At 67.3% G+C, this 56532-nt stretch carries 55 protein-coding genes and 3 tRNA genes (2 of these 58 running past the window's edge); 26 read left to right on the top strand and 32 right to left on the bottom strand.

The window, feature by feature from the left end; all coding sequences use genetic code 11:
- The 6 genes from hemQ to hemE all read right to left on the bottom strand — a co-directional run.
- Nucleotides 1–257, bottom strand: partial view of a hydrogen peroxide-dependent heme synthase gene (hemQ, locus tag N1027_RS04960; protein WP_259505810.1) — the 5' end (the start) only. 490 nt of this gene lie to the left of the window's left edge; 257 of the gene's 747 nt are visible here — the first part of the coding sequence; the start codon lies at nucleotides 255–257; its stop codon lies off the left edge, out of view.
- Between the two features lie 64 nt (nucleotides 258–321).
- Complete coding sequence (locus N1027_RS04955; RefSeq protein WP_259505808.1) at nucleotides 322–603, bottom strand: DUF3618 domain-containing protein; 282 nt, start codon at nucleotides 601–603, stop codon at nucleotides 322–324.
- On the bottom strand, nucleotides 600–1007 hold the full coding sequence (locus N1027_RS04950; protein WP_259505806.1) for a phage holin family protein: 408 nt from the start codon (nucleotides 1005–1007) through the stop codon (nucleotides 600–602). Before N1027_RS04950 ends, N1027_RS04955 begins: the two co-directional genes overlap by 4 nt.
- 19 nt (nucleotides 1008–1026) lie before the next feature.
- Complete coding sequence (locus N1027_RS04945) at nucleotides 1027–1449, bottom strand: YtxH domain-containing protein (protein WP_259505804.1); 423 nt, start codon at nucleotides 1447–1449, stop codon at nucleotides 1027–1029.
- A 119-nt stretch (nucleotides 1450–1568) separates the two neighbouring features.
- On the bottom strand, nucleotides 1569–3266 hold the full coding sequence (locus tag N1027_RS04940) for a protoporphyrinogen/coproporphyrinogen oxidase (protein ID WP_259505802.1): 1698 nt from the start codon (nucleotides 3264–3266) through the stop codon (nucleotides 1569–1571).
- Nucleotides 3259–4335: a uroporphyrinogen decarboxylase gene (gene hemE / locus N1027_RS04935; RefSeq protein WP_259505801.1), complete on the bottom strand. Its 1077-nt coding sequence runs from the start codon at nucleotides 4333–4335 to the stop codon at nucleotides 3259–3261. Before hemE ends, N1027_RS04940 begins: the two co-directional genes overlap by 8 nt.
- 82 nt (nucleotides 4336–4417) lie before the next feature.
- On the opposite strand from hemE, the gene N1027_RS04930 reads away from it, so the two are divergent.
- Both N1027_RS04930 and N1027_RS04925 read left to right on the top strand, forming a co-directional pair.
- Entirely contained in the window at nucleotides 4418–5779 is a 1362-nt protein-coding gene (locus N1027_RS04930) for a glutamyl-tRNA reductase (protein WP_259505800.1), read from the top strand.
- Between the two features lie 235 nt (nucleotides 5780–6014).
- Entirely contained in the window at nucleotides 6015–6467 is a 453-nt protein-coding gene (locus N1027_RS04925; protein ID WP_259505799.1) for an NUDIX hydrolase, read from the top strand.
- A gap of 211 nt (nucleotides 6468–6678) precedes the next feature.
- Here N1027_RS04925 and N1027_RS04920 read toward each other — a convergent pair whose 3' ends face one another.
- Both N1027_RS04920 and N1027_RS04915 read right to left on the bottom strand, forming a co-directional pair.
- Nucleotides 6679–8292 (bottom strand): Na+/H+ antiporter, encoded by a 1614-nt coding sequence (locus N1027_RS04920; protein WP_259505798.1) that lies wholly within the window; start codon nucleotides 8290–8292, stop codon nucleotides 6679–6681.
- A gap of 133 nt (nucleotides 8293–8425) precedes the next feature.
- Entirely contained in the window at nucleotides 8426–9505 is a 1080-nt protein-coding gene (locus N1027_RS04915; protein WP_259505796.1) for an aminotransferase class V-fold PLP-dependent enzyme, read from the bottom strand.
- A gap of 81 nt (nucleotides 9506–9586) precedes the next feature.
- Between N1027_RS04915 and N1027_RS04910 the strand changes: the two genes are divergently transcribed.
- The gene (locus N1027_RS04910) at nucleotides 9587–10594 is read left to right on the top strand and encodes a LysR family transcriptional regulator (RefSeq protein WP_259505794.1); all 1008 of its coding nucleotides are present in this window, start codon (nucleotides 9587–9589) and stop codon (nucleotides 10592–10594) included.
- Nucleotides 10595–10609: 15 nt separating this feature from the next.
- Here the strand turns inward: N1027_RS04910 and N1027_RS04905 are convergent, their stop codons facing one another.
- From N1027_RS04905 to N1027_RS04895, 3 genes are all read right to left on the bottom strand, one after another.
- Entirely contained in the window at nucleotides 10610–11617 is a 1008-nt protein-coding gene (locus tag N1027_RS04905) for a serine hydrolase (RefSeq protein WP_259505792.1), read from the bottom strand.
- Nucleotides 11618–11696: 79 nt separating this feature from the next.
- The gene (locus N1027_RS04900; RefSeq protein WP_259505789.1) at nucleotides 11697–13709 is read right to left on the bottom strand and encodes a M13 family metallopeptidase; all 2013 of its coding nucleotides are present in this window, start codon (nucleotides 13707–13709) and stop codon (nucleotides 11697–11699) included.
- Nucleotides 13710–13807: 98 nt separating this feature from the next.
- Nucleotides 13808–14902, bottom strand: a complete 1095-nt coding sequence (locus tag N1027_RS04895; protein WP_259505787.1) for an ABC transporter ATP-binding protein — start codon at nucleotides 14900–14902, stop codon at nucleotides 13808–13810.
- A 214-nt stretch (nucleotides 14903–15116) separates the two neighbouring features.
- Here N1027_RS04895 and N1027_RS04890 point away from each other — a divergent pair, with 214 nt between their 5' ends.
- Nucleotides 15117–16436 (top strand): MATE family efflux transporter, encoded by a 1320-nt coding sequence (locus tag N1027_RS04890; RefSeq protein ID WP_259505785.1) that lies wholly within the window; start codon nucleotides 15117–15119, stop codon nucleotides 16434–16436.
- 28 nt (nucleotides 16437–16464) lie between these two features.
- Here the strand turns inward: N1027_RS04890 and N1027_RS04885 are convergent, their stop codons facing one another.
- A complete protein-coding gene (locus N1027_RS04885; protein ID WP_259505783.1) occupies nucleotides 16465–17235 on the bottom strand; it encodes an MBL fold metallo-hydrolase in 771 nt (256 codons plus the stop codon).
- A gap of 53 nt (nucleotides 17236–17288) precedes the next feature.
- Nucleotides 17289–18944, bottom strand: coding sequence for an MFS transporter (locus tag N1027_RS04880; protein WP_259505781.1), 1656 nt, complete (start codon nucleotides 18942–18944; stop codon nucleotides 17289–17291).
- Nucleotides 18945–19153: 209 nt separating this feature from the next.
- Between N1027_RS04880 and N1027_RS04875 the strand changes: the two genes are divergently transcribed.
- From N1027_RS04875 to N1027_RS04865, 3 genes are all read left to right on the top strand, one after another.
- A complete protein-coding gene (locus tag N1027_RS04875; protein ID WP_259505772.1) occupies nucleotides 19154–20389 on the top strand; it encodes an MFS transporter in 1236 nt (411 codons plus the stop codon).
- A gap of 228 nt (nucleotides 20390–20617) precedes the next feature.
- Nucleotides 20618–21313 (top strand): endonuclease NucS, encoded by a 696-nt coding sequence (gene nucS / locus N1027_RS04870; protein ID WP_259505770.1) that lies wholly within the window; start codon nucleotides 20618–20620, stop codon nucleotides 21311–21313.
- A 53-nt stretch (nucleotides 21314–21366) separates the two neighbouring features.
- Complete coding sequence (locus N1027_RS04865; protein ID WP_259505768.1) at nucleotides 21367–21768, top strand: SseB family protein; 402 nt, start codon at nucleotides 21367–21369, stop codon at nucleotides 21766–21768.
- A 5-nt stretch (nucleotides 21769–21773) separates the two neighbouring features.
- Here the strand turns inward: N1027_RS04865 and N1027_RS04860 are convergent, their stop codons facing one another.
- Nucleotides 21774–22946 carry an SLC13 family permease gene (locus tag N1027_RS04860; protein WP_259505766.1) on the bottom strand — a complete coding sequence of 391 codons (1173 nt, stop codon included), beginning with the start codon at nucleotides 22944–22946 and terminating at the stop codon, nucleotides 21774–21776.
- A gap of 60 nt (nucleotides 22947–23006) precedes the next feature.
- Here N1027_RS04860 and N1027_RS04855 point away from each other — a divergent pair, with 60 nt between their 5' ends.
- Nucleotides 23007–23678 carry an HAD hydrolase-like protein gene (locus N1027_RS04855; RefSeq protein ID WP_259505764.1) on the top strand — a complete coding sequence of 224 codons (672 nt, stop codon included), beginning with the start codon at nucleotides 23007–23009 and terminating at the stop codon, nucleotides 23676–23678.
- Between the two features lie 49 nt (nucleotides 23679–23727).
- Here the strand turns inward: N1027_RS04855 and N1027_RS04850 are convergent, their stop codons facing one another.
- A complete protein-coding gene (locus tag N1027_RS04850; protein ID WP_259505762.1) occupies nucleotides 23728–24843 on the bottom strand; it encodes a hypothetical protein in 1116 nt (371 codons plus the stop codon).
- A gap of 141 nt (nucleotides 24844–24984) precedes the next feature.
- On the opposite strand from N1027_RS04850, the gene N1027_RS04845 reads away from it, so the two are divergent.
- Nucleotides 24985–26277 (top strand): hypothetical protein, encoded by a 1293-nt coding sequence (locus N1027_RS04845; protein ID WP_259505760.1) that lies wholly within the window; start codon nucleotides 24985–24987, stop codon nucleotides 26275–26277.
- A 76-nt stretch (nucleotides 26278–26353) separates the two neighbouring features.
- Here the strand turns inward: N1027_RS04845 and N1027_RS04840 are convergent.
- Nucleotides 26354–26437 (bottom strand) — tRNA-Leu (locus N1027_RS04840).
- A gap of 236 nt (nucleotides 26438–26673) precedes the next feature.
- On the opposite strand from N1027_RS04840, the gene N1027_RS04835 reads away from it, so the two are divergent.
- From N1027_RS04835 to pknB, 7 genes are all read left to right on the top strand, one after another.
- Nucleotides 26674–27471 (top strand): FHA domain-containing protein, encoded by a 798-nt coding sequence (locus N1027_RS04835; RefSeq protein WP_259505758.1) that lies wholly within the window; start codon nucleotides 26674–26676, stop codon nucleotides 27469–27471.
- An 8-nt stretch (nucleotides 27472–27479) separates the two neighbouring features.
- The gene (locus N1027_RS04830) at nucleotides 27480–28100 is read left to right on the top strand and encodes an FHA domain-containing protein FhaB/FipA (RefSeq protein WP_259505756.1); all 621 of its coding nucleotides are present in this window, start codon (nucleotides 27480–27482) and stop codon (nucleotides 28098–28100) included.
- A gap of 30 nt (nucleotides 28101–28130) precedes the next feature.
- Nucleotides 28131–29453, top strand: a complete 1323-nt coding sequence (locus tag N1027_RS04825; RefSeq protein WP_259505747.1) for a PP2C family protein-serine/threonine phosphatase — start codon at nucleotides 28131–28133, stop codon at nucleotides 29451–29453.
- Nucleotides 29450–30874 carry an FtsW/RodA/SpoVE family cell cycle protein gene (locus N1027_RS04820; RefSeq protein ID WP_259505746.1) on the top strand — a complete coding sequence of 475 codons (1425 nt, stop codon included), beginning with the start codon at nucleotides 29450–29452 and terminating at the stop codon, nucleotides 30872–30874. Before N1027_RS04825 ends, N1027_RS04820 begins: the two co-directional genes overlap by 4 nt.
- A gap of 4 nt (nucleotides 30875–30878) precedes the next feature.
- Nucleotides 30879–32330, top strand: coding sequence for a peptidoglycan D,D-transpeptidase FtsI family protein (locus N1027_RS04815; protein WP_259505743.1), 1452 nt, complete (start codon nucleotides 30879–30881; stop codon nucleotides 32328–32330).
- Nucleotides 32327–34114, top strand: a complete 1788-nt coding sequence (locus N1027_RS04810) for a serine/threonine-protein kinase (RefSeq protein WP_259505741.1) — start codon at nucleotides 32327–32329, stop codon at nucleotides 34112–34114. Before N1027_RS04815 ends, N1027_RS04810 begins: the two co-directional genes overlap by 4 nt.
- A 76-nt stretch (nucleotides 34115–34190) precedes the next feature.
- Nucleotides 34191–35891, top strand: coding sequence for a Stk1 family PASTA domain-containing Ser/Thr kinase (gene pknB / locus N1027_RS04805; RefSeq protein WP_259505739.1), 1701 nt, complete (start codon nucleotides 34191–34193; stop codon nucleotides 35889–35891).
- 27 nt (nucleotides 35892–35918) lie between these two features.
- Here pknB and N1027_RS04800 read toward each other — a convergent pair whose 3' ends face one another.
- The 3 genes from N1027_RS04800 to N1027_RS04790 are packed head-to-tail and all read right to left on the bottom strand — an operon-like array spanning nucleotide 35919 to nucleotide 37531.
- On the bottom strand, nucleotides 35919–36557 hold the full coding sequence (locus N1027_RS04800) for an anthranilate synthase component II (protein ID WP_259505737.1): 639 nt from the start codon (nucleotides 36555–36557) through the stop codon (nucleotides 35919–35921).
- Complete coding sequence (locus N1027_RS04795; protein WP_259505735.1) at nucleotides 36554–36715, bottom strand: hypothetical protein; 162 nt, start codon at nucleotides 36713–36715, stop codon at nucleotides 36554–36556. The genes N1027_RS04800 and N1027_RS04795 overlap by 4 nt, the downstream gene beginning before the upstream one ends.
- Nucleotides 36716–36718: 3 nt before the next feature.
- Nucleotides 36719–37531 carry a class E sortase gene (locus N1027_RS04790; protein WP_259505733.1) on the bottom strand — a complete coding sequence of 271 codons (813 nt, stop codon included), beginning with the start codon at nucleotides 37529–37531 and terminating at the stop codon, nucleotides 36719–36721.
- Between the two features lie 103 nt (nucleotides 37532–37634).
- Here N1027_RS04790 and N1027_RS04785 point away from each other — a divergent pair, with 103 nt between their 5' ends.
- Nucleotides 37635–37904: a cell division protein CrgA gene (locus N1027_RS04785; RefSeq protein ID WP_259505731.1), complete on the top strand. Its 270-nt coding sequence runs from the start codon at nucleotides 37635–37637 to the stop codon at nucleotides 37902–37904.
- A 145-nt stretch (nucleotides 37905–38049) separates the two neighbouring features.
- Here N1027_RS04785 and N1027_RS04780 read toward each other — a convergent pair whose 3' ends face one another.
- Together N1027_RS04780 and N1027_RS04775 are read right to left on the bottom strand one after the other, a co-directional pair.
- Complete coding sequence (locus tag N1027_RS04780; RefSeq protein WP_259505729.1) at nucleotides 38050–38898, bottom strand: rhomboid family intramembrane serine protease; 849 nt, start codon at nucleotides 38896–38898, stop codon at nucleotides 38050–38052.
- Nucleotides 38899–38922: 24 nt separating this feature from the next.
- Nucleotides 38923–39462 (bottom strand): peptidylprolyl isomerase, encoded by a 540-nt coding sequence (locus N1027_RS04775; protein ID WP_259505727.1) that lies wholly within the window; start codon nucleotides 39460–39462, stop codon nucleotides 38923–38925.
- Nucleotides 39463–39605: 143 nt separating this feature from the next.
- On the opposite strand from N1027_RS04775, the gene N1027_RS04770 reads away from it, so the two are divergent.
- Nucleotides 39606–40160 carry a hypothetical protein gene (locus N1027_RS04770; protein WP_259505725.1) on the top strand — a complete coding sequence of 185 codons (555 nt, stop codon included), beginning with the start codon at nucleotides 39606–39608 and terminating at the stop codon, nucleotides 40158–40160.
- Nucleotides 40161–40221: 61 nt separating this feature from the next.
- Here N1027_RS04770 and N1027_RS04765 read toward each other — a convergent pair.
- The 10 genes from N1027_RS04765 to dnaA form a co-directional block, all read right to left on the bottom strand.
- Nucleotides 40222–40294, bottom strand: a tRNA-Ala gene (locus tag N1027_RS04765).
- Between the two features lie 61 nt (nucleotides 40295–40355).
- Nucleotides 40356–40429: transfer RNA gene (locus N1027_RS04760), tRNA-Ile, on the bottom strand.
- 56 nt (nucleotides 40430–40485) lie between these two features.
- Nucleotides 40486–40893 carry a DUF3566 domain-containing protein gene (locus tag N1027_RS04755; RefSeq protein WP_259505723.1) on the bottom strand — a complete coding sequence of 136 codons (408 nt, stop codon included), beginning with the start codon at nucleotides 40891–40893 and terminating at the stop codon, nucleotides 40486–40488.
- On the bottom strand, nucleotides 40886–43417 hold the full coding sequence (gene gyrA, locus N1027_RS04750; RefSeq protein ID WP_259505715.1) for a DNA gyrase subunit A: 2532 nt from the start codon (nucleotides 43415–43417) through the stop codon (nucleotides 40886–40888). The genes N1027_RS04755 and gyrA overlap by 8 nt, the downstream gene beginning before the upstream one ends.
- 25 nt (nucleotides 43418–43442) lie before the next feature.
- Nucleotides 43443–45407, bottom strand: a complete 1965-nt coding sequence (gene gyrB / locus N1027_RS04745; RefSeq protein ID WP_259505713.1) for a DNA topoisomerase (ATP-hydrolyzing) subunit B — start codon at nucleotides 45405–45407, stop codon at nucleotides 43443–43445.
- A gap of 135 nt (nucleotides 45408–45542) precedes the next feature.
- Entirely contained in the window at nucleotides 45543–46037 is a 495-nt protein-coding gene (locus tag N1027_RS04740) for a DciA family protein (RefSeq protein ID WP_259505711.1), read from the bottom strand.
- On the bottom strand, nucleotides 46034–47257 hold the full coding sequence (gene recF, locus N1027_RS04735; RefSeq protein WP_259505709.1) for a DNA replication/repair protein RecF: 1224 nt from the start codon (nucleotides 47255–47257) through the stop codon (nucleotides 46034–46036). The genes N1027_RS04740 and recF overlap by 4 nt, the downstream gene beginning before the upstream one ends.
- A gap of 11 nt (nucleotides 47258–47268) precedes the next feature.
- Nucleotides 47269–48156 carry a phosphogluconate dehydrogenase (NAD(+)-dependent, decarboxylating) gene (gnd, locus tag N1027_RS04730; protein ID WP_259505708.1) on the bottom strand — a complete coding sequence of 296 codons (888 nt, stop codon included), beginning with the start codon at nucleotides 48154–48156 and terminating at the stop codon, nucleotides 47269–47271.
- A gap of 17 nt (nucleotides 48157–48173) precedes the next feature.
- Nucleotides 48174–49319 (bottom strand): DNA polymerase III subunit beta, encoded by a 1146-nt coding sequence (gene dnaN / locus N1027_RS04725; RefSeq protein WP_259505705.1) that lies wholly within the window; start codon nucleotides 49317–49319, stop codon nucleotides 48174–48176.
- Nucleotides 49320–49671: 352 nt separating this feature from the next.
- On the bottom strand, nucleotides 49672–51084 hold the full coding sequence (dnaA, locus tag N1027_RS04720) for a chromosomal replication initiator protein DnaA (protein WP_372499712.1): 1413 nt from the start codon (nucleotides 51082–51084) through the stop codon (nucleotides 49672–49674).
- Nucleotides 51085–51446: 362 nt separating this feature from the next.
- On the opposite strand from dnaA, the gene rpmH reads away from it, so the two are divergent.
- The 8 genes from rpmH (at nucleotide 51447) to N1027_RS04680 (ending at nucleotide 56462) form a co-directional block, all read left to right on the top strand.
- The gene (rpmH, locus tag N1027_RS04715; protein ID WP_022895130.1) at nucleotides 51447–51584 is read left to right on the top strand and encodes a 50S ribosomal protein L34; all 138 of its coding nucleotides are present in this window, start codon (nucleotides 51447–51449) and stop codon (nucleotides 51582–51584) included.
- A 31-nt stretch (nucleotides 51585–51615) separates the two neighbouring features.
- The gene (gene rnpA / locus N1027_RS04710; RefSeq protein ID WP_259505696.1) at nucleotides 51616–51954 is read left to right on the top strand and encodes a ribonuclease P protein component; all 339 of its coding nucleotides are present in this window, start codon (nucleotides 51616–51618) and stop codon (nucleotides 51952–51954) included.
- Nucleotides 51951–52259, top strand: a complete 309-nt coding sequence (gene yidD, locus N1027_RS04705; RefSeq protein ID WP_259505694.1) for a membrane protein insertion efficiency factor YidD — start codon at nucleotides 51951–51953, stop codon at nucleotides 52257–52259. Before rnpA ends, yidD begins: the two co-directional genes overlap by 4 nt.
- 8 nt (nucleotides 52260–52267) lie before the next feature.
- Entirely contained in the window at nucleotides 52268–53236 is a 969-nt protein-coding gene (yidC, locus tag N1027_RS04700) for a membrane protein insertase YidC (protein ID WP_284438702.1), read from the top strand.
- Entirely contained in the window at nucleotides 53233–53790 is a 558-nt protein-coding gene (locus tag N1027_RS04695) for a Jag family protein (protein WP_259505692.1), read from the top strand. The genes yidC and N1027_RS04695 overlap by 4 nt, the downstream gene beginning before the upstream one ends.
- 80 nt (nucleotides 53791–53870) lie before the next feature.
- Nucleotides 53871–54443 (top strand): 16S rRNA (guanine(527)-N(7))-methyltransferase RsmG, encoded by a 573-nt coding sequence (gene rsmG, locus N1027_RS04690; RefSeq protein ID WP_259507901.1) that lies wholly within the window; start codon nucleotides 53871–53873, stop codon nucleotides 54441–54443.
- A 134-nt stretch (nucleotides 54444–54577) separates the two neighbouring features.
- On the top strand, nucleotides 54578–55492 hold the full coding sequence (locus N1027_RS04685) for a ParA family protein (protein ID WP_259505690.1): 915 nt from the start codon (nucleotides 54578–54580) through the stop codon (nucleotides 55490–55492).
- Complete coding sequence (locus tag N1027_RS04680; RefSeq protein WP_259505688.1) at nucleotides 55482–56462, top strand: ParB/RepB/Spo0J family partition protein; 981 nt, start codon at nucleotides 55482–55484, stop codon at nucleotides 56460–56462. Before N1027_RS04685 ends, N1027_RS04680 begins: the two co-directional genes overlap by 11 nt.
- Nucleotides 56463–56512: 50 nt before the next feature.
- Here the strand turns inward: N1027_RS04680 and N1027_RS04675 are convergent, their stop codons facing one another.
- Nucleotides 56513–56532, bottom strand: partial view of a D-alanine--D-alanine ligase family protein gene (locus N1027_RS04675; RefSeq protein WP_259505680.1) — the end only. 955 nt of this gene lie beyond the right edge of the window; 20 of the gene's 975 nt are visible here — the last part of the coding sequence; its start codon lies off the right edge, out of view; the stop codon is at nucleotides 56513–56515.

Raw genomic sequence — 56532 nt, 5'->3', positions numbered from 1 at the left:
ACATCGGCGTCGGCACGGAGCCCCGAGACGTCATAGAGGCCGCGCACGAAGACGTCCTCCTCCTCGATCGACACGATGGTGTCGTCGAGCTGGCCGATCGCATCCGGCACGTCGGTGCCGTCGATGCCCAAGGGCTCTTCGGGGTTGCGGCGGAACACCGCCCAGAGGGTGTAACCGATGACGGGAACCGTCTCGGAGTCTTCGACGTCGCGGGCGAGATACGCCTCGGCGTCCTGGTCGACTGTCGGGTCAGTCATGGTCCTTCTTCGTGCTCGATGCGGTGTGCTGTGCACCCCGTGCGGTGGTGATGGTGACGATGATCTACTTCTTGCTCGCGGAACGGAAACCGAGCACGGCCACGAGCCCCACGGCCGCGATGGCGCTGGCGACTCCGACCCCGAATCCGATCGGGTTCCGGTCGCGGAACACCGCGATGCGGGTCTTCACCCGGTGCACCGCGTGGCGCGCCTGCTTGGGCACGTTGAGTTTGAACTCGATGGCGTCGAGAGTCGCCTTCAGGCGGGCTCGGTTCTTCTCGATGTCGGCGTGCAGCTGCTCCTTCGAACGCTGCGGGAGCTCGGGCGTCGCGTCTTTGTCGCTCATGACTGGCCCAATCCCTTCACCGTGTTGATGTCTTTCTTGATGCTCGTGATGGCGTCTTCGGGAACGATCGGCATCCCCTTCTTCACCGAGGAGACCCCGATCAGCACGAGGATGACGGCCAGCAGCAGCAGGGCGCCGGCAACGATCAGGGCGGCCGCCCAGGCCGGAAGAACCGTCGCGAGCCCGAGCACCGCGGCCGCGATGAGAGTGGCGAGGGCGAAGAACGCGAAGAGGGCCGCCCCCACGAAAAGGCCGACGCCGATGCCGAGCTTGGCCAGTCTCGCCGAGAGCTCTCGCTTGAGATTCTCGATCTCGTCTTTCAGCAGGGCGATGATGAGCGTCGGCAGCTCGCCGAGCAGGGAGACGAGGGAGCGACGGGCCCGTCGATCGCGGTCTTCAGTCACAGAGAACCCCCTCCGGTTCTTACTCGTCGGATTCGGCGTCGGCGGCGGCCGAGCTCTGCGCCGAAGCCTTGGTGGTGGACGAGGTGGGCGATTTCGTCGACGACGTGCTCGCCGGCTTTCGAGCAGCGGGCTTCGTCGCGGTGGTCTTCGGCCGCGTCGAACCGGTGTTGCTCGCGGCAGCGCTGCGCTGCGGTCCGCTCAGCGGCTCGCGGCCGATCAAGGCACCGAGCGCGTTACGCGCCTTGTGCGAGAGGTCGGCTTTGACGGTGTCGACCCGAGCACCTGCGAAGTCCTGCGCCTTCTGCACACCCGACTGAACCGTCGGAGTGTTCCACACCTTCTGGGCACCCGCCTTGATCTGCTCGTACCGCTCTCGTCCGGCGCGCGTTCCGAGTACATACCCAGTTGCGAGCCCGACGACGAAGATGATCTTTCCGCGCATGTGAACTCCGATCGATCGCGAGTACAGGGTTGCTCCCAGCGTAGTCCCCTCCTCCCGAGCACGCATGGCGGCCGAGTCGCTCGAGAAGCTCGGCGACCGTGTGGTGCCGCGGTGTGGGCTCAGTCCGCGTCGAGTCGGCGGTCGCCTCGCAGTTCGGCAGCGAGACCGGATGCCGTCGTCTGCGCGTGTTCGACCGTGGCCGCGAGCCCCGTGCCCGACACCCACGCGCCGACCACGTCGAGGCCGGCGACGCGCTGCACGGCGGCGAGCGTCTGACGCACGCGTGCCTTGTGCCCCACGGTCGCGAACGCGAGCGACTCGGCCCAGACCATCGTGTCGAAGCCCGCGACGTCGGCCTCGGAGAGCGGAACGCCGAGCAGAGCAGACGCGTCGGCGAGCACCGTGGCGAGGTCGACGGCGGGCTCGGATGAGGGCCGCGCATCCGCACCCCGTCGCCCGTATGACAGCCGCAGCACGTGCCGATGCGCCGGAAGGGAGTCGGCGAGCCACCGCCACTTGGCGCTCGAGTGGGTGAGTGCTTTCGCCGTGACGCGAGGGGTGCCGGGCGCGACGAGAACGCCGGTGCCCCGCGGATGCGCGTCCAGCCGCGCGTCGTCGACCACGAGGGTGGCGATGGTGACGGAGGCGGGTTCCGGCCAGTCGCTCTGCGGCGGCAGAGGCGTCGAGGGCTCGGGAGCCGGCATCCCGGCGCGCGCGGGCGATGGCGATAGAGATGGTGGAGCATCTTCGCCCCCACGACCGACTCCCGCTTCGGCCAGCAGCGCGAGCCCCGTTCGGAACCCGGTGGCCACCACGACGGCCCGCGCGACGAGCGGGGAAGCGGCACCGAGGTCGTCGGCGTGCGCGTCGCCGCCGGCATAAGCGTCGGCGTTGGCGTTGGCGTTGGCGCCGGCGTCATCTGAGGCGTCAGCGTCAGCGTCGGCGAGGTCGGCCAACGAAGCTCCGTCTGCCGGCGCCAGCCCGACGGTCCACTCCCCGCCGCCCGCTCGCGACAACCCGCTCACCCGGGTCGCCGTACGGAACTGCACCCCGTAGTAGCGGCAGTCGGCTTCGAGGGCCTCGATCAGTCTGTACACGCCCCCCGCGATCCCCTGCACCTGCGAGCCGGCCGGCGCCTGCTCGCGCAGGGCCATGACGGCGCCGGAGAGCGACCCCTGGGTGGTCATCGCCTGGGTGAGCCCGGGCGCGACGGTGTGCACGTCGACCACCGAGGGGTCAGCCGAGTGCACCCCGGCGACCACCGGCGTGACGAGCCGATCGAGCACGCGCCGACCCATCCGGCGGCGCACGATGTCGCCGAGGTCGGTTTCGGCGCGCACCCGGAGCAGCGGCATCAGGCGGTCGAGGTAGGCGCGGAGCGATCCGCCCCAGCCGATGATGCGACGCACGTCGTCGGCGAGCGGAACCCCGGGAATGCCGAGCACCCCCGAGGCAGGAAGCGGTGCGATCCCGCCGTCCCAAGCCACCCACGCGCCGGCCTCGGCCGGCACCACGATGTCGTCGCCGAGGCCGAGCTCGGTCACCAGGGACGCGACGGTTCCCTTGCGCGTGGCGAAGCTCTCGGCGCCCGAGTCGAGCCGCACGCCCGCGATCTCGCGGGTCGCGACGAAGCCACCCACCGCCTCCCGCGATTCGACCACTGTGACGGTGTTGCCGAGGTGGGCCAGCTGCCGCGCGGCAACGAGGCCGGCCACTCCGCCGCCGATCACCACCACGTCGGTGGTGCCCGACGCCGCATCGGATGACAGGATGCCGAACAAGGGCTCCGCGGATGGCCGATCCGTGGACTCAGCCATCGACTCTGTCCTCCCCTTGTGCGTGCACCAGCTCGACGATCCGCGTCAACACCGCGGGATCGGTCTCGGGCGGAACCCCGTGCCCCAGGTTCACGACGTGCGCAGGAGCGCTCCGCCCCCGCGCGAGCACATCGAGCACGTGCGACTCGAGCACCGGCCAGGGCGCCGCGAGCAGCGCCGGGTCGATGTTGCCCTGCAGGGTGACCTGCCCACCGAGGCGCGACGAGGCGACGTCGAGCGGGATGCGCCAGTCGACGCCCACGACGTCGACCCCGATCTCGTGCATCGGCTTCAGCACCTCGCCGCTGCCCACGCCGAAGTGCACGGTCGGCACGTCGAGGTCGGCGATCTGCGCGAGGGCGGCGGCCGAGTGCGGTGCGACCCGTTCGACGTAATCGGCGACGGAGAGCGAGCCGACCCAGGAGTCGAAGAGCTGACCTGCACTGGCGCCGGCGAGGATCTGCGCGCGGAGGAACCCGCCCGTGACCTCCGCGGCCCAGCCGAGCAGCGCCGCCCAGGCATCCGGATCGGCGTGCATCATCGTGCGGGCGCGCAGGTGGTCTTTCGAGGGGCCGCCCTCGACGAGGTAGGCCGCGAGGGTGAAGGGAGCGCCCGCGAATCCGATCAGCGGGGTCGTTCCGAGTTGCTCGACGGTTCGCGCGACTCCTGCCGAGACGGCCGAGAAGTCGGCGCCCGACGGAGAGGGCAGTGCGGCGACATCCGCTGCGCTGCGGATGGGGGACGCGAGCACCGGACCGCGGCCCGGCTCGATGTCGACGTCGACGCCCGCAAGACGCAGCGGGATCACGATGTCGCTGAAGAAGATGGCCGCGTCGACACCGTGCCGCCGAACGGGCTGGAGGGTGATCTCGCTGGCGAGCTCCGGGTCGAGGCAGGCGTCGAGCATCCGGGTTCCGACGCGCAGTTCGCGGTATTCGGGCAGCGAGCGGCCGGCTTGGCGCATGAACCAGACGGGGGTCACAGCTCCGCGCACACCCCGATAGGTGGTGACCAGGGGGGCGCCGGATGTGCGGCCGTCGGACAGCGGATGGGTCACGGGCAGAGTCACCGCCACATCCTACGGCGGACGCCTGAGCGGGGGCCCACTCGGGTCGCAGGCACCCCTCCTCGGGCAGGCGTACACTGAATCAGTGCTCATCTGCCTGACTGCGAATCACCGCAACGCGAGCTTCGACCTTCTCGAGAAGCTGTCGGTGGGCACGTCAGACGTGGCTAAGAGCCTGGTCTCCGAGAGCGATTTCGTGCAAGGCGCCGTCGTGCTGGCCACCTGCAATCGCTTCGAGGCCTACCTTGACATCGATGAGCCGCTCACGGCCGGGGTGTCGCTCGCCGTCGAGCAGGCCGCCGAATCGTTCAGCGCGGCATCCGGAACCGACGTCGGAGAACTGCGCGACTCCCTCACCGTGCTCTGCGGAGACGGCGTGGCCGACCACCTGTTCGCTGTGTCGTCGGGGCTCGAGTCGGTCGTGGTCGGCGAAGACGAGATCGCCGGTCAGGTCAAGCGAGCGCTCACCACCGCTCGGGTGGAGGGCACCGCGTCGTCAGATCTCGAGCGACTGTTCCAGCGGGCCTCGCACACCTCGCGCGGAGTCAAGACGAAGACCGGCCTCGGTGGCGCCGGTCGCTCGCTGGCCCGCCTCGCGCTCGATCTCGCCGAGAGCCGCGTCACCGACTGGGCGCGCACGCGCGTGCTGCTCGTGGGCACCGGGCAGTACGCCCGGGTCACGCTCGCCAACCTCCGTGAGCGCGGTGTCACCGACATCCGCGTCTTCTCGCCCTCCGGTCGTGCCGTCGCGTTCGCAACGAAGCAGGGTCTTGAGGCCGTGCCGGCGGCGGGCTACCGCGACGCCATCGCGTCGGCCGACGTCGTCATCACCTGCAGCACCGCCGAGACGGTGGTGCTCTCGGCGGCCGATCTGAGTGCCGCGATCGACCTCCCCGGCGCGTTCGAACGCCGCCTCATCATCGACTTGGGCCTGCCGCGCAACGTCGACCCGGCTGTCGCGGGCATCCGCGGCACCGAACTGCTCGACCTCGAGACCATCAGCCTGCACGCCCCCCTCGACGAGTTGAACGCCGAATCGGATGCGCGTGCCCTGGTGGGTGAGGCCGCCGCCGAATACCGGGCGGGCAAGGCGGAGGCGGAGGTCACGCCGGCCGTGGTCGCACTGCGGGCGCACCTGTTCGACCTGCTCGACGGTGAGATCGATCGCACCCGTTCGCACGGCGACGCCTCCGAGACCGAGCGCACCGAGCGCGCGCTCCGCCACCTGGTGGGCGTCATCCTGCACTCGCCGTCGGTTCGTGCGCGAGAGCTCGCGCGTGAAGGACGAGCGGATGAGGTGTTCGCCGCCGTCGAGACGCTGTTCGGTCTGGGCGGCGCGGCAGCGACCGCCGCCGACGCGGCGCGAGCCGAGGCCGCCGCTCGCTCCGACGCCGAACTCGCGGCCGATGCGGTCGCGCTCCACGAGTACCGCCGCTCCGAGGGCTGACACTGACGCCGCGACTCCGTGCCGCGGCACGTTCTCGGTACGGTTCGGGCGAACGTGGGTCGCACCGACCCTTCCTGGAGACTTGCATGCACGCAGATTCGCCCGCAACGACCCGTTCGGGTCGGTGCGCCCGATTCGGGAGGAGCTGCGTCGCACGACCCCTCCCTGAGGCCGTCGGTCCCTGCAGCTCCTCCCGAAGCGGCACCGAAGGCGCGCGCCGGTCGACGCGGGCACGATGACCGAGGCATCCACCACCGCGCCCGAGCCAGGCGGCGACGACTCGGCCCCCCTCCCCACCATCCGGGTCGCGGCACTGGCACTCCTCCGCGAGCGCCGGGTGCTCATGGTCACCGCCCGTGCCCGCGACGTCTACTACATGCCGGGGGGCAAGATCGACGCCGGCGAAACGGCAGCCGAGGCCGCCGTGCGCGAGGCCTTCGAAGAGGTGAGCGTGCGGGTCGACGCGGCCGCCGTGCATCCGCTGTTCACCGTCACGGTGCAGGCGCACGGCGAGCCCGAGGGCCGGCTGGTCGAGATGCAGGTTTTCCAGGGCTCGACCCCGGATGCGCCGCGCGCGTCGAGCGAGGTCGATGCGGTGCACTGGGTCACCTCAGCCGACGAGCACCGCTGCCCGCCCGCCGGCGCGGAGACCCTCCGCCGCCTGCACGCCCTGGACCTCATCGACTGAGCCGCGCCCGCCACGCAGAGGCTCTCCCGCCACCCGCCCTCCCTCACACCCACCGCGGGGTAGCGCACAGCGCACCCACGCCGCCACTTCCCCGCCCGACCTCACGCGCACCGCGCACCCACGCGGCCACCTCCCCGCCCGACCTCACGCGCACAGCGCACCCTCGCGGCACTTCGAGCGACCTCGCGCTACCCGGCACAGCCGCCAGCGCTCACACGTCCTCTTCGAGGTCACCCGTGCGGGCCTCGAGCCGGATCTCCTCGGCGTCGATCCGCGCCTGGATGCGCCGCAGCACCACGTCGTCGATCTGCCGCGAATCGCGCAGCGCCACGATCGCGCGCCTCTTCACGGGCAGCACCGCCAGCCGTAACGCGCTCTCGCCGTCGTCGCCTGTGAGCTCGTCGTCGAGCATCCGCACCGTCTTGTCGTCGTCGCTCATCCGCTGCGACACGGCCTCCAGGCGCGACCGGTATTCCGACAACAACGCATCGCGAATCGCCGGGGCCGCCCCGGTCTCCGCTGCCACGCGAGGCAGCTCCTCGATCACCGCCTCCAAGGCGGTGCGCTCGGCCAGCAGGTTCTCCCACTCCTCCGTCGGATCAGGCGGCAGCCGCGCCCAGCGCACGACCGCCGGCATCGTGAGTCCCTGCACCACGAGCGTGAACAGGATGACGGCGAAGGTCACGGCGATCAGCGTCTGGCGATACGGCAGCGGCTCCCCCTGGGCGGTCTCGAGCGGCAGGGCGAGTGCCGCGGCGAGCGACACCGCACCACGGAACCCCGCCCACGCTCCCGGGAACCGCTGCCGCGCGTGCACCCTTCGCGCGCGTTGCGAGGGCCGCCGATCGACCGCGCGCAACACGTAGGGGATCGTGTTGAACCAGGCCAGCCGGATGCCCAGCACCAGCACGATCGCCACTCCCGACAGCCCCAGCGTGAGCGGCCAGTCGACCGGATCGATGCTCGTCACGATGAGGTGGAACTGGATGCCGATCAAGACGAACAGCGATCCGTTCAGGATGTAGGTGGCCACCTCCCAGAACCCGTAGCCCTGCCGCCGCGCCACGGCCGACGCGCTGAAGTCGGGCAGATGGCTCGACACCAGGCCGCACACCACCACCGCGACGACACCGGACGCGTGCAGCAGTTCAGCGGGAAGGAAGGCGAGGAACGGCGTCAGAACGATCAGGGTGTTCACGAGCGACGGCTCGCGCACGAATCGCCGCAGCCACCCGATCACAAATCCGATGGCCAGCCCGAGCGCGATGGCCACGAGATACGACCAGAGGAACGCGACCGCCAGCGGCCCGATCTCGATCCCGGTTCCGCCCACCGCCGCGCCGATCGCGACCGAGTAGAGCACGAGGGCGGTGCCGTCGTTGATCAGGCTTTCCGTGCGCACGGTGGTGAGGATGCGTCGCGGCAGTCCGCTCGCCACCGACGAGACCGCTGTCGCATCCGTCGGCGCGAGGATGGCGCCGAGTGCGAGCGCGATCGGCCACGGCAGCCCGAGCGCATTCGCCGCCGCCCCGACCCCCACCGCGGTGACGAGCACCAGGCCGATCGCGGCGAGCAGGATCACCCGCAGGTTGCTGCGGATCTCGCGCAGCGACGTCGTGATCGACTCCCAGTAGAGCAACGCCGGCAGGAACAGCAGCAGCACCAGATCGGGCGGAAGCTCGACGTTGCCGGCCAGCGGAATGAAACCGATCGCTACCCCGAGCAACAGCAGCACCAGAGAGGGTGGCAACCGGAGGCGACGCGCGACCCACCCGCCGCCGATGATGGCGGCACCGATGATCACGACGAGCTGCAAGCCCTCCATCGGCCAATTCTTCAATACGAACGGCTCCCTGCGCGAGGGTTGGACCACGCCGAGACATCACTTTCCGCGCGAAGACCGCCGGTTCAGCGCGGAAACCGACCTCTCGCGGAGCGTGAGCACGCGAGAAGCGGGATCACGCGAGCGCCGCCAGCGCCCGGTCGACGTCGGCGGGTTCGTTCCAGACGTGGAAGGCGACGCGCGCCCGGCCGGCCCGCGCCGAAGCCGCTATCCCGGCGGCCGAGAGCGCCGCGAACCCGCTGCCGTCGGCATCCGGCCAGGTGACGATGGCGGTGCCCGTCGACTCGACCTCGAGTCGTCGGCACAGTTCGTCGGCCAGGCCGACGCAGTGCGAGCGCACCGCCTCGAGGTCGGCCGAGGCGAAGAGTTCGATGGTGGGCGCGGTGCCGATCCACGCAGGCCAGGCCGGCGACACATCGAAGCGGCGGGCCGACTCTGCCAGGAGCATCCCAGGGCCGTAACACGAGCCCCACACGTCGTCGCCGGCGTACCAGCCGGCGTCGACGGGCACCAGTCGTTCGGCGAAGGCCGGGGTGATCGTCATGAACGAAGCACCGCGCGGAGAGCACAGCCACTTGTAGGCGTGACAGATCGTCGCGTCGAAACGACTCGCGTCGACGGGCATCCAGCCGGCAGCCTGCGTGGTGTCGCAGAGGGTCGCGGCTCCGTGCCGTGCCGCGGCGGCGATGATCGCATCGGCGTCGGCGAGCGCTCCGGTGGCCGATTGCACGAGCGAGAACGACACGAGCGTGGTCGACGGCCGGATGCTGGCCGCCAGCTCTTCGAGTGGAACGCACCGCACCGACAGCCGGCCGAGCTGCTCCTGCACGAGGAACGGGAACACCATCGAGCTGAAGTCGCCCTCGACCACCAGCACCTCGGAGCCGGCGGGCAGCGAGGAGGCCACCATCGACGTCGACACCGACACCTGCGAACCGATCGCGACCTGATCGGTCGGCACCGAGACGAGTCGCGCGAAAGCCTCACGCGCCCGCTCGACCGCTGCGCCGTAGACGCCCGGTTCACGATGCCCTTCGGCCCAGGCGGCGAGATCGGCGCCGAGCGCCGCGACGGCCTCCCGCGGTGGCACTCCGATCACGCAGGCCGAGAGATAACCGGGGCGCACGTCGAAGTGCCCAGCCAGCGCCTCTCGACTCATCGATGCCGCGGTCGGCGCCGGACTGTCCGTCTTCATGCCCCCAGCCTCGCGTTTCGGCATTCATTCGACAACCGCCAGAGTCGGATGCTTCGCATAACGCTGCGTTATGGTTCTCACATGACTCTCTCGCCCCTCGCGAGCGCCTTCGACCTGGATTCGCAGACCCTGCGAGTCATCGCGGCCATCGCCGAGTACGGGTCGATCACGCGTGCCGCCGCCGTGCTCGGTTTCAGTCAGCCGGCCGTCAGTCAGCAGCTCCGACGCGTGGAATCGCGGATCGGCATGCCGCTGGTCACCCGATCCGGTCGCGGCATCCGGTTGACGGATGCCGGCGAGGTGCTCGCGCGCCACGCCGGCGTCGTACTCGACGCCCTCGACGAGGCGGCCGGCGAGCTCTCCGACCTGTCGGGCCTCCGCTCGGGGCAGGTGCGGCTGTCGGCGTTCCCCTCCGCGTCGTCGACGATCGTGCCGCACCTCATCCAGTCGATGGGCGCGGAGCACGCCGGAGTGCAGTTCACCTATCTCGAAGCCGAACCGCCGGCCGCTGTCGCGTCGGTGCGCGACGGCGTGAGCGACATCGCGATCGCCTTCCATTACCCGGCCGATCGCAGCGATCCGTTCGAAGAGTCGACCGAGGGTCTCGTCGTGCACGAACTCGCCCGCGACGACCTGCTCGTACTGGTGCCGGAGGGGCACGGCGTGCTGGGCGCTGCGACCACGCGCATCGACGAGACCAAGCGTGGCGTCGCTCCCGTCGCCGGCGCATCCGTCGCACCCTCACCCGCCCGCATCGACATCGCCGAGTTGCGCACCGAGAACTGGATCGCCGGCTGCCCCCGCTGCCGCTCGCACCTGCTCGACTCCTGCGCGCGCCGCGGTTTCGCTCCCACGATCGCGTTCGAGACCGACAACTTCGTGGCCGTGATGAGCATGGTGGCGGCCGGCCTCGGCGTGGCGCTGCTCCCTGCGCTCGCCCGGGCGGCGTCGCCGATCCCGCCGGGGGTGGTCGCGTTGCCCAGCGCCGCCAACGACCATCGGATGATCGTGGCCGTCACACGCCCCGGCGCCGATCAGATGCCGGCGGTCGGCGAGACGCTCCGCCTGCTCCGCGCCGTGGTGGCCTGAAGCGTCCCGCACCCCTCAGTACACGTACTCCAAGAAGTCGGTGCCGAGGGTGCGCATCGCGTCGAGCACACCGAGCCTCGCAGGGAGGTCGACGTCGTTGAAACGCATGGTCACCGCATAGGCCACGCCGGCCCGCGGACCGACCACGACGCCCGCTTCCGAGCGGATGCCGGCATCCGTTCCGGTCTTGTTGAACAACTGGATGCCGTGATCGGGCCCGGTGTGGGCGAACGGATCGAGCCCGAACGCCCCGGCCACCATCGACAGGTCGCTGCCGAGGCTCAACCAGCCGGTGACGAGTCGCGACGTCGTCTCGTCGACGACCTCGCCCCGCTCGAGCGAGCGGAACAGTGTCGCGAGCTCGCGTGCCGAACCCACCGAGAGCTGTGGCGCGTCATCCGGACCTCGCACGTCGCGCACGATGTCGAGCAGCAGCGTGCGCCGGAGGCCGAGCGACTCCGCGCGGGCGCGCACGGCGTCGAGGCCGATGCGGCGCAGCAGCACGTTCGTGGCCAGATTGTCGCTCGTGGCTCCGATGAGCGCCGCCAGATCGGAGACCGGCAACGCCGGAACCTGCAGGTGCTGCCACAACCCCGAGTCGCCCACCGAATCCTGTGCGGTGCGGTTCAGGATGCTCAGTGCCTCGGCTCCGGGCGCCGGGCGCACGTTCCGGGGTGGCGCGTCGGCCGACCCCGATCCGGGCACCGCGGGCGTCGGAGGAACGGAGCCCGAACCCGAACCGTCGCGCGCCGAGATCCGCGCCGCCACCTCGATGAGCAGCAGCACCTTCCCGATCGACGCGGTCGGCACGGAGAGATGGTCGTCGACGGAGAAGAGCACCTTCCCCGTGCCCGCGTCGAGCGCCGAGGCTGTGACCTGCACGCCCGAGAGCGCGAGCTCGGTCAACGAGGCAAAACCCTTGCGGAAGATGACACCGTCGCCGTCGATCGGATCCGAGCGTCGGCCGCGGGGCGCGATCTCCTCCCGCTCCGATCGCGCGCGTCGTCGGATCGATTCCGGCATGCTCAGCTGTCCTCCTTCGACTGGCCGGGCCCGGGATGCCCCGTTCCCGTCCAGGTCGGCCGCGCCGTGTCGGGGCGTCCTACCAGATCGTCACACGTTCAGCTGGGTTCAACCAGAGATTGTCGTTCGAATCGACGTCGAAGGCTGCGTAGAATTCGTCGATGTTGCGAACGATCTGGTTGCACCGGAACTCGTTCGGCGAGTGCGGGTCGATCGAGAGCAACCGGATGACCTCCTCGTCGCGCGACTTCTGCTGCCAGGCCTGCGCCCAGGAGAGAAAGAAGCGCTGGGCGCCGGTGAGGCCGTCGATGACGGGCGGCTCCTGCCCGTCGAGCGAGAGCAGGTAGGCCTTCCAGGCGATGCCGAGTCCGCCGAGGTCACCGATGTTCTCGCCGATCGTGAGCGCGCCGTTGACGTGGTGGTCGGGTACCTGCAGCGGGGCGAGCGCGTCGTACTGGGCGATGAGCGAGGAGGTCAGTTTCTCGAACGCCTCCCGGTCTTCGGAGGTCCACCAGTCGGTGAGGCGGCCGTCGCCGTCGAATCGCGACCCCTGGTCGTCGAAGCCGTGCCCGATCTCGTGGCCGATCACCGCACCGATCGCGCCGTAGTTCGCCGCCGCATCCCGCGACTCATCGAAGAACGGGTACTGCAGGATGGCCGCGGGGAACACGATCTCGTTGAAGCCGGGGTTGTAGTACGCGTTGATCGTCTGGGGCGTCATGAACCATTCGTCGCGGTCGAGCGGCTTGCCGATCTTGCCGAGCTCGCGCTGGAACTCGAACTCGCTGGTGGCGCGCACGTTCGCGATCAGGTCGGTGGGATCGATCACGAGCGTCGAGTAGTCGCGCCACTTCACCGGGAAGCCGATCTTCGGCGTGAACTTGTCCAGCTTCTCGAGTGCCCGCTCGCGCGTGGCCGGGCTCATCCATCCCAGGGTCGAGATCGACTGGCGATAGGCCTCGATGAGGTTGGCGACCAGGATGTCCATGCTCGCCTTGGCCGTCGGCGGAAAATGCTTCTCCACGTAGATGCGGCCGACAGCCTCACCCATCGAGCCTTCCACCAGCGAGACTCCTCGCTTCCAGCGCGCCCGCATGCTCGGCGTGCCGGTGAGGGTGCGGCCGTAGAAGTCGAAGTTCTCCTCCACGAAATCGCTCGAGAGGTAGGGCGCCCACCCGTGGATGACCTGCCAGGCGAGCCAGTCCTTCCAGCTCTCCAAGGGGGCGCCGGTAAGGGCGCCGGCCAGCCCGGTGATGAAGCTCGGCTCCCGCACGACCAGCTCGTCGAAAACGCCGTCGGGGGCGCCGAGCGCGTCGCGCCAGAGGTCGAAGAGCGAGGTGTCGGCGTCGTCGTCATCGTCGACGTCGGCTCCGGATGCGTCGGGCACGTTCGCGAGGTCGCCCGGGAGCGCGAGGAACTCGTCCCACGAGACCAGGTTGTAGGTGGCCTGCGCGTCGCGGGTGCGCACGTTGTCCCAGTGCGACTTCGCGATCAAGGTCTCCAGGTCGAAGACGCGCTGGGCGCGCTCCGGGGCGTTCTCGAGGCCGGCGAGTTCGAACATCCGCTGGATGTGGCCCAAGTAGGCCTCGCGAACGGAGGCGAACTTCTCGTCGCGGAAGTAGCTCTCATCGGGCAGCGAGATGCCGCCCTGCTCGACGAACACGAGGTAGCGCTCGGGGTTGCCCGGGTCGTTGTCGACGAACAGGCGCAGGAGGCCTGGCACGCCCTCGCGCTCGAGGCGGCCGAGCGTGCGGGCGAGATCCGCCACGTCGTCGATGGTGTCGACCAGCGCCAGCTGCGGGGTGACGGGGGCGGCGCCGAGCTGCTCGATCCGCTCCTCGTCCATGAAACTCGCGAACAGGTCACCGAACTTGCGGGCCTCCGTGCCCTCCGGCGCGTTCTGCGACTCTTCGATGATGTCGCGCACGGCCTTCTCGGCCTCTTCGGCGAGAACGTAGAACGAGCCGTAGCGCGCCTTGTCTTCGGGGATCTCGGTTCGAGCGATCCACTTTCCGTTGACGTGGCGGAACAGGTCGTCCTGTGCACGGGTGTCGGGGTCGAGTTCGGTGGTGTCGATGCCGGATTCAGTCACCCGACAACTCTACGCACGCGCCCCGACATCTGCGCCGGGAATCGAGAAGGGCCCCACGACCGAAGTCGTGAGGCCCTTCTTCGTGGTCGGTTCGCGACTCAGTCGACGACGGCGCCGCCGAGGCGGAGACCCGAGGTCTGGTCGAAGACGTGCACGTGGCCGAGCTTCGGGGTGACGTAGAGCGTGTCGCCGAGGTTCGGGTGCACGCGGCCGTCGACGCGCACGACGAGGTCGGTGCGCTTGCCCTCGACCTCGGAGTGACCGTAGAGGTAGCCGTCGGCGCCGAGCTCCTCGACCAGGTCGACCGTCACGGTCAGGCCCTGGCCGGCGTCGGCCGACACCACGACGTCTTCGGGGCGGACACCCACGGTGACGGCCTTGCCGGCGTCAGCCAGGATGGAGCGCTCGACCGGAACGGTCGCAGTGCCGAACTTGATGCCACCGTCGACGACGTCGGCCGGGAAGAGGTTCATGGCGGGCGAACCGATGAAGCCGGCGACGAACACGTTGTTCGGGTTCGCGTAGAGCTCGCGCGGGGTTCCGACCTGCTGGAGCAGACCGTCCTTCAGCACGGCGATCCGGTCGCCCATGGTGAGCGCCTCGGTCTGGTCGTGGGTGACGTAGACCGTCGTGACGCCGAGGCGACGCTGCAGCGACGCGATCTGCGTACGCGTCTGCACGCGCAGCTTGGCGTCGAGGTTCGAGAGCGGCTCGTCCATGAGGAACACCTGAGGGCTCCGCACGATCGCACGGCCCATCGCGACGCGCTGACGCTGACCACCGGAGAGAGCCTTCGGCTTACGAGCGAGGTAGGGCTCGAGGTCGAGCAGCTTCGCGGCCTCGAGAACCCGGGCGGCGCGCTCTTCCTTGTGCACGCCGGCGATCTTCAGGGCGAAGCCCATGTTCTCGGCCACGGTCATGTGCGGGTAGAGCGCGTAGTTCTGGAACACCATCGCGATGTCGCGGTCTTTCGGCGGGATGTCGGTGACGTCGCGGTCGCCGATCAGGATGCGCCCGTCGTTCACCTCTTCCAGGCCCGCGAGCATGCGCAGGGCGGTCGACTTGCCCGACCCCGACGGGCCGACGAGCACGAGGAATTCACCGTCTTCGACCGAGAGGTCGAAAGCGTCGACGGCGGGAACCGTCGATCCCGGGTAGAGGCGCGTCGCCTTGTCGAACGTTACAGAAGCCATCGTTGTCCTTCTTCCACCGGCAGGTACGTGCCGGACGATCCGTAGTGGTTACGTTGCACTGCAACATACGTCGAAAAGGGCCTATTCCCCAAAACGGGGGGCAGATTGGCAGCCGGGAGCGAACGCGACTGCGGCTGCAGCTCGGCCTCCACCGCCGAGAATTGTCGTCGGATCAGCCCCCGAAGGGGACTTCGGCCCACCCTAGGCTGGGCGGGTGCAGACGATCGACCGCGACATCCTGCGCCTCGCGGTGCCGGCTCTCGGCGCGCTCGTGGCGGAGCCCTTGTTCCTACTCACCGACACGGCCCTCGTCGGTCATCTGGGCGAGGATTCCCTCGCCGCCCTCGGCATCGCGAGCGCCATCCTGCAGACCGTCGTGGGTCTCTTGATCTTCCTCGCCTACGCCACGACTCCGGCGGTCGCACGGCGGCTCGGCGCTGGAGACCAGGCCGGCGCGGTGAAGGCGGGCATCGACGGCATGTGGCTCGCGCTCGGCGTCGGAGTGGTGCTCGCGCTGGTCGGGTGGCCGCTGGCGGGCGTGCTGGTGCGGGCCTTCGGCACCACCGCGGCGGTGGAGGCCGAGGCCACCACCTATCTCACGGTGTCGCTGATCGGGCTTCCCGGGATGCTCGTGGTGATCGCGGCGACCGGCCTCCTGCGCGGGTTGCAGGACACCCGCACGCCGCTGATCGTGGCGGTCGCCGGATTCGCCGCGAACGCGGGCCTGAACTGGCTCCTGATCTACGGCGCCGGCTGGGGCATCGCGGGGTCGGCAGCCGGCACGGTCATCGCACAATGGGGGATGGCGGCGGTCTACGTGGTGATCGCGGTGCGGGCCGCCCGCGCCAGCCGCGTGTCGCTCCGACCCGGTCTCGACGGGGTGACGGCCTCGGCGTCGGCCGGCGGGTGGCTCTTCGTGCGCACGGCCAGTCTCCGGGCGGCGCTCGTTGCCTCGGTGGTGGTCGCGGCGTCACTCGGCGTGACGCAGCTCGCCGCTTTCCAGATCGCGATGACGGTGTTCACGACGCTCGCGCTCATCCTCGACGCCCTGGCGATCGCCGGGCAGGCCATGATCGGGCACGGCCTCGGGGCGTCGGAGGTGGAGCGGGTGCACGCGGTGACGCGGCGGCTGATCCGCTGGGGGGTGCTCTCGGGGGTGGTGCTGGGCGCGGTCGTCGCGCTCATCGCTCCGCTGATCGGGCCGGTGTTCAGCCCGAGCCCCGAGGTGCAGCAGGCCCTCACGGTGAGCCTGTGGGTGATGGCCGCGGGCGTCCCGATCGGCGGCTACGTCTTCGTGCTCGACGGGGTGCTGATCGGAGCGGGGGATGCGCGCTACCTCGCGCTCACCGGGGTGCTGAACCTCGCGGTGTACGCACCGCTCCTGGCGTGGGTGGCGGTGGCGCATCCGTCGGGCGCCGCGGGCCTGGGCTGGCTCTGGGCGGCCTTCGGCATCGGCTACATCGGTGCCCGTGCGGTGACCCTCGGCCTCCGGGCCCGCGGTTCCCGCTGGATCGTGACGGGTGCCCCGGCCTGACCCCACCCGGGCGCGCTCCCACCTCTGATCAGACGGCGAGCACGTCGCCCGGCGCTACCGCGACCGTCTCGCCGCTGAAATGGGTGGAGGCCCGCGTCACCGCCGCCGCCATGGTCACGGTCTCGGCGATGTGGGTGAGGAGGAGGCGTGACACCTGCGCCGCAGATGCCGTACGCCCGGCGTCTTCCGGAGTGTGGTGCGCGGGGGCGTCCCCACGAGGCGGGGCCTCGTCGTATCCCGCCTCGACCAGAAGTGTCCCGGCACCCTCGGCCAGTTCTTCGAGTGAGGTGCATGGTGCGGAGTCGCCGGAATACGCGAACCGGGTCGACCCGTCCGAAACCGCGAGCCCGAACGCGGGCACTCCGTGCTGCACCGGCCCCCACTCCAGCCGCAGGCCGCCGACCTCCCGTTCACCCCATCCGCTCATCTCCTGCACCTCGAACACGCGGGGCAGCTCGTCGACGGAGTTCGGACCGAGGAATCCGGCCATCCGCTCGAGCAGTCCCTCCGGCCCGATCAGGGGAATCGGATGCTCGGCCCGGCGTTCCGCGAAACGCAGGGCGTAGTAGGCCACGAGCAGGTCGGCGGTGTGATCGGCGTGGCGATGCGAGATCCAGATCGCGTCGAGGTCGGCCGGAGGGAGGTGCCGCTGCAGCTCCGCGAGCGTGCCCGTTCCGGCGTCGATCCAGACGCTCGTGGGGCGTTCACCCGGCGCCGCATCCGACTGCAGCAGATATCCCGAGCAGGCGTTTCCGGGGCGCGGATACGGCGTGGACGTTCCGAGCACGGTGAGACGCATCCTCCCATTGTCCCGGGTCGACACTTCTCGACCCGACCACGCGCGGCACTCGTCTACTTCGCGGCGACCGCGTCGGGCGCCTCGGGCGCTTCGGGCGCTTCGGGCGCTTCGGGCGTCTCCTCCTTGGCATACCGCCGGAACAGCTCATGCTCCCGCTCGCGCCGCGGGTAGAACACGAGTGCCACGATCGCCCCCACGAGCATGAACACCATCCCCGTCGCGAAGGCCCAGTCAGCGCCCTGCAAGAAGGAGTCGCGCGCGGCTTTCACGATGCCGTCGGCATACTGCGGATACTGCTTGGCGATCGAGATCGCTCCGTCGAACGACTTCTGCAGCTGGGTCTGGATGCTGCCCGTGATCTCGCTCTGCACGGTCGCCGGCGCCGACGCGATCGAGGATGCGATGGCCGAGGCGTAGCCGGCGGTGAGGATGGCGCCGAGCACCGACTGCATGATCGATCCGCCGAGGTCGCGCTGCAGATCAGAGGTGCCCGACGCCATCCCGGCCCGCAGCACCGGCACCGAGTCGGTGAGTGAGCGCGAAGCCGGGGGACCGGCGAGCCCGACTCCCAGACCGATCAGGGCGTACCCCACCCCCACCGGGAGGTAGCTCGCCCCCACGTCCCAGAACAGATACATCGTGAGAAAGGCGAGCAAGCAGCTCGTGAACCCCAGCAAGAACACAACCCGTGCCCCGAAACGGATGACCAGTCGGCTCGACACGGGCGCGGCAAGGGTCATCAGGATCGCCGAGGGAAGAATGGATGCGCCGGCCTCGAGCGCGGTGTAGCCCAGCACGTTCTGCAGGAACAACTGCCCCACGTACATCGCGCCCATCAGCGAGCCGAACACCACGGTTCCGCCCACGGCCGCCACCCAGAAGGTGCGTCTCCCGGCCACCCGGAGGTCGTAGAGCGGATTCCTCGCCCGCCGCTGGCGCAGCACGAATCCGATCCCGGCGAGAACGGCGAAGACGCCCAGCACGCCGGCGAACAGTTGCGCGCCCGGCACCGCGGCGAAGTTGATCGACAACACGAGCGACGTCACCAGCACGATCGAGAGCACGCCGCCCAGATTGTCGACCGGCTCGGTGCCCTCGTTGACCTTGGCGGGCACCACCAGGATCACCAGCACCAGGGTGATCGCAGCGAGCGGCGGCGTCATGAGGAACACCGCACCCCAGTCGGCGATGCTCAGCAAGAATCCGGAGGCGAGCGGTCCGAGAGCCGCGATGGCCCCACCGAGTCCCGACCACAGCGCGATGGCCGCGATCCGTTTCGGGCCGGTCCAGAGCGCTGCGATCAGCGCGAGTGTCGTCGGATAGGCCATGCCCGCCGCGACGCCGCCCACCACCCGCGCGAGGAAAAGCAGCTCGACGGAGGGCGCGAACGCCGCCATCAGGGCGGCCGGGATGCTGAGCGCGAGGCCGAGCACGAGCATCCGTTTGCGCCCGTAGCGGTCGCCGATCGCGCCGAGGTAGAGCACCGATCCGGCCAGGCCCAGCGAGAAGCCGACCGCGACGAGGTTCAATGCCGTCTGCGAGGCGTCGAAGGCCTCGCCGATGGATGGCAGTGCGACGTTCGCGATCGAGAGATTGAGGTTGGCGACGCCCGACGCCAGGATGAGGGCGATCAACACCACGGTGCCGCGCGCGGGTGCCGTGCCTTCGTTCCGCGTGGCGGCGCCCGCCGCAGCCGTCTTCTCGGTCATCCGTTCCTCCCCCGACCCCCACCCCAGGCGTCTGTGCACGACAGTAGTGCACCGGATGCGCGCGGCCGGGTCGTCTCGACGACACCCTTCGCGTGTGCCCGGTGTGAGTGGGCCGATAGTGTAAGCGGATCGGTTCGATCGCACCGCAACGACTCCGCAGCCCGACCGGCCCAGCTCCCCACCGACCGCGAACGGACGCGACCCACCCCATGACCGACACCCTCACCCGCCGGCAGTTGCTCGCCTGGCGCAACGCGATCTTCGTCGTGTTCGCCTTGAGCGGCATCTCCATCGCGAGCTGGGTCGCGCGGCTTCCTGCCGTGCGCGACCAGCTGAGCCTCGACACGGCGCAGATCGGCGTGCTCATCTTCGCGATGTCGGCCGGATCGGTGATCGGCCTGATCGTCGCCCCGCCTGTCATGCTGCGGATCGGGGCGCGCGGAGGCATGGTGCTCTCGCTGTGTCTGGTGGCTTCCGGCACGGTCGTGATCGGGCTCGGAACATCTGTTCTCGGCTCGGCGCTCGTCGTGGGCGCCGGTCTCGCGGTCTTCGGATTCGGCAACGGAGCGGTCGACGTGATGATGAACGTCGAGGGTGCCGCGGCCGAGCGTGCCATCGGCAAGACGCTGATGCCCCTGATGCACGCCTTCTTCAGTTTCGGAACCGTCGCGGGCGCTGGTCTCGGAGCCCTCGCATCGGCACTCTCGATCGATGTCGCGGTGCACCTCTCGGTCATCGCCGCCATCATCGTGGTGAGCGTGCTGGTCGCCATCCGCTTCGTGCCGCGGGGAGTGGAGGCCGACGACCCCGAGCTCTCGGCGCCGCGCACCCCGTTCAAGGAACGCCTGCTCGCGAGCCTCGCCGTCTGGAAAGACCTGCGCCTGCTCGCCATCGGCGTCATCATGCTCGGCATGGCCTTCGCCGAAGGCTCCGCCAACGACTGGCTCACCATCGCGGTCGCCGACGGGTACAACCAGTCCAACACCACCGCCGCGGTCGTGTTCGGCGTCTTCACGATCTCGATGACCCTCGGCCGCATCGCGGGCGGCCCGGTTCTCGACCGCTTCGGGCGGGTGCCGGTGCTCCGCGTGAGCGCGCTGCTGGGCGTCATCGGCATCCTGATCTTCATCTTCGGGGCGCCTATGCCGTGGCTGGCATATGTCGGCGCCGCGTTCTGGGCGCTCGGGTGCTCGTTGGGCTTCCCGGTGGGGATGTCAGCGGCCGCAGACACCGACGACCCCAAGCAGTCCGCCGCCCGCGTGAGTGCGGTGGCCATCATCGGCTACGTCGCCTTCCTCGTCGGTCCGCCGGTGATCGGCCTCCTCGGTCACCAGTTCGGCATCCTCCCCGCCCTCCTCCTCGTTCTCGTGCTCGTCGTCCTGGCCGGCCTCTTCTCCCCCGCCGCCCGAGAGCGCGCCCCCCGCACCCTTTCCCCTTCCCACTAGCCGCGGCAGCGCAGCACCCTCTCCCCCCTAGCCGCGGCAGCACACCAGCCTCGCCACGAGCTGCGGCAGCACACCAGCCTCGGCACGAGCTGCGGCGTCGACGGCTGGGGTCCCAGGTGTGGCGGGCGTCTATGGGCGGAGACCCCAGCCGTCGACGCCGCAGCGCCCCGCCCCGCCCCCTCATCGGTCAGCGCAGCACCGACCCCCCAAGCCGGTTACGCTCTACAGGTGCGTCTAGTCATTGCCACCTGCTCCGTCGACTACGCCGGCCGCCTCAGCGCCCATCTCCCGCTCGCGAAACGCCTGCTCATGCGCAAAAGCGACGGCAGCATCCTGGTGCACTCCGACGGCGGTTCCTACAAGCCGCTGAACTGGATGAGCCCGCCCTGCACCGTCACCGAACTCGAGCCCGACGAGGTGCAGGCGGAAGCCGGCATCACGGCGGTGTGGAAGGTCACGCAGAAGAAGACCGACGACGTGCTGATCGTGTCGCTGTACGACATCGAGCACGATTCAGCGCACGAGCTGGGCATCGATCCCGGCCTCGTCAAAGACGGTGTCGAGGCGCATCTACAGAAGCTCCTGGCCGAGCAGATCGGATTGCTGGGCGACGGCCACACCCTCGTGCGGCGCGAGTACATGACGGCCATCGGTCCGGTCGACATCCTGGCCCGGGATTCCGGTGGCGCGGCGGTCGCGGTCGAGATCAAGCGCCGCGGCGACATCGACGGGGTCGAACAGCTCACCCGCTACCTCGAGCTGATGAACCGCGATCCGCACCTCGCGCCGGTGCAGGGCGTGTTCGCCGCGCAGGAGATCAAACCGCAGGCGCGCACTCTCGCGCAGGATCGCGGCATCCGCTGCGTCGTGCTCGACTACGACGCGATGCGCGGCCTCGACGACGCCGACTCGCGCCTCTTCTAGGGGGTCCGCGCTCGCTCGCCGGCCCGATCCGGGGTTCTGGCTAGGCTGGGCGGGTGGCCCGCCGTGCACCTGCCTTTCCCAAGTCGTATTCGAACCGCCCGCTCCGCAAGGCGCTCGAGACCTTCGCAGCGCTGCCGAACCGCACCACGCTCGACGCCCTCCTCGCGGCTATGCGCACCGGCGGACTCGTCGTCGACATCACCGGGTCGACGGATGCGACGGATCCGCAGCTCCGCACCATCCTGTCCACCACCGGCGAACTGGTGCTCCCGTTGTTCACCTCGGTGGCCGAACTCCGTCTCGCGGTTCCGGTGGAGCAGCGCCCGACCGCGCAGGCGATGATCCTCCCCGCTCGCGAGGCGCTGGCCCTGGTCGAGACGGCGGATTTCGTCGCCGTGCAGTTCGATGTCGCGAGCCTCGCGCAGGTGGTGAAGCGGGAGTTCGTGGTCGGCTGACCGCCTTACCCGAAGACGGCGAGCGCCACGGTCGCGGCCGGCACGATGACGACCACGGCGATCAGCCCGAGCCCCATGAACTTCGGCCAGGAGATCGTGACCCCGAGCGCGGTCAACCGCTGATGCCAGAGCAGGGTCGCGAGCGATGCCCACGGCGTGACGAGCGGGCCGAGGTTCACTCCGATGAGCAGAGCCACCAGCCGCAGCCGATCACCCGCCTGCGGCTCCAGCACCAGATAGGCCGGGAGGTTGTTGATGGTGTTGGCGCCGAGTGCTCCGATGGCGGCCAAGTGCAGAAGGCTGAGCGGGTCGTCGCCCGATCCGGAGACCGCGGCCAGCACCGACTCGAGCCCGTGCGCGTGCGCCGTCTCGACCAGAACGAAGAGCCCGGAGGCGATGCCGAGTGCCTGCCACGGGATGAGGGTGGCTCGGATCGCGCTGCGGTCCCGCACCAGGAAGGCCACGAGCAGAAGCACGGCGGCCGCCCCGGCCACGATCTCGACGGGGAGGCCGGAGACGAGCAGCGGGAGCAGGAGCAGCACCACCACTGCGCAATAGAGAAGGAGCGACCGGTCGGTGATCTCGGTGCGAGCCGGTGCGACGAAGCGGCCGCGTAGCGAGCGGTGGAACACGATCGAGAGGATGCCTGCGCTCACCACGACGCCCACCACCGCCGGCGCCCAGGCGGCCGCGATGAACCCGGCGGCACTTCCGCCGAAGGATTCCGCCGCGAGCAGATTCGTGAGATTCGACACCGGGAGGAAGAGGGATGCGGTGTTCGCCAGCCATACCGCGGCGAGCGCGAACGGGATGGGTGAGACACCGATGTGCAGCGCCAGAACGACGACGACCGGGGTGACCAGAACGGCGGTGGTGTCGAGCGAGAGGAACGCCGTGCAGACGACGGCGAGTGCGATGACGAAGAGCCAGAGCAGCCAGATGCGGCCACGGCCCCAACCCGCGAGCCGCTCGGCGAGCGCCGTGAAGACGCCCGCGGCGCTGGCCAGTTCGGCGACGACGGTGATCGCCACCACGAACCCGAGCACGGGAACGACGCGGGCGACGAGCGCCTCGAAGTCGGGCCAGGGCAATGCGCCACTCGCCACGGCGATCGTGGCCACGACGAGGAGGAGGGCGGTGAGGATCGGGCCGATCCGGTTCGCGGCGGTCTGCTGCATCGTCGGCCGAGTCTATGCCCGGTTGTGGGCGCTCGGCACGCCGACAATAGGATGACTCGGGTGATCCGCAAAAATCCGTCCAAGCCGTGGTCGTGCATCCTCTTCGATCTCGACGGAACCATCACCGACTCCGCGCCCGGGATCATCGGGCGCCTGTCGCGGACGCTCCAGGCCATGGGGCGCCCCGTGCCGCTGCCGGCTGAACTCGTCGCCTTCGTGGGGCCGCCGATCCTCGACGGCTTCCGCGACGTGGCGTCGATGACCGAGGACGAGGCGAAGGAAGCGCTCGTCGTCTACCGCGGGCTCGCGGCGAGCGAGGGCCCGCAAGACGACGCGGCGGTGTACCCCGGGATGCTCGGACTCGTGCGCGCACTGCACGCCGCCGGCATCCCGCTTGCTCTCGCGACCTCGAAGTCGGAGGTGCAGGCCCATCGCATCCTGGAGCACCTCGAGATCACGGAGTGCTTCGCGGTGATCTGCGGCTCCTCCGAAGACGAGACCCGGAGCGCCAAAGCCGACGTCGTGGAGGAGGCCCTGCGCCGCTTGCGCGAGCAGGGCGTCGACCTCTCGAACATCGTCCTGGTGGGCGATCGGGAGCACGACATCATCGGTGCCGGCGAGCACGGGGTGCCCGCCATCATGGTGGAGTGGGGCTACGGTTCACCCGCCGAGGCGCTGGGCGCGATCGCGGTCGTGCACTCGGTCGACCAGCTCCGCGACCTGCTCCTGTAGCGGCCCAGCAGCGCCAGCTGGCACTCCCGCGACGAATGCCGCAGGGGCGTCAGCCTCGCGAGCGGGTGAAGCGACGCACCAGGATCATCGCGACCCCGCAGCCGAACACGGCGAGCGCGCCCAGGCCCAGGCCGGTCTCCTGCTCCGCGCCGGTGTTCGCGAGAGAACCGGTGCGTCCCGCCCCGGTGCCCGATCCGGATCCGGATCCAGAGCCGAACGATCCGCCCGAAGTGCCCGCCGATCCAGAGTTGCCGCCAGGCGCGGTCGGGCCGGTCGTGGGAGGAGGCGTCGTCGTCGGAGTGGGGGTCGGCGTCGGGGTGGGAGTGGGAGTGGCTGGCGTGACCGCGACCGCCCGTAGGCTCAACGTGGCGATGAAGTCCTTGGCCTCCGGGTCGCCGCTCATCGCCGTGCCGCTCACAGTCAGAGTTCCCACCTCGGTACCCGCGGTCGTCGGCGTGAAGCTCAATTCGAACGTGGCGGTCTGCCCCGGTCGGTAGGTCGCACCACCCGCGCCGAAGCTCGACTGCGACACGGTCACCCCGGGAACCGGCATTCCCGCACCGTTCAGCACTGAGATCTGGCCGTCAGCGAACTTCATCGGATCGATCCCGCGAACCAGCACTTTCATGCTCACTTTGGCCGTCTCGCCCAGCTTGACCGTTCCGAAGTCCACGGCCCCCGCGCCGGCAGCCGTCGTCACTTCGAAGTACGACCGATCGGTTTCGAGGGAATGCCCCTCGAACGTCAGGGTGAAGAGCGAACTCCCCGGCATCTCGAAATCCGCCACCGTGAGTGAAATCGGCCGATTCGACGCCGCACCTGCCGCCGGCGCTGTGTACGACACGGTGATGCTCCGGATCTGCCCCGGCATGACCTCCTGGCCGGCGACCAGCGTCGTCGAATCCAGGGCGAAGGGAAAGGATAATGCGCTCAGCGGCGCCGGATCGATCGACCAACTGTCGACGCCATCGTTCTGGAGCTGGATCGTTCGGGTGACAGAGGCGCCCTCCTTGACGTAACCGAAGTTCGGTGAGGCGCCGACCGACGCGACCGAGATCGGGTCAGTCGGCCCGCGAAGCGCACCCGCAGGCGCCGCCGACGCCGGCATCACCGTGAATGTCGACAAGAGGACTGCGCCCACCAGGGCACCCAGGGTGACGGCCACTCGGCGTGTTGTCCGACGATCGGTGCGGTGCATGAGAACTCTCTTCGTGACATCAAGGGACGAACCTTGACCATCCCAGCCCCGACCCCCACCCTGTTATGAGCAATCCCTACTCACATCCCGATTCCCTACTATTTCCCCATGGGCGACTTCTCCCTCATTCCGAGCCTCATCGTCTTCGCGGTCGTCGTGGTCGCACTCATCGTGGGCTTGTCGTTCTTGCGCCGCCGTGCCCGGCGCCGGATCGCACCGCAGATCGGCCACGCACCCGCCCGCGTGGAGGTCTCCGACCTCATTCGCTCGGCCAACATCCAGTTGGTGCAGATGGACGACGCCATCCGTGACGCCGACGTGGAGCTGCAGTTCGCGATCGCCGAGTTCGGCCCCGAGACGACGCACGAGTTCGCCGATGCGATCACGACCGCCAAGTCGCGGGCCTCGGAGGCTTTCGCCCTCAAACAACGCCTCGACGACTCGGTGCCCGACAGTGAGCAGCAGCAGCGCGACTGGAGCAAACGCATCCTCTCGCTCAGCGACTCCGCCCACGCACTCGTGACAGCGCAGTCACGGGCCTTCGAGCGCCGTCGACGACAGGAGACCACCGCGCCCGACTCGCTACGGCGCGTGCGCGACGACATCGCAACCGGCCGCTCCCGTCTCCCCGCCGCGACCGCATCGTCGGACGCCCTCGCGGCCGCGTACGCCGCCGAGGCCGTCGCCCCGGTGGTGGGCAGAACCGACGCGGCCCGCAGCGCGTTCGACGAGGCCGAGCGGCTCATCGACGACGCCACCACCTCACTCGAGGCCTCCCCGCTGACTCCCGTCGCCTCGCAGGTGCAGGCGGCTGAAGCTGCGGTCCGCCGCGGGTCAGACCTCCTTGACTCGATCGATCGGATGCGCGATTCGCTCCGCGCGGCACTCACTTCCCGAGACGATGCCGTCGCAGCCGCCCGCTCCCTGATCGTGGAGGCGTCGCGTCTGCGCGACACGATCGAGGATGCCGACGCGGTCGCCCGGATCGTCGCGGCCTCGTCGGCTCTCGACGACGTCGCCCGCACCGCCGCGACACGCAGCCCACCGCATCCCACCGCCGACCTCGACGCGCTCGGCACAGCGACATCCCGGCTCGACGAGACCCTTGCCGTCGCCCGCACCGCGCAGCAGCGGCTCGATTCCGCCCGATCCGCACTCGTCGGAGCGGTGCGCATCGCCGACAGTCACATCCGCACGGCGAGTGACTTCATCTCCGCGCGCCGCGGCGCGGTCGGCACGGATGCGCGCACCCGGCTGGCCGCTGCCGAGCGCGAACTGGCTCTGGCACAGGTCGAAGCCGACCCGGTGGCCGCCCTCGACGGAGCGCGACGGGCCGCGACCTTGGCGACCGATGCCGACGCGCTGGCGCGATACGACGCCGGGGGATCTCTTGACGGCTGAGCCGACCGGATGAGGCAATGATGCCATCGACAATGACCATGGACCGGACCCATCATGGATCCGGTCAGGTCGTTCGTGCGCGAGGGGGGACTTGAACCCCCACGCCCTTGCGGGCACTGGCACCTGAAGCCAGCGCGTCTGCCAATTCCGCCACTCGCGCGAACTAGGAGAGATTAGCACGCGCGCGAGCTGCTCGCGAACTGGGGGCGCCCGTCCGGCTGAGAGTGCATTAACACCCAAGACAAGTAACATCGACGTAGCATTCACGCCTTCATCAGCACGCGCCGCCTGCGCGAAGCGACAATCGACACCACGGAAACCGGAGAGACGACAAAGCACGGCGCCCCACGAGGGAGCCGGGCACAGGCGGGTTCGAGCAAGGAGATCGGGAGAGACGTGGGAATACTGGACAACTTCGAGAAGGGTCTCGAACGCGCCGTCAACGGCGCGTTCGCCAAGACCTTCCGCTCGGGGCTCCAGCCGGTCGAGATCTCTTCGGCGCTGAAGCGGGAGCTCGATACGAAGGCGGCCGTCGTCTCGCGCGACCGCATCCTCGTTCCGAACAGCTTCCGCGTGCTGCTCGCCCCCACCGACTACCAGCGGATGACCGGCATCGGGCCGACCCTCGTCGACGATCTCAACCAGATCGTGCAGCAGCACGCCGCCCAGCAGGGTTTCCAGTTCGCGGGCGGTGTGACCATCGATCTCGTGAACGACCCGAAGCTCACCACGGGCGTGATCCAGATCGATTCCGCAAATGTTCAGGGCAACGTCACGTGGACGCCCGTGCTCGACATCGCCGGCCGTCGGCATCCGATCACCAAGTCGCGCACGATCATCGGGCGCGGCAGCGACGCCGACATCACGGTCGACGACACCGGAACCTCGCGCAAGCACGTCGAGATCTTGTGGGACGGCTCGCACGCCCAAGCCCGCGACCTCGGCTCCACGAACGGCTCGCAGCTGAACGGGCAGGCCTTCCAGCGCGCCAACCTCGAGCCCGACTCGGTCATCCAGATCGGGCGCACGAACATCGTGTTCCGCATCGTTCCCCAGTCGTCGAACGCATCCCGCGGTGCGGCTCCGGCCGCCGCCACGAGCGCGGCACGATCGCAGAGCCAGGCCCCGAACCAGAACCACTCGGCACACGACCCCAACCGCCCGCCCCTCGATCCCGGTGGATTCTGGCGGTAGGCGGCGACATGAGCGAACTCACACTCCTCATCCTGCAGCTCGCCTTCCTGGCGCTGCTCTGGGTGTTCATCTTCATCGTGGTCTACGCGATGCGGTCGGATCTGTTCGGCCAGCGCGTGCGGCGCCTCAAAGACGCAACCGCGACGGCAGGCGCAGGCGGCCCCGGCAGCCCGGCCACCCCCAGCTCGGGCATCCCGGCAGCGGCCGGTGCCGGTGTCGCCGCGGGCGTCGCGGCCGCGGCCGCCACCGGCGCTCCGCACGCCCCCGCCCCGAAGGTCCCCACCTTCATCCCCGCGCCCGGAACCGAACTCAGCGGGCCGCCCCACGCCACCACGAGCAACGCCAGGCGCCTCGTCATCACCTCGGGTGCCAAGTCGGGCAGCGAGATCCCGCTCGGCAACGAACCGCTCACCATCGGACGATCCTCCGATTCCAGCGTCGTGATCCGCGACGACTACACCTCCACCCACCACGCCCGCCTCATGATCTGGGGCGACGAGTGGGTCATCCAGGACCTCGACTCGACCAACGGAACCTTCCTCGACGGGCAGAGGGTCACCGCGCCGGTGCACATCCCTCTCAACACGCCCATCCGGATCGGCGCCACGAGCTTCGAGCTCCGGCGGTAGCCTGTGGCGATTGTGACCGTGAGCGCGGCCGTGTCCCACGTTGGAAAGATCCGCTCCAACAACCAAGACTCGGGCTTCGCGGGAGAGACGCTGTTCGCCGTGGCCGACGGCATGGGCGGGCACGCGGGAGGCGACGTGGCCTCCGCCCTGGCACTCAAGCGCCTGGCCGAGATCGACGGGCACTACAGCTCCGCCGTCGACGCCGAGTTTGCGCTGCAGGAGGCGATCGTCGCCGCGAACGCGGTGCTCACCGAGACGGTCTACGAGCATCCGGAGCTCACCGGAATGGGCACGACCCTCAGCGCCCTCGTGCGCGTGGGCCACAGCGTCGCCCTGGCCCACATCGGCGACTCGCGCGTCTACCGCCTGCGCGACGACGTGCTCACTCAGATCACCGTCGACCACACCTTCGTGCAGCGCCTCGTCGACTCCGGCCGCATCACGCCCGAGGAAGCGAAGACGCACCCTCGCCGCAGTGTGCTGATGCGCGTGCTCGGCGACGTCGACGCGGCGCCCGAGGTCGACCTCCAGGTGATGGACACGCGTCCCGGCGACCGCTGGATGCTCTGTTCCGACGGTCTGAGCGGTGTGGTCGAGTTCGACGACATCGAGAAGATCCTGAAGAACAACATCGCGCCGCGGGATGCCGCGAACGCGCTGATCAAGGAGAGCCTCGACCACGGCGCTCCCGACAACGTGACCGTCGTCGTGGTCGACGTGCACCAGTCGTTCGAGTCGCCCGACGTCACCCCGGTCGTGGTCGGCTCGGCCGCCCAGCCGATCGCCTTCGAGAAGCCGGCCGGCCGTCGCCCCACACGGATGACCGGAATCCCGGGCCTCCGCCTGCATCCGCGCGGACCAGCGTCCACCGAACCCAGCCACTTCGAACCCGAGTCCGACGACTATCTCGACGAACTCATCGAGGAAGACCGCCGCCGCAGTCGCCGCCGCAAGGTCACCTGGTTGGTGGGCGTACTCATCGTGCTGGCGCTGATCGCCGCCGGCCTCTATGCGGGCTTCCGCTGGACCCAGACCCGCTACTACGTGGGCGAATCCAACGGCACCGTGGCCATCTTCCAGGGTGTGCAGCAGACCGTCGGCCCGATGGCACTCTCGCACGTCTTCCAGGAGACCGACATCCAGACGGATGCGCTGCCTCCCTTCAACCAACGTCAGGTCGAGAACACCATCAGCGCCGACTCGGTGACGGCGGCGCTCGAGATCGTGAAACGACTGAGCGACGCGGCGGCGTCGGGCATCGCGGACGGAACGGACGGAACGGACGGCGAAAGCACGAGCACTCCGACCGCCACACCCACGCCGACACCCACCCCGAACGGATCGGCGCCATGACGAACGCCACCGGTCCATTGACCGCGCCGAACGGACTCCCCGGTGCCGGCACCGCCGCACCCGCCCCGACCCCCGGGCGCGGCATCCGTCGCATCCGCGTTCCGCAGAAGCTCCGCAACCTCGAGCTGTTCCTGCTCCTGTTCGTCTGCGCGGTGAACGCCTTCGCCGTCGTGCTGGTGCAGTTCGGTGCGCTCGGCTACGCCGACATGACCGTGTTCACACTCGGCGTCGGTCTCGCCGTGCTCGTGTTAGGCATGCACATCGCCCTGCGCTTCGTGGCAACGAACGCCGATCCGTTCATCCTGCCCATCGCGGCGCTCTTGAACGGCATCGGCATCGCGGTGATCTACCGCATCGACATCGCGGAGAAGCTCACCGGCTGGGAGAGCACGGCCGTGCGCCAGGTGGTGTGGAGCGGAGTCGCGATCGCACTGGCGATCGGCGTGATCCTGGTCATCCGCAACCACCGGGTGCTGCAGCGCTACACCTACATCGCCATGTTCGTGGCCGCTGTGCTGCTGCTCCTCCCGATGCTGCCGGTGATCGGCCAGGAGATCAACGGCGCCCGGGTCTGGATCCACGTCGGCGCCTTCTCGTTCCAGCCCGGTGAAGTCGCGAAGATCGCCCTCGCCGTGTTCTTCGCCGGCTACCTCGTCTCCCGCCGCGACAGCTTGTCGATGGTGGGCACCAAGTTCCTCGGCATGCGCTTCCCGCGCGCCCGCGACCTCGGACCGATTCTGGTGCTCTGGGCGCTGTCGATGTCGGTCATCATCTTCCAGCGCGACCTGGGCACGGCTCTTCTCTACTTCGGACTGTTCGTCGTGATGATCTACGTGGCCACGGGTCGCGCCAGCTGGGTGGTGCTCGGAGTCGGGCTCTTCCTCGCGGGCGGCGTGATCGCCGGCCAGGTGCTCACCTACGTCAACGACCGTTTCACGAACTGGCTGGATGCCTTCAACCCCGCCATCTACGACGAGGTGGGCGGCAGCTACCAGCTGGTGCAGGGTCTCTTCGGCTTGGCGAACGGCGGCCTGATCGGCACAGGCCTCGGCCAGGGCCGGCCCGACATCACTCCGCTGGCGCAGAGCGACTACATCATCGCCTCGGTCGGCGAGGAGCTCGGTCTCGCCGGACTGTTCGCGATCTTCGCCCTCTACCTCCTCTTCATCTCCCGCGGCTTCCGGATCAGCTTCGCGGGGCAGGACGACTTCGGTCGCCTGCTCGGGGTCGGCCTCTCGTTCACCGTCGCCCTGCAGTGCTTCATCGTGATCGGCGGCGTCACCCGGGTCATCCCGCTCACCGGCCTCACCACACCGTTCATGGCCGCCGGCGGCTCGTCCCTGGTGGCCAACTGGATCATCGTGGGTCTGCTCCTGCGGCTCTCGGACACAGTTCGCAATCAGCCAAGGCTGGTGATCTAGAGCCGTGACCCGAGAACTCAAGCGTGTGAGCATCGTGGTGTTCCTGATGTTCGTGGCCCTGTTCGCGTCCACCACCACCATCCAGTTCTTCCAGGCCGACAATCTGGCGAGCGACGCCCGCAACGCCCGCACCATCTACGCGAGCTACGACACCGAGCGCGGAGCGATCCTGGTGGGCGGCCAGCCCATCGCCGAGTCGGTGCCGACGAACGACGAGTTCAAGTACCAGCGCGTCTATCCGCAGGGTCAGCTCTACAGCGCGGTCACCGGCTACTACACGCTCGGACAGGGTTCGAGCCAGATCGAGCAGAGTCTCAACGACTACCTCTCCGGCACCAGCGACTCGCAGTTCCTCGAATACTTGAACCGCCTGGTCACGGGGCAGAACCCGCAAGGTGCCTCGGTCGAGCTCTCCATCGATCCGGTGATCCAGCAGGCGGCCTACGATGCACTGGGCAGCTACCAGGGCGCGGTCGTGGCGATCGAGCCCTCGACCGGTCGCATCCTCGCCATGGTGTCGAAGCCCGACTTCGACCCCAACACGCTCGCCGTGCACGACACCCAAACCGTGCTCGACACCTACGACTCCCTGCTCGCGGCTCCCGGCGATCCGCTGATCAACAAGACCATCAACGACCTGAATCCTCCCGGCTCGACCTTCAAGATCGTCACCACCTCCGCTGCACTGCAGAACGCGAACCTGCCGATCGACCACACCGAGCCGAACCTGGCACGCCTGCCGCTGCCCGGCAGCGACTCCACGGTCAGCAATGCCGGCGGCGGAACCTGCGGCGGCGGCGACCAGGTCACCATCGCCACCGCGTTCATCCTCTCCTGCAACATCCCGATGGCCGAGCTCGGCGTCGAGATGGGTGAGCAGCCGCTGGCCGACATGGCGAAGGCCTTCGGTTTCGGCAGTGAGCTGACGGTGCCGATGGATGTCTCCACCAGCGTCTACCCGCGAGGACTCGACGACGCGCAGCTCGCCCTCTCGGCCTTCGGGCAGGGCAGTGACGTGGCGACCCCGCTGCAGATCGCGATGCTGTCGGCTGCGGTGGCGAACGGAGGGAAGCTGATGACACCGAACCTGGTGGACGCGATCCAAGCCCCGGATCTGAGCGTGCTCGAGAGCTTCGAGGCCAAGGAATTGTCGACGCCGTTGACTTCTACAACGGCTTCGCAACTATCGGATCTCATGGTGCAGGCAGTCGATAACGGCGCGGCGACTAATGCAAGAATAGACGGGGTCAGTGTGGCCGGTAAGACCGGAACCGCGGAGAACGGGGAGGGCGATCCCTACACGCTGTGGTTCACCGGCTTTGCTCCCGCAGACAACCCTCGGGTTGCCGTCGCAGTGGTCGTCGAAGATGGCGGTGGGTTGGGCCAGTCCGGTTCCGGAAACGAGTTGGCCGCACCGATCGCAAAACGAGTACTAGAGGCGGGCTTGAGTAAATGAGACCCACAGCAGGGGTGACCTTCGGTGGCCGGTACGAGCTGTCGAATCGCATCGCGATCGGCGGCATGGGCGAGGTCTGGCAGGCGACCGACCTCGTGATCGGCCGCACCGTGGCCATCAAGATCTTAAAAGACGAATACTTGGGCGACCCCGGGTTCCTCGAGCGGTTCCGCGCCGAGGCGCGTCACGCCGCACTCGTGAACCACGAAGGCATCGCCAACGTCTACGACTACGGCGAGGAGGAGGGCAGCGCCTACCTCGTGATGGAACTGGTGCCCGGCGAGGCGCTCTCCACCATCCTCGAGCGGGAGCACGTGCTCTCGACCGACCGCGTTCTCGACATCATCGCGCAGACGGCACTGGCCCTGCAGGCCGCCCACGCCGCCGGACTCGTGCACCGCGACATCAAGCCCGGCAACCTGCTGATCACCCCCGACGGCCGAGTGAAGATCACCGACTTCGGAATCGCCCGCATCGCCGACCAGGTTCCGCTCACCGCGACCGGCCAGGTGATGGGCACGGTGCAGTACCTCTCGCCCGAGCAGGCCAGCGGTCAGCCGGCATCACCCACGACCGACATCTACTCCCTCGGAATCGTGGCCTACGAGTGCCTGGCCGGAAAGCGTCCGTTCTCGGGTGAATCGCAGGTCGCGATCGCGATGGCGCAGATCAACGAGACTCCGCCCGACCTGCCGGTCACGGTCGCCGAGCCGGTGCGCAACCTCGTGCTCTCCTGCATCGCCAAAAAGCCCGACGACCGTCCGTCCTCCACCGGCAACCTCGCGCGCGCCGCCATGGCCCTGCGCCGTGGTGACATCGCGTCGGCCGCGGCCGCCGTGCCGGCCGTGCTGGGCAGCGAACCGTTGCCCCCCACCATGGCCACCCGCCTGATGCCGGCACCGGGCGCGACCCAGGCCACCACCGTGCTCTCGGCCCAGAACGGGTCGAACGGCATCGTGCCTCCCCCCACGCCACCGACCACGGATGCGGTCGAAGAGCCGAAGAAACGCAGCCCCTGGACGTGGCCGCTCATCGTGCTCATCATCATCCTGGGCCTCGTGCTGATCGGCACGATCGTGGCCCTGGTGGTGCAGGCGAACAGCAACAACGCGCCGGCCACTCCGACCACCACCACCTCGGCCCCGACACCCTCGAAGACACCCACGCCGTCGGTCACACCGTCGCCCACTCCCACGACCGTCGCGATCAGCGAAGCCGATCTGAAGGGCAAGACCTTCGACGTGGCCGCCCAGTTCCTCTCCGACAAGGGTCTCAGCGCCAGTCGTGTCGAGGGAAACGCGGCGCCGGCCGCCGATCAGGTCGACGTGGTCTACCAGGCGACGCCCGTCGGCAACGTGCAACCAGGCACGACGATCGCCCTCACGGTCTACACCGCGGTCATCACCCCGACCCCGCCGACCACGCCCGTGCAGTTCACCGGAACGACGAGCCCCACGGTCAGCCAGCAGAACTCGGTTCCGGCCGGCGGCACCTTCGACGTGCAGTGGTCGTCGTACAGCTGCCCGTCCGGCACGACGCTCGACGGCTACACGCTCGAAGCCACCAACGCGACGGCGCCCACCGGCATCACCGGAACCACGGCGACCCTCACGGTCACCGGTGCCGCCGGCGACAAGGTCGACGTGAAGTACAGCGTCACCTGCTCGGGCACCGCCTCCGGGTTCTCGTCGGGCATGACCACGCAGCTGAACATCGTCACGCCGCCCACGGATGGAGCCGAGGGCGGTAACGGCGGCAACAGCGGCCCGGGCAACAACAACTGACCGTTTCGTCTCCTCCTTCACACACCCACCAGAGCGACCCGAGGCTCTTCCCGACATCGATCCAGGAGCAACAACAGTGACCGACGACAACCGTCTTCTCGCCGGGCGGTACCGCCTGGGCGAACTGATCGGCCGCGGTGGCATGTCGAACGTGTACTCGGGCCGCGACGAGCGGTTGGGCCGCCAGGTCGCCATCAAGCTGTTGAAGTCGTCGCTGGCCGGTGATCCGGTGTTCCGCACCCGCTTCCGCCAAGAGGCGCAGGCGGCGTCACGGATGGCACACCCCACCATCGTGCGGGTGTTCGATGCCGGGGAAGAACGGGTGGCGGAGCCCGGCGGCTTCGAGGGCATCGTTCCCTTCATCGTCATGGAATTCGTCGAGGGCAAGCTGCTCAAAGACGTGATCAAGGAGGGCCCGGTCGATTCGGCCGAGGCGATCCGCATCACCGAAGGCATCCTCACCGCCCTCGAGTACTCGCACCGCGCTGGGGTCGTGCACCGTGACATCAAGCCCGGAAACGTGATGATCACGCACGGCGGCCAGGTGAAGGTGATGGACTTCGGCATCGCCCGCGCCATCTCCGACTCCTCGGCCACCGTCGCCCAGACCACGGCCATCCTCGGCACCGCTCAGTACTTCTCGCCCGAGCAGGCTCGCGGCGAATCGGTCGACGCCCGAACCGACCTCTACTCCACGGGTGTCGTGCTCTTCGAGATGCTCACCGGCGAACCGCCGTTCAAGGGCGAGACCCCGGTTGCCGTGGCCTACCAGCACGTGAGCGAGATGCCGGTCGCACCGTCGAGCATCAACCCGATGGTCTCGCCGGCGATCGACCAGGTGGTGCTGCACGCGCTGGCGAAAGACCGCTTCGCGCGCTTTCAGAGCGCGGTCGAGTTCCGCACCGATCTCGAGATCGCCGGCGCGGGCAAGATCCCCTCGAAGCGTCTGCCGGCCGACGACTTCCAGTCCTCCTTGTTCGGAGCCCCGCCGAGCCTCGCACAGGGCACCGAAGCAGCACTCACGCAGCTCGCCGGCGACGACGAGTACACCGTGCGCACGCAGTCACGGCCGCCCGTGGTGTGGATCTGGGCGGGCATCGCCTCGGTGGCCGTCATCCTCGTGGCCATCGTGTTCTGGGTGCTGACTCTGCAGCCCACCGACGAGCTGCCTTCGGCCTCGCGGGAGATCCCCACGGTCACCGGCCAGACCTACGAAGCGGCAGACGCCACACTGCAGCAGCTCGACCTCGTGACGGCGAGGTTCGACGTCTACAGCGACACGGTGCCGGCCGGACAGGTGGTCGACACCGATCCGGCGACCGGCACGATCGTGAGCCCGGGAACCGTGGTCGAAGTGAACGTCTCCCAGGGCAAGGAGGCGGTCGCGGTGCCCAACCTGCAGAACATGAATGCGACGGATGCAGCGAATGCCATCACCGCAGCCAAGTTCGTGGTGGGTCAGACCAACAAGGAGAATTCCGCCGACGTTGCGGCCGATGTCGTGATTCGCAGCGACCCGCCCGCGGGAACCGAGGCACACGCCGGAGACACGATCAACATCTTCGTCTCGACCGGCATGGTGACGGTTCCGGATGTCGCGGGCCAGCCGATCGACGTCGCGAGCAGTTCCCTCAGCCAGCTCCAGCTCGACGTGAAGGTCGAGCAGGACGCGGGGTGCAAGAGCGCCCCCTCCAACCCGGTCTCCACCCAGTCGATCGCCCCCGGCGACGCCCTGCAGAAATCGGAGATCACCATCCGCTACTGCACCGGCCCGTAGCCTGAAAGGCTCCAGCGGCCGAGAAGGCTACACAGCCCTCAGCAGGGGGTTCAGGTCGGCGGCCTTGGCCGGCGCATCCTCAAGCCCGGCGGTGGCGAGCCAGTTGCCGAGCATCTTGTAACCACCCTCGGTGAGCACCGATTCCGGGTGGAACTGCACGCCATGCAGTGGCGCGCTCACGTGGCGAACACCCATGATGACGCCGCCCTCGGTGCGGGAGGTGACGACAAGGCTTTCGGGCACCGTGCCGTCGACCACGGCGAGCGAGTGATACCGCGTGGCGGTGAACCCGTCGGGAACACCGTCGTAGAACGCACTGCCGTCGTGCCGGATGACGGAGGTCTTGCCGTGCATCAACTCTTCGGCGTTCGTGACCGTCGCGCCGAGCGCCTCCGCGATCGCCTGGTGGCCGAGGCACACGCCGAGCAGCGGGGTGTTCGTCTCGAGCGCCGCGAACACGACCGGGATCGACACACCGGCCTCGCTCGGCTTACCGGGGCCGGGGGAGAGGAGCACGGCGTCGTAGTCGGCGATCGTGGTGCTCGCATCGGCGCCGTCGAACGCGTCGTTCCGCACGACCGTGGTCTCCGCGCCCAACTGCTGGAGGTACCCGTTCAGCGTGTAGACGAAGCTGTCGTAGTTGTCGATGACCAGAACGCGCGTCATTGATCCACCGTCACGTCTTGCACGGGAGCAGTCAGATCGTCGATCCACGGAAAGACCCAGAAGGCGAGCACGGCGAGGATGACGGCCGCCAGCACGACGAGGATGAGGATGCGCACCCAGACCGGGCCGGGCAGGATGTGCCACAGAGCTGCATACATGGTTTAGGCCCCCACGATTCCGGCGATCTCCGCGGGTGCCCCCACGGAGCGAGGCTGCCAATCGGTCAGCACGCCATAGGCGATGATCCGCTCCGACGCGATGTAGAGCGGGTTGCAGCTGGTGAGAGTGATCAAGCGATCGCTCGGCGTCGCCCCCTCGACCTGGGGAACCGGGTCGATCACCCCGACGCCGTACGGCGTCACGTACTCGAGGCTGCGGAAGGTGTAGGTGTACCAGCCGTCCTGCGTCTCGACGTAGATGGGGTCGCCCACCTGCAACTCGTTGATCTTGAGGAAGGGGCTGCCCCATCCGTCGCGGTGTGCTGCGACTGCGAAGTTGCCCACGGCTCCGGGCATCTGCGTTCCGGGGTAGTGACCGGCGCCGCCGTTGTTGAGCACCGAGCGCGGATCGACACCTTCGGCGATCGTCTTCTTGAAGTCGGCCCCGAAACGCGGCACGTACATCACCGCGAAGTCTTCGGTGGTAGCGGGGGCCGCGATGACCGGCGGCTCGCCGTACTGGAAGGTGGCGGCGTCGGCCGCGGCAGTCGGGCTCGGCACCGGCGTGGTGGAATTCGAACCCTCGCCCGCCCAGGAATGCGAGAGCGTGTTCGCGTCGGAAGCCTGCTGGTTGTTCAGCATGATGCCGTTGATCGAGAACTGCCACCCGAGAAAGAGGAGCACGAGAACACCGGCGGTGATGAGCAGTTCGCCCGCCACGCCGACGACCCGCGAGAAGACGCTGCGCTTCTGCTTGCGGGGGCGCCGGAGGGGCGGTTCGGTGCCTTCGGGCACCGACGGGGGGAGCTCACTCATACCGCCAATCCTAGGAGGCGGAAGCTGTGCTGCGCCCCCGAAGCGGTTGCCCTGTGGAAAACCGGTGGAGAACCGTGGATGAAAGCCCGTTAGAATCGTCGGCATGGCCCGAGACAAAGCATCCACGAAGGACGTCGCCCGCCGCTCGAAGGACGTTCAGCGCTCCTCCAGCGACGAGTCCTCCGCCAAGACCCCGAACCCGGTGTGGTTCAAGCCGGTGATGTTCGGGTTCATGATCGTGGGTCTGCTCTGGATCATCGTGTTCTACGTGAGCCAGGGCGTCTTCCCTGTGCCGGCACTCGGCAGCTGGAACATCCTCGTCGGGTTCGGCATCGCCTTCATCGGCTTCATCATGACGACTCGCTGGCGCTGATCAGAACAGCCCGCCTCCAACGCTAATTACACCGATGTAATTATCCCCAATGTGGAAACTGCTGTGGATAAGTCCACAGCTGTGGATAACCCTGTGGATTCGGGGGAATACGTACGGGTGAGGGGAGGGTGTGACGGCGGGGCCGTCACACCAGAGCGCGAACCGCCGTGATCGCGATGAGCGCCGCCACCACGGCCGCGAGCAGCACGATCTGCAGATTCCGCTTCCGGATGGGCCGCGTGCGCACGAAGATCAACGCCACGATGGCTCCGGCAACCAGACCGCCGACGTGCGCCTGCCACGAGATGCCCGGCACGAAGAACCCGTAGGCCAAGTTGATGGCCACCAGCACGAGCAGTTGCACGCTGTTGCCGCCCAGGTGCCGGTTGATGATGAAGAACGCGCCCATCAACCCGAAGATGGCTCCGGATGCGCCCACCACCGCGGTCAGCGGGCCGGCCAGCAGCACGACGGCCACCGACCCTCCGAGACCGGAGATGAGGAAGAGGGCGAGATAGCGCCAGCGACCGAGCATCCGTTCGAGCACACTGCCGAAGATGAACAGGGTGTACATGTTCAACAGCACGTGCAGGATCGAGCCGTGCGTGAACACGGAGGTGATCATCCGCCACGGTTCGAACGGCGCACCGGGGATCGGCAGCACGTAGGCCGGCGCGAATTGCAGAGCCTGGGTGACTCCGAGTCCGGGAATCGACTGCAGCCCGAACACCACCAGACAGATGGCGATCAAGGTGTAGGTGACCACCGGAGCGCCCGAACCCGTCAGGTTGCGGAGGAGGGCAGGACGCCCGCGCCGCACGCGCGGAGCCTCACGCCGATCCTGGGCGGCGCATTCGACGCAGTGCACGCCGACGGCCGCCTGCACCTGGCAATCCGGGCAGACGGTGCGCCCGCAGCGCTGACAGAGGATGAAGCTCTGCCGACCGGGGTGCCGGTAACAATAGTTGTCCGGGGTGTCCGGAGCGGTCGTCATCGCGCGTTGTCGAGCAAAGTGGAGCTAGACCGCCTCGACGGTCACGCTCTCGAGCACGACCTCGTCGAGCGGGCGGTCGTAGGCATCCGTCGCCACGCCGGCCAGCTTGTCGACGATGCGCTTGGAAGCGTCATCCGCCACCTCGCCGAAGATGGTGTGCTTGCCCTGAAGCCAGGTGGTCGGGCCGACGGTGATGAAGAACTGCGAGCCGTTGGTGCCCTGGCCGTTCTGGATGCCGGCGTTGGCCATCGCGAGGATGTAGGGCTCGTTGAAGTTGAGCTCGCCGTTGATCTCGTCGTCGAACTTGAAGCCGGGGCCGCCGGTGCCGTTGCCGAGCGGGTCGCCGCCCTGGATCATGAAGCCGGGGATGATGCGGTGGAAGACGATGCCGTTGTAGAGCGGCGCGTTGGTGGGCTGACCGGTCTTGGGGTCGGTCCACTCGATCTCGCCCGAAGCGAGGCCGACGAAGTTCTTGACCGTCTTCGGGGCCTGGTGGCCGTACAGGTTGACCACGATGGGGCCGTGGTTGGTGTTGAGGGTCGCGACGTGCGTGTGTGCGGGCATGGGCTCAATTCTCGCACACCGGCTGGGGGCTTCCAGTGAAGGTCCAGGGTATGCGAAGTGGATGATCAGTGCCGCGAACTACTGCGGCGCATCATTGCGTGGCAAGATGACAATGACCGTGCTCTCGCCGATGGAGGTTTCTTATGAGTCTTTCCCGCAAGCGCCGCAAAGCGCTCACGCGCCTGAAGGGAACGGCAGAAGACCTGTGGGTCGACCAGCAGGCCGTTCTCGACCGCGCCAACGCGATCCTGCGTGAGGCCGGCAAGCAAGCGAGCTTCCTCGCCGACGAAGAGGTGCGCCCGCGGGTCAGTGCAGCTGTCGGCACCGTGGCTCCGGCCATCAGCAAGAATGTGGCAGCCGTGAAGGTCGCCGGTCAGACCGCGCGTGATCGCTTCACCTCCGATGTCATCCCCGCCTTGGCGGGAACCGTCGGATCGGCCGCTGCGGTGATGCAGTTGGCGCGCAACCCGGAATTCGTGCAGAAGGCCGGCAAGAACGTCTCGAAGGCCGCGAAGAGCATGCAGAAGGCTGCTCCGAAGAAGTCCGGCGGCTCGAAGGTCGGTCTGGTCGTGCTCGTCACGTTCGGCGTGGTGACGGTCGCCGGCCTCGGCTACGCGCTCTGGCAGACCTTCCGTGCCGACGACGAGCTCTGGATCGCCGATGAAGATCCGGCTCCGGAGACCAACCCCGAGAGCTGAGAAGCCGCAGGATGACAAAAACCCCGCACCTCACGGTGCGGGGTTTTTCTCTTCAATCGAGTGGAGCCTGGGAGAATCGAACTCCCGACATCCTGCTTGCAAAGCAGGCGCTCTACCAACTGAGCTAAGGCCCCCCGCAAGACCGTGCTGGCGGACCAGCACGGTGTCTCCGGGAGATTTCTTGTGGATCTCTCGTGGGGCTACGAGGACTTGAACCTCGGACCTCTTCGTTATCAGCGAAGCGCTCTAACCGCCTGAGCTATAGCCCCGTTTTTTTGACCAGAGTAGAGATTACCCTACAAAGGCCCGGTCGGACGAATCCGGCCTACTTATTGGTGAAACCGAGCATCACACCACCGGTGATCCGCACAGCGAGGTTGTAGAGCGCGGCCCCGATCGCCCCCAGAGCGGTGATGACGATCACGTTGAGGATCGCGACGACCACCGAGAAGCCCATCACCTGCGCCAGCGACGCGAAGTCGAACAGGTCGAAGTTGCTGGCCCCGGCGATGTCCTTCAGGAGTGTGTTGATGGAGTCGAACACGCCCGTCTGGTTGAGCACCGACCAGACCAGGAACGACGCCACGATGATGACGATCCCGAGGATGATCGCGAGGAGGAAGGCGATCTTCAGCACCGACCAGAAGTCGATGTAGACCAGCTTCAGCCGAACCTGCTTCGTCGTGGCGACTCTTGCCGTTTTCTTCGCGAATTTGTCGCCAAGATTACTCATCCGTCGTTGATTCCTCTCCAGGCGCAGCCTGGGCGTCGTCGCTCTCTTCGAGCTCGGCTACCAGGTTGCGTTCCGTGTTCTTGGCCACTGCGATGATGCGGTCGTCGTCCGCGAAGCGGGCGAAGACAACGCCCATCGTGTCGCGTCCCTTAGCCGGAACTTCGGCCACGGCAGAGCGTACCACCTTGCCGCTGGCAAGGACCACTAGGACCTCGTCGTCCTCGCCGACGATCAGCGAGCCGATCAGATCGCCTCGTGCCTCGGCGAGTTTGGCGACCTTGATGCCCAGGCCGCCGCGGCCCTGCACCCGGTATTCGTCGACAGAGGTGCGCTTGGCGTAGCCCCCCTCGGTCACGATGAACACGAATCCTTCATCGGAGACCACGGCTGCTCCCTGCAGCTCGTCGCCGCCGCGGAACTTCATGCCGATGACGCCGGAGGTCGCGCGCCCCATCGGCCGCAGAGCCTCGTCGGAGGCCGTGAAGCGGATCGACATGCCCTTCTTCGACACCAGCAAGAGGTCGGAATCCTCGTCGACCAGGAGGGCCGATACCAACTCGTCGCCCTCGCGGAGGTTGATCGCGATGATGCCGCCCGAGCGGTTCGTGTCGTATTCGGTGAGGGAGGTCTTCTTCAGCAGGCCGCCCTTCGTGGCGAGCACGAGGAACTGCGCGGCCTGGTAGTCGCGGATGTCGAGGATCTGCGTGATCTGCTCGTCGGGTGCGAGGGCGAGCAGGTTCGCGACGTGCTGACCCTTCGCGTCCCGTCCGGCCTCTTGCAGCTCGTAGGCCTTGGCGCGGTAGACACGACCGGTGTTGGTGAAGAACAGCAGCCAGTGGTGCGTGGTGGTGACGAAGAAGTGCTCCACGACGTCATCCGCTCGCAGCTGCGCGCCCTTCACACCCTTGCCGCCGCGGTGCTGGCTGCGGTAGTTGTCACTGCGCGTGCGCTTGACGTAGCCGCCGCGAGTGACCGTGACCACCATCTCCTCTTCGGGGATGAGGTCTTCGACGTTCATGTCGCCGTCGAAGCCGAACATGATCTCGGTGCGCCGGTCGTCGCCGAACTTCGTGACGATGTCGGTGAGCTCTTCGATGATGATCTCGCGCTGCCGGGAGGGGCTGGCGAGGATGACGTTGTACTCGTCGATCTTCAGCTGCAGCTCGTCGGCCTCCTCCTGGATCTTCTGGCGCTCGAGAGCGGCCAGACGACGCAGCTGGAGTTCGAGGATGGCGCGGGCTTGCAGCTCGTCGATCACGAGCAGCTCCATCAGCCCGTCGCGGGCCTGCTCGACCGTCGGCGACCGGCGGATGAGGGCGATGACCTCGTCGAGCGCTTCGAGCGCCTTCAGGTAGCCGCGCAGGATGTGCATGCGCGCCTCGGCCTCGCGCAGGCGGAACTGGGTGCGCCGAACGATGACGGTGATCTGGTGAGCGACCCACTCGGTGATGAAGCCGTCGAGGGGGAGGGTGCGCGGGATGCCGTCGACGATCGCCAGCATGTTGGCACCGAAGTTGTCCTGCAGCGGGGTGTGCTTGTAGAGGTTGTTCAGCACGACCTTGGCCACGGCGTCGCGCTTCAGCACGATGACGAGGCGCTGACCCGTGCGACCGGAGGTCTCGTCGCGGATGTCGGCAATGCCGGCGAGCTTGCCGTCTTTCACCAGATCCGCGATCTTGATGGCCAGGTTGTCGGGGTTCACCTGGTAGGGCAGCTCGGTGACCACGAGGCAGGTGCGGCCCTGCAGCTCCTCGACGCTGACGACGGCGCGCATCGTGATGGAGCCGCGACCGGTGCGGTAGGCGTCGTGGATGCCCTTGACGCCCAGGATCTGGGCGCCGGTCGGGAAGTCGGGGCCCTTGATCCGCTGCATCAGTGCTTCGAGCAGCTCTTCGCGGTCGGCCTCGGGGTTCTCGAGATACCAGATGGCGCCGGAGGCCACCTCGCGCAGGTTGTGCGGCGGGATGTTCGTGGCCATGCCGACCGCGATGCCCACCGAACCGTTCACGAGCAGGTTGGGGAAGCGCGCCGGCAACACGACGGGCTCGAGCGTGCGGCCGTCGTAGTTGTCCTGGAAGTCGACGGTCTCTTCCTGGATGTCACGCACCATCTCGAGGGCGAGCGGAGCCATCTTCGTCTCGGTGTACCGCGGGGCGGCCGCGCCGTCGTTGCCGGGGGAGCCGAAGTTGCCCTGACCGAGCGCGAGCGGGTAGCGGAGGCTCCACGGCTGGATGAGACGCACGAGGGTGTCGTAGATCGACGTGTCGCCGTGCGGGTGGAACTGACCCATCACCTCGCCGACCACACGGGCCGACTTCGAGAAGGCGCGGTCGGGCCGGTAGCCGCCGTCGTACATCGCGTAGATCACGCGGCGGTGCACGGGCTTCAGGCCGTCACGCACGTCGGGCAGAGCTCGGCCCACGATCACGCTCATCGCGTAGTCGAGGTAGGAACGCTGCATCTCGAGCTGCAGATCGACCTGTTCGATCCGGTCGCCGGCAGGGGGCATCAATTCATCTGTCATGGTTCAGTTCAGTTTCTGTCGGTGATCAGATGTCGAGGAAGCGAACGTCTTTGGCGTTCTTCTGGATGAAGTTGCGCCGGGACTCGACGTCTTCGCCCATCAGCGTCGAGAAGATCTCGTCGGCCGCGGCCGCGTCGTCCAGCGTGATCTGGCGGAGGGTGCGGGTGTCGGGATCCATCGTGGTGTCCCACAGCTCGCGGTAGTCCATCTCGCCGAGACCCTTGTAGCGCTGGATGCCGTTCTCTTTCGGGATGCGCTTGCCGGCGGCCTGGCCGTCGACGAGGAGCGCGTCGCGCTCGGCATCCGAGTAGACGTACTCGTGCGGCGAGTTCGTCCACTTCAGACGGTAGAGCGGCGGCATCGCGAGGTAGACGTAGCCCAGCTCGATCAGCGGCCGCATGTAGCGGAACACCAGGGTGAGCAGCAGCGTCGTGATGTGCTGACCGTCGACATCCGCATCCGCCATCAGAACGATCTTGTGGTAGCGCGCCTTCTCGGCGTTGAAGTCTTCGCCGATGCCCGCGCCGAACGCGGTGATCATGGCCTGCACCTCGTTGTTGCCGAGTGCGCGGTCGAGCCGCGCCTTCTCGACGTTCAGGATCTTGCCTCGGAGGGGCAAGATCGCCTGCGTCTCAGGGTTACGGCCCTGGATGGCGGAGCCACCGGCCGAGTCGCCCTCCACGATGAAGATCTCGCTCTTGGCGGGGTCGCGGCTCGAGCAGTCCTTGAGTTTTCCGGGCATCCCGCCGCCCTCGAGCAGGCCCTTGCGCCGGGTCTGCTCGCGCGCCTTCCGTGCTGCCATCCGGGCCTGGGATGCCTGGATCGCCTTGCGGATGATGTCGCGTGCCTGAACGGGGTTGCGGTCGAACCAGTCGGTGAGCTCGGTGCCGACCACGCGCTGCACAAAGGCCTTCGCCTCGGTGTTGCCGAGCTTGGTCTTCGTCTGGCCCTCGAACTGCGGCTCGGCGAGCTTGATCGAGATCACCGCAGTGAGACCTTCGCGCACGTCGTCGCCGGAGAGATTGTCGTCTTTCTCCTTGATGATGCCCTTCTCGCGCGCGTACTTGTTGACGAGCGTGGTGAGCGCGGCCCGGAAGCCCTCTTCGTGGGTTCCGCCCTCGTGGGTGTTGATCGTGTTCGCGTAGGTGTGGACGCTCTCGGTGTATCCGGTGGTCCACTGCATGGCGACCTCGAGCGCGATCTTGCGCTCGGTGTCCTCCTGCTCGAAGGAGATGATCTCGTCGTTCACGAGGTCGGCCTTCTTCGAGCGGTTGAGGTACTCGACGTAGTCCTTCAGGCCCTGCTCATAGAGATAGGTGACCGTGGTCTCTTCTTCGTCGCCGTCGCGCTCGTCGGTGAGCTTGATGGCGAGGCCCTTGTTCAAGAAGGCCATCTGCTGGAACCGGGCGCGGAGGGTCTCGTAGTCGAACACCGTGGTCTCGAAGATCTCGTTGCTCGGCCAGAACGTGATCGTGGTGCCCGTCTCGGTGGTCGACTCGCCCATTTCGAGCGGGGCCTGAGGCACACCGATCTTGTAGCTCTGCCGGTACACGTTGCCCTGCCGGCGCACCTCGACGTCGAGTTCGCGGCTCAGGGCGTTCACCACCGAGCTGCCGACGCCGTGCAGACCACCCGAGACCGCATATCCGCCGCCGCCGAACTTGCCGCCGGCGTGCAAGATCGTCAGCACGACCTCCACGGTCGACTTCTTCTCGACCGGGTGGATGTCGACGGGGATGCCTCGACCGTTGTCGACGACGGTGATCCCACCGTCTTTGCGCATGACGATCTCGATGTGCGTGGCATAACCGGCGAGGGCCTCGTCGACGGAGTTGTCGACGATCTCGTACACAAGGTGGTGCAGACCTCTGGGGCCTGTCGAACCGATGTACATGCCGGGGCGCTTCCGCACCGCCTCGAGACCTTCAAGAACCTGGATCTGGTCCGCGCCGTACTCGTTGTCAGGGTGGACCTTGTCCGATTCAGACATATGGAAATGGGCTCCTCAGTGCCGCGCCCAACGGCCGGGCAGGCGACCCTTAATTCTATCAAACGAAGGGTGTGAAACGGCCGCTATATGCCGCTGTGAGCGATTATTTCCGACCGGATGACCACATTTGCCCTGTTAACCGTAGGTGTCGCGAGGACCCCGCCCTGGAATCGATCTGGAGCCGCGTTTCCAGGACGGAGCGTGGGGGGCTTCGAAGCGGATCGACTCGATGCCCGCATCCGGATAGCGCTGAGCGATGGTGGTCATGATCAACACGCGCATGTGCCGGAGCTGGGTCGCCCAGGCCGTGGAGTCACATTGCACGGTGAGCACGGAGTCGGTGATGCCGATCGGCCGACTGTGCTCGGCGGTCTCCGGGCCGGCGATCTCCGTCCACGCCAGGAGGAGGTCTGACTTCGCCAGCGACGAGGTCCAGCCGAGCTCGCTGGAGAGCGACGACATCACGTCGCCGAGCCCATGTGGATCGCGACCGACGCCGTACGGGATGCTCGTGCCGTCGCCGTCGCGACCCAGCGCGCGGGTCTTCTTGGCACGCCACGTGGCCGCGCGGGAGCTCGGATCCCCGAACGCCGCCTTGAGGCGGAGGTAGACGTTCTGCGATTCGCTCATGGTGTCGGCTCGGTCGGTTCGGTGGGCGTGCCCGGGGTGCTCGGCGTGGTCGGTTCGCCGGATGCGTCCACGATAGTCCCGGCCGAGATCCGCACGGTCTGGGCGGTGAGCTCCGGGGGAACGTCTTCGTACACGGCGGCCGTGATCAGCACCTGCTCGTAGCCTTTCACCGCATCCGCGAGCCGACCGCGCCGGCGCTGGTCGAGTTCGGCGAACACGTCGTCGAGGATGACGATCGGGTCGCCGGTGATCGAGTCCGCCCGCAGCAGCTCGGCGCAGGCCAGCTTCAGCGCGAGGGCGAACGACCACGACTCACCGTGGCTCGCGTAGCCCTTCGCGGGGAGATCGTTCAACCTGAAGAGGAGGTCGTCGCGATGCGGACCGACGAGGGTGATACCGCGGTCGCGCTCGGCTCGCGCCACCTTCTCGAGAGCGGCGCGGAACGCATCCGTGAGCCCCTCGCGCGTGAGTTCGGCCGCTGCCGCAACGGTCGCCTCCGCATCGTCGGCTTCGGGGTGATCGGCCAGGATGCTCAGCACCACTTCGATCCTCGGCTCCTGGTCGGAGCCGGCCACGGCTTGGTAGGCGTCGCGCACGAAGGGGCCGAGAGCGGCCACGATCGCGATACGTTCAGCCATGATCTCGGAGCCGAGCTCCACCAGCCGCTCGTTCCAGAGCTCGAGGGTCGAGAGCTTCTCGCTCTTCAATCCGGATGCGCGGGCCGACTTGAGCAACGCGTTCCGCTGCTTGAGCACGCGGTCGTAGTCGGCGAACACACCGATCAGGCGTGGCGACTTGGCGCCGAGGAGCGCATCCACGAAGCGCCGCCGTGTGGAGGGCTCCCCGCGCACGAGCGCAAGGTCTTCGGGAGCGAAGAGCACCGTCGACACGTAACGCGGCAGCTCCCTCGGCTTGATGGCGCCCCGGTTCACCTGGGCCCGGTTGGCCGCGGCGCGGTTCAGCTGCAGCTCGACGAGCAGCTCACGCCCGTCGTACTCGAGGCGGGCCCGCACGATCGCCGAATCCTGCCCCGCTCGGATCAGCGCCTGGTCGGTGGAGACCCGGTGCGATCCGAGCGTTGCGAGGTAGGCGAGCGACTCGACGAGGTTCGTCTTGCCCTGACCGTTGCTGCCGACGAACAGGTTCGGTCCCGGCGCGAGTGCGACCTCGGCCGTGACGTAGTTTCGGAAGTCGGTGAGACTCAGGTGTCGGACGAACAAGCCGCTAGGAGCTAGTCGAGCTCTTTGACCGCGTGGCCGCCGAACTGGTTGCGCAGAGCGGCGACGGCCTTCATCGACGGCGAGTCCTCCTGGCGCGACACGAATCGGGCGAAGATCGACGCGCTGATGGCCGGCATCGGCACGGCGTTCTCGATCGCTTCCTCCAAGGTCCAGCGACCCTCGCCCGAGTCGTCCACGTAGCCCTGGATGTCACGGAATTCGGGGTCGGCCTCCAGTGCGCGCACCAGGAGCTCGAGCAGCCAGGAGCGCACGACCGTTCCGCGCTGCCAGGCCTTGAAGGTGCCGGTGACATCTTTGATGATGTCTTTCTTGGCGTCGAGCAGCTCATAGCCCTCGGCGTACGCCTGCATGATGCCGTACTCGATGCCGTTGTGCACCATCTTCGCGTAGTGCCCGGCGCCCACCTCGCCGACGTGCACGAAGCCCTCGGCCCGCGGACCTTCGGGCCGCAGCGCGTCGAACACGGGCATCGCCCGCTCGACGTTCTCCGCCGTGCCGCCGACCATCAGGCCGTATCCGTTCTCGAGGCCCCAGACTCCGCCGGAGACGCCGGCATCCATGAACTGGATGCCCTTCGGTGCGAGGAACTCGGAGTGCTTGAAGTCTTCGGTGAACTTGGAGTTACCACCGTCGATGATCAGGTCGCCCTCGTCGAGCACCTCGGCCAGGTCGTGGATCACGCCGTCGGTGATCGCACCGGCCGGCACCATGACCCACACGATGCGCGGCGCGGGAAGAGCGGCAGCCAGCGCCGGGAGGTCGGCGACATCGCTCACGGCGGGATTGGTGTCATACCCCACCACGTCGATGCCGGACTTCTTCAGCCGGGCGCGCATGTTGTTGCCCATCTTGCCCAGGCCGATGAGTCCAATGTTCATGACAGCTCCTTGTGTCGTCAGCGCAGCAGCAGGTTGGGCTGCAGCAGGTATTTGTAGTCATCCGACCCGGGCTGGTCCTTCGACGATTGGCTCGTGATGAGCACCGGGCCCGGCTTGTTCGGATTGTCGGTCTTGGTGAACGAGATCCGCACGAACTCCGAGTGCACCGCGCCCAGACCGTCGAGCAGGAACTGCGGCTTCAGCGAGACGACCGTGTCGGAGCCGGTGAGCAGCGCGTCGATCGACTCGGATGCCTGAGCCTGCTCCGAGCCGATGGCTTCCAGGGTGACGCCATCGATGGTGAAGGTGAAGCGCAACGCGGCCTCACGCTCCAGCACGAGGGAGACGCGCTTGGTGGCCTCGATCAGGTCGGCGGTGTTGATCACCGCGTAGTTGTCGACACTCTCGGGGAACAGTCGCTTCACGGGAGGAAAGTTGCCCTTGATCAGCAGGGTCGTGACGGTCTTCTTGTCGGCCTTGAACGCGATCAGCTCTCGGTCGTCGGTGTTGGTGATCGCCACCGAGATGGTGCCGGAGTTGCCGAAGGTCTTGCCGACCTCCTGCAGCGTGCGGGCGGGAACCAGGGCAGTGGCCGATTGTGTGCCGGAGTCGTTCGAATCCCAATCGATGTTGCGCACGGCGACACGGTAGCGGTCGGTGGCGACGAGAGAGATCGTGTTCTCGCTCACCTCGAGCTGCACACCGGTGATGACGGGTGTGACGTCGTCGCGGGATGCCGCGACCGCGACCTGTGACACGGCGGCGGCGAACTGGTCGGCCGGCAGCAGCCCCGATTCGGCACCGACCTGCGGAAGAGTCGGATATTCCTCCACCGGCATGCTCAACAGGGTGAATCGCGCCGAGCCGCAGCTCACCACGATGCGTGAATCCTCGGTGGAGAAGCTGACGGGCGCGTTCGGCAGCCGGTTCGCGATGTCGGAGAGCAGCCGGCCGGAGACCAGAACGACTCCCGGTTCTTCGACATCGGCGGAGATCTGCGTCTGCGCCGAGACCTCGTAGTCGAACGAGGAGAGGGTGAGACCGTCATCCGTCGCTTCGATCAGCACTCCACTGAGGATCGGCAGAGTGGTGCGCTGAGGCAACAGCTTCACGGCGAACGACACTGCTTCGCTGAAGACGTCTCGGTTTACTTGGAACTTCACGAAGTCACCTCTGTCGACTTGACTGACCTGGGGTCGCTCCATGTTATCGGGTGTGAGGCACGGGATCGGTGGAGCAATTCCTGCACAAGGTTCTTGGATGTCATTTGTTTAAAGAAGATCTCTTAATGTTCTTAACGCCTGTGGATATGTGGATAACTCTGTTTAAACCGCTCGATCGTGCCGAACTACATGCGTGTGAGTTGTTGACCGGGTGTGAAACGGCTGTTGGCGCGGGCTGACGGGCGATGAACGCTCCATGAACGAGTCCACATGTCGAGTCGACTGATCAACATCAGGGAGGCTGTTATCCACACACTCTTCACAATCTGTGGACAACGCTGCCAGGGAGCACTCAGGCGCTTTTGTAGCGCTGGTTGTGCTTGATGCGATTCGAGATCTCCGTGACCTGGTTGTAGATCGACCGCTTCTCGGTCATCAGCTTGCCGATCTTGTTGTTGGCGTACATCACCGTGGTGTGGTCGCGACCGCCGAACAGCTGACCGATCTTGGGGAGGGAGAGGCTCGTCATCTCGCGACAGAGATACATGGCGATCTGCCGCGCCGTGGCGATGGCCTGGGAGCGGCTCGAACCGTAGAGGTCGTCGACCGAGAGCTTGAAGTACTCGGCCGTGTGATTGATGATGTCGACCGGGGCGATGACGTTGTCGTCGTCGAGGGTGATGAGGTCTTTCAGCACGGTCTGCACGAGCGCCATGTCGACCGGCGTGCGGTTCAGGCTCGCGAACGCGGTGACACGGATGAGTGTGCCCTCGAGTTCGCGCACGTTGCTGGACACCTTCGACGCCATGAACTCGAGGATGTCGTCGGGTACTCGGAGCCGTTCGCTCTGCGCCTTCTTGCGCAGGATGGCGATGCGGGTCTCGAGGTCGGGGGTCTGCACATCGGTGATGAGACCCCACTCGAACCGGGTGCGCATCCGCTCTTCGAACCCGGTGAGGTGCTTCGGTGGCAGGTCGGAGGTGATGACCACCTGCTTGTTGTGGTCGTGGAGCGTGTTGAAGGTGTGGAAGAAGGCTTCCTGGGTCTCGACTGCTCGCTGGAGGAATTGGATGTCGTCGATGAGTAGCAGGTCGATGTCGCGGTAGCGCGACTGGAACGCGGCGCCGCGGTTGTTCGCGATGGAGTTGATGAAGTCGTTCGTGAACTCCTCGGAGCTCACGTAGCGCACTCGGACGCCGGGATAGAGGCTGATGGCGTAATGACCGATGGCGTGAAGGAGGTGGGTTTTGCCGAGCCCGGAGTCGCCATAGATGAAGAGGGGGTTGTACGCCTTCGCCGGAGCCTCCGCCACGGCGACGGCAGCGGCATGTGCGAAGCGGTTCGAGCCGCCGATGACGAAGTTGTCGAAGCTGTACTTCGCGTTGAGGCGCGTGTCGTTGTTGCGGTGGGGGCCTGCTGTCTCCTGCACGGGGGGCGCAACCGATTCGACGTACGCCGAGTCCGTGCCGGGGCTGCCGCCTCCCGGTGAGATCACCGGCACCGGATCGGTCACGGTGGTGGTCTCGTAGCCGGCGATGTCGGGGTTCACGACGACGGAGAAGCTGCTGACGTCGAGCTGAGGGTCGAGCGTGCCGAGTGCAGAGAGAAGGGAGGGGCGCACCCGCTGCTCGAGCATGTCGCGGGTGAAGTCGTTGGGAACCTCGAGGTAGAAGGAGCCGCCGAGGATGCCCTTCGGCACGACCAGTCCGAGAAAACCTTTGAGTTGCGGGGTGATGCGCTGGTCGGTGGAGAGCACCTGGAGCACCGTTCGCCAGTTGTCCTCTGTCGAGCCGGCACCGTCAGCCAATGGAACTCCTGTCGAACGTGAATTGCGTGGCCGAACTCACCCGTTCGACTGTCAGCCGTTTGCTGCGCCCCCGCCGGCTGTTAGTAACTGTAGGCAACTAAGCTAGTGACTGCCATGCCACAGGGCAAGTTCGCTGTATTGACTGTACGCGTGTCATTCACAGATGTTGTCCACAGTCTGTGGATAATTGATCCTTTGTGCTGATCCGGTTTGACCACAGGCCCTTCAGGCCGTAGTTTTAATCAGTTGACTTGTGGAATCCCACACCCCTTCCCTTCACGGCAGTCATTCCGAGTGCCTGCCGGACCACGGAGAACATTATGAGCAAGAGAACTTTCCAGCCGAACAACCGCCGCCGCGCCAAGGTGCACGGCTTCCGTCTGCGCATGCGCACGCGTGCGGGTCGCGCCATCCTTTCGGCTCGTCGCCGTAAGGGTCGCACCGAGCTCTCCGCTTAGTCCACGCGTCGACACAGATCCTGTCGTCGCGGTGCTGGCCAGAGCCAATCGCATCACCCACGGTCGTGACTATCGCGGAACCGTCCGGCGTGGTGCGAAGTTCGTCGGGCCGAACACTGTCACCTACATTCGCGCATCCGATTCGTCGGATGCGCGTTTCGGGTTCATCGTGGCGAAGTCGGTCGGGATCGCGGTCGTGCGCAATCGAGTACGACGGCGACTGAAGGCGGCGAGCTTCGCTCTGCTCCCCCAGGTCGCTCCCGGATACGACGTGGTAGTGCGCGCTCTGCCCGAAGCTGGATCTCAGCCTTACCGCGTACTCTTCGAAGAACTGTCGCGTTCTCTCACCAAAGGATCCGTGCTCGCATGATGTCGATCGTCACTGCGATCGTGCTGCTCCCCCGTAATCTCGCGGTTCTGATTCTGCGGGGCTACCGCGCGGTGATCTCTCCCCTTTATGGCGACGTGTGTCGCTATTACCCGTCGTGCTCCTCTTATACGCTGCAGGCGATTCAGCAGCGGGGCGTGGTCGTCGGATCGGCAATGGGCGTCTACCGCATCGCCCGCTGTCATCCGTGGGCCAAGGGCGGGATCGACGATGTACCCCCGGTGCGCCGCCAGAGATACCGGCTCACGCCATTCGGTTTTGTCGTAGCTAGCCACGGAAAGGGCTAACCCACCCCATGGAAATCCCGTTTCTCGATACGATCCTCTGGCCCATCAAATGGGTCGTAGAGCTGATCCTGGTCGGCTGGCACTACTTCTGGACCTTCCTCGGTCTCGATCCCGCGGCCGGTCTGACCTGGGTGCTGTCGATCGTGGGCCTGGTGCTCGTGGTGCGCGCGGCGCTCATCCCCATCTTCGTGCGGCAGATCAAGAGTCAGCGCAAGATGCTCGAGGTCGCGCCTCAGCTGAAGAAGATCCAAGACAAGTACAAGGGCAAGAAGGATCAGTTCTCCCGGGAGGCTATGTCGCGCGAGACGATGGAGCTGTACCGGCGCACGGGCACGAATCCGCTCGCATCCTGTCTGCCTCTCCTGTTGCAGATGCCGATCTTCTTCAGCCTGTTCTCGGTGCTCAACAACGCCCAGAAGGGGCTCGCGGGAGTGGGCCCGCTGAACGCGGAGCTGGGCAAGCAGTTCGGTGACGCCACGCTCTTCGGCGTCGCTCCCCTGCACGACACCTTCATCGGTGCCTGGAACGCCGGCGGACCGTGGCAGGTCATGCTCATTGCCGGTCTCATGGTCGTGCTGATGACGGCCTCGCAGTTCTACACGCAGCTGCAGATCATGGCGAAGAACCAGTCGCCCGAGGCCAAGAACAGCCCGATGTTCAAGCAGCAGCGCATCCTCCTCTACATCCTCCCCCTCGTCTTCGTGTTCTCGGGTGTCGCGTTCCCGCTCGGTGTCATGTTCTACTGGCTGACCTCGAACCTCTGGACCATGGGTCAGCAGTTCCTCGTGATCCGCAACATGCCGACACCCGGTAGTGAGGCGGCGAAGGCCCGCGAGGCGCGCCTGGCGAAGAAGGGCAAGCTCGAGCCCACCAAGGGCGCCCCGGCCATCGAGTCGATCCCGGAGCCGCCGAAGACGACACAGCGTCAGCAGCCCGTGAGCAAGAACCGCGCGAAGAAGCAAGGTGACAAGAAATGAGTGATGTGACCGAGACCACCGACACCAGCCAGGACTTCGAACTCGACGAGACGTCACTCCCAGAGGAGTCTGCTCCGGATGGGGCTGAGGCGCCGCATTCGCGCTTGGATGACGAAGGTGATGTAGCCGCTGACTACATTGAAGAGCTGTTGGATATCTGCGATCTCGACGGTGACATCGACATCGAGGTCAACGACGGTCGGGCCTACATCTCGGTGAATGCCTCCGGTGACAGCAACCTGCGGGTTCTCTCGCGCACAGAGACGGTGGCAGCTCTCCAGGAGTTGACTCGCCTTGCGGTGCAGACCAAAACCGGGGAGTTCTCCCGCCTCATTCTTGACGTGGGCGGAAGCCGGGAGCAGCGCCAGCGCGAGCTCGAGAAGCTCGTCGCTGGTGCCATTGCCCGAATCGATGCGGGATCGGATTCGGCGCACCTTGAGCCCATGTCGTCGTACGAGCGCAAGCTTGTGCATGACATCGTGGCAGATCGCGGCTTCTCCTCCGAATCCGAGGGTGAAGGTCGCGATCGTCACACCGTGATCTCTCGCGCATAGTTTCACGTGAAACATTGACCGACGACGAGAACGCAGTCGAGATCGAGCCAGCCGTTGCCGCTACGGTATTCGGTGATCGAATGGAGCTCGCCCGACGCTATACCGCTGACCTCGCAAGGCGCGGCGAAGAGCTCGGGTTGATCGGACCGCTGGAGCTACCGCGCCTCTGGAGCCGGCACATCATCAACTCAGGTGTCGTCGCTCCCCTGCTGCGTCCCGGATTAGTGGGCGACATCGGCAGCGGCGCCGGGTTGCCCGGCATTGTGCTTGCGATCGCGCGGCCCGATGTCGAATTCGTGCTGATCGAGCCGATGGAGCGTCGGGTTCTCTGGCTCGAGGATCAAAAAGACCTTCTCGGGTTGACCAATGTCACGGTGGTCCGCGCGCGGGCTGAGGACGCACGACTCCCCCAGCGGCTGGACCAGGTCACTGCTCGCGCCGTGAGTGCCTTCGGCAAGCTCATCCCGATGTGCGCTCCCCTGCTGCGACCAAGGGGTGAGATGGTGCTCATGAAGGGCGCCGGTGCGGCCAAAGAAGTTGCGGGTGCCGAAAAGGCGATCCGAAAGTACAAGCTCTCCGAGGTAGAGGTGCTCGAACTCGGAGAATCCATCGGTGTTGAGGTAACACGGGTGATCCGTGCCAGGGTTCCGTGATTCGAGCAGCGCAGTACTCCGAGATCCGGATGTCGAGGTCTCTAGTGTCGGCGTAGTTCGATACGATCGAAGACGTCCGTTCGGGCTTCTCGCTCCCAATGTTTCACGTGAAACATACCGACAGGATTGTGTGAATGACCAGTGATGCAACCGCCTTCGATGCGTCGACGCCGCTGGCCCGGGAACTAGCGGATCTCTCTCAACGAAAGCGGCAACTGGCAATGCGAGAGTATCCTCTCCCCCTGGCTCCCCGTGTTCTGACTGTCGCCAATCAGAAGGGCGGCGTCGGAAAGACCACGACCACCGTGAACCTTGCAGCAGCTCTGGCTCGCGAGGGAGCACGGGTGCTGGTCATCGACCTGGATCCGCAGGGGAACGCCTCCACGGCGCTCGGCGTCGACCACCGCGGCGACAAGCCCAGTGTCTACGACGTGCTCATCCATGATGAGCCGATGGCCGATATCGTGCAGCAGAGTCCTGAGTCGGGAAACCTCTTCTGCCTACCCGCCACCATCCACCTCGCGGGTGCAGAGATCGAGCTGGTGCCGATGGTCGCTCGTGAGCAGCGGTTGCGGGGCAGCCTCGACCGCTTTCTCGCGCAGAAGACCGACGAAGGTGAGCCGTTCCACTACGTCTTCATCGATTGTCCGCCGTCGCTGGGACTGCTCACCATCAACGCTTTCGTGGCGGCGCGCGAGGTGCTCATCCCGATCCAGTGCGAGTACTACGCGCTCGAAGGCCTGAGCCAGCTCCTCAACAACATCAGTCTGATCGAGCGTCACCTCAACCCGAGTCTCGCGGTGTCGACCATCCTCCTGACCATGTACGACGGGCGCACGCGCCTTGCCTTCCAGGTGGCGGAAGACGTGCGTTCCCATTTTCCCGCCGAGACACTCAGCGCGGTGATCCCGCGCTCCGTGCGGATCTCCGAGGCGCCCAGCTTCGGTCAAACCGTGATCAGTTTCGACCCCGGATCCCCCGGCTCTGTCTCCTATCTGGAGGCCGCAGCCGAAATCGCAGACAGAGGAGCTCCTCATCGTGGCAACTAAGAAGAGAACCGGACTCGGTCGTGGCATCGGTGCCTTGATTCCGACCGACGAGCCCCGCATCGAGGGGTCGCGTCCGGTGGATGTGTTCTTCGACGCGCCGGTGGCTGCGCCGAACCTGGTGGCAGTGCCTGGCGCTCGATTGGCGCAGCTCGACCCGAACAGCATCGTGCCGAACGCCAAGCAGCCCCGAAGCGTCTTCGACTCCTCGGATCTCGCGGAACTGGTGCACTCGGTGCGGGAGATCGGCGTTCTGCAGCCGATCGTCGTGCGCGAACTCCCCCTGGTGGCCGGTGGTGAGCAGCAGTATGAGCTGGTGATGGGTGAGCGGCGACTGCGCGCCACCAAAGAAGCGGGACTCGACACGATCCCCGCTGTCATCAAGGACACCGCCGACGAGGACATGCTGCGCGACGCACTCCTCGAGAACCTGCACCGGTCGCAGCTGAATCCCTTGGAAGAGGCTTCGGCCTACCAGCAGCTCCTCGACGACTTCGGCATCACTCAGGAGCAGCTGGCGGAGCGCATCGGGCGGTCGCGACCACAGATCACCAATACGCTGCGTCTTCTGCGGCTTCCTCCGGCGGTGCAGAACCGTGTTGCATCAGGTGTGTTGAGCGCCGGCCATGCCCGCGCGGTGCTTGCGGTCGGTGATGTCGACGCGATGACCAAGCTCGCGGACAAGATCGTGAACGAGGATCTGTCGGTGCGAGCCGCGGAGGCGCTGGCGTCGTCGGCTCCGAAGCAGTCGCGCGCGAAGACGACGGCCGGCACGAAGCGCGGTCACCTCGACGAGATCGGTGAGCGCCTCGGCGACCGCCTCAATACCCGCGTTCGTGTGAGCCTCGGCCGCTCGAAGGGCCAAATCGTCGTCGACTTCGCCACCATTGATGATCTCAACCGCATTCTCACCGAACTCGGCGAAGAAGGCTATGGCCGCGAACGCCCCCTCAGCGGCCCACGTTTCACGTGAAATATCCCGGGCATTGTTTCACGTGAAACATGACCCGGGATGCACGGAGACTAACTCGCGGGAACGCCGG

The sequence above is a fragment of the Herbiconiux aconitum genome (genome assembly GCF_024979235.1).
GTDB classification, from domain to species: Bacteria; Actinomycetota; Actinomycetes; order Actinomycetales; family Microbacteriaceae; genus Herbiconiux; species Herbiconiux aconitum.
Note: the sequence above shows the minus strand (reverse complement) of the source record. Positions and strands in the feature narration are given on the sequence as shown.

Excerpts from the sequence above, each read along its gene's own strand:
- yidC (WP_284438702.1), top strand. The coding sequence starts at position 52,268 with ATGGAAATCCCGTTTCTCGATACGATCCTCTGGCCCATCAAATGGGTC.
- N1027_RS04895 (WP_259505787.1), bottom strand. The coding sequence starts at position 14,902 with ATGGCTTCTGTAACGTTCGACAAGGCGACGCGCCTCTACCCGGGATCG.
- N1027_RS04905 (WP_259505792.1), bottom strand. The coding sequence starts at position 11,617 with ATGCCGGAATCGATCCGACGACGCGCGCGATCGGAGCGGGAGGAGATC.
- N1027_RS04775 (WP_259505727.1), bottom strand. The coding sequence starts at position 39,462 with ATGCCCGCACACACGCACGTCGCGACCCTCAACACCAACCACGGCCCC.
- N1027_RS04885 (WP_259505783.1), bottom strand. The coding sequence starts at position 17,235 with ATGCGTCTCACCGTGCTCGGAACGTCCACGCCGTATCCGCGCCCCGGA.
- N1027_RS04770 (WP_259505725.1), top strand. The coding sequence starts at position 39,606 with ATGAGTCTTTCCCGCAAGCGCCGCAAAGCGCTCACGCGCCTGAAGGGA.
- N1027_RS04845 (WP_259505760.1), top strand. The coding sequence starts at position 24,985 with ATGGGCGACTTCTCCCTCATTCCGAGCCTCATCGTCTTCGCGGTCGTC.
- N1027_RS04875 (WP_259505772.1), top strand. The coding sequence starts at position 19,154 with ATGACCGACACCCTCACCCGCCGGCAGTTGCTCGCCTGGCGCAACGCG.
- N1027_RS04925 (WP_259505799.1), top strand. The coding sequence starts at position 6,015 with ATGACCGAGGCATCCACCACCGCGCCCGAGCCAGGCGGCGACGACTCG.
- N1027_RS04940 (WP_259505802.1), bottom strand. The coding sequence starts at position 3,266 with ATGGCTGAGTCCACGGATCGGCCATCCGCGGAGCCCTTGTTCGGCATC.
- gyrA (WP_259505715.1), bottom strand. The coding sequence starts at position 43,417 with ATGACAGATGAATTGATGCCCCCTGCCGGCGACCGGATCGAACAGGTC.
- N1027_RS04780 (WP_259505729.1), bottom strand. The coding sequence starts at position 38,898 with ATGACGACCGCTCCGGACACCCCGGACAACTATTGTTACCGGCACCCC.
- N1027_RS04910 (WP_259505794.1), top strand. The coding sequence starts at position 9,587 with ATGACTCTCTCGCCCCTCGCGAGCGCCTTCGACCTGGATTCGCAGACC.
- N1027_RS04880 (WP_259505781.1), bottom strand. The coding sequence starts at position 18,944 with ATGACCGAGAAGACGGCTGCGGCGGGCGCCGCCACGCGGAACGAAGGC.
- N1027_RS04755 (WP_259505723.1), bottom strand. The coding sequence starts at position 40,893 with ATGAGTAATCTTGGCGACAAATTCGCGAAGAAAACGGCAAGAGTCGCC.
- N1027_RS04685 (WP_259505690.1), top strand. The coding sequence starts at position 54,578 with ATGACCAGTGATGCAACCGCCTTCGATGCGTCGACGCCGCTGGCCCGG.
- N1027_RS04695 (WP_259505692.1), top strand. The coding sequence starts at position 53,233 with ATGAGTGATGTGACCGAGACCACCGACACCAGCCAGGACTTCGAACTC.
- N1027_RS04945 (WP_259505804.1), bottom strand. The coding sequence starts at position 1,449 with ATGCGCGGAAAGATCATCTTCGTCGTCGGGCTCGCAACTGGGTATGTA.
- N1027_RS04800 (WP_259505737.1), bottom strand. The coding sequence starts at position 36,557 with ATGACGCGCGTTCTGGTCATCGACAACTACGACAGCTTCGTCTACACG.
- rsmG (WP_259507901.1), top strand. The coding sequence starts at position 53,871 with ATGGAGCTCGCCCGACGCTATACCGCTGACCTCGCAAGGCGCGGCGAA.
- N1027_RS04785 (WP_259505731.1), top strand. The coding sequence starts at position 37,635 with ATGGCCCGAGACAAAGCATCCACGAAGGACGTCGCCCGCCGCTCGAAG.
- N1027_RS04820 (WP_259505746.1), top strand. The coding sequence starts at position 29,450 with ATGACGAACGCCACCGGTCCATTGACCGCGCCGAACGGACTCCCCGGT.
- yidD (WP_259505694.1), top strand. The coding sequence starts at position 51,951 with ATGATGTCGATCGTCACTGCGATCGTGCTGCTCCCCCGTAATCTCGCG.
- N1027_RS04915 (WP_259505796.1), bottom strand. The coding sequence starts at position 9,505 with ATGAAGACGGACAGTCCGGCGCCGACCGCGGCATCGATGAGTCGAGAG.
- rpmH (WP_022895130.1), top strand. The coding sequence starts at position 51,447 with ATGAGCAAGAGAACTTTCCAGCCGAACAACCGCCGCCGCGCCAAGGTG.
- gyrB (WP_259505713.1), bottom strand. The coding sequence starts at position 45,407 with ATGTCTGAATCGGACAAGGTCCACCCTGACAACGAGTACGGCGCGGAC.
- N1027_RS04860 (WP_259505766.1), bottom strand. The coding sequence starts at position 22,946 with ATGCAGCAGACCGCCGCGAACCGGATCGGCCCGATCCTCACCGCCCTC.
- N1027_RS04955 (WP_259505808.1), bottom strand. The coding sequence starts at position 603 with ATGAGCGACAAAGACGCGACGCCCGAGCTCCCGCAGCGTTCGAAGGAG.
- N1027_RS04795 (WP_259505735.1), bottom strand. The coding sequence starts at position 36,715 with ATGTATGCAGCTCTGTGGCACATCCTGCCCGGCCCGGTCTGGGTGCGC.
- gnd (WP_259505708.1), bottom strand. The coding sequence starts at position 48,156 with ATGAACATTGGACTCATCGGCCTGGGCAAGATGGGCAACAACATGCGC.
- N1027_RS04790 (WP_259505733.1), bottom strand. The coding sequence starts at position 37,531 with ATGAGTGAGCTCCCCCCGTCGGTGCCCGAAGGCACCGAACCGCCCCTC.
- N1027_RS04740 (WP_259505711.1), bottom strand. The coding sequence starts at position 46,037 with ATGAGCGAATCGCAGAACGTCTACCTCCGCCTCAAGGCGGCGTTCGGG.
- N1027_RS04810 (WP_259505741.1), top strand. The coding sequence starts at position 32,327 with ATGAGACCCACAGCAGGGGTGACCTTCGGTGGCCGGTACGAGCTGTCG.
- N1027_RS04920 (WP_259505798.1), bottom strand. The coding sequence starts at position 8,292 with ATGGAGGGCTTGCAGCTCGTCGTGATCATCGGTGCCGCCATCATCGGC.
- N1027_RS04830 (WP_259505756.1), top strand. The coding sequence starts at position 27,480 with ATGAGCGAACTCACACTCCTCATCCTGCAGCTCGCCTTCCTGGCGCTG.